This window comes from Aquabacterium sp. A7-Y (genome assembly GCF_026153205.1).
Lineage (GTDB): Bacteria > Pseudomonadota > Gammaproteobacteria > Burkholderiales > Burkholderiaceae_C > Caldimonas.
Window position 1 is genome coordinate 1 of record NZ_JAPFBW010000038.1, and the last position, 57,671, is coordinate 57,671.

Genomic DNA, 57,671 nt, shown 5'->3' on the forward strand with positions numbered 1-57,671 from the left:
TGTAGCTCAAGTCGGGCTGGGTCACGCGCTGCAGCAGGCCGGTAGGGTAGTAGTCGTACTTGGTGAGCTCGGTGCCCACCGTCACGGTCTTCAGGCGCTGGCGCACGTCGTAGGTGTAGGTCGTCACCACACCGTTAGCGTCACTCATGCTCAGCACCTGGCCATGCGCGTTGTACCGCGTGTACTTGGTGACCTGACCGGTGGGATTGGTGACCTGCTTGAGGTCGCCCTGGGTCCAGTCGGCGGTGGTGTCGGGGTAGTACTCGTAGCGGGTGATGTCCGTCAGGTCGGTGCGCGGGCCGTCTTCGCTGAGCACCTGCCCGGAGCTTTTGTAGGTGTAGCTCCATTGGCGCGGAGCGACACCGGTGGCCAGGGGCGCGGAGAAGCCCTTGGAGCCGTCGACATCGGTGGTGGCGTGCTCGACCCGCTTGCAAACCACCGCGATCGGCTTGCCGTCGGGCAGCTTGGCGTCGGCGGGCGCGCAGCTCGCGATCGCGTTGCTCGCGAAGGGATCCGGCTGACCGTTGTAAACCGTCGTCACGATCCGCCGCGGCTCGGCCACCTTGGTCTGCAAACTCCAGCCGGGATGCCACTGCGTGCTGACTTTGCGCGCTTCAGCCGGGAGGGCAACGCCGGGCGGCGTATAGCTGCCGCAGGCGGCCGTATTGGACAAGCCTTCGACGCGCACTGTCTCCAGATTGCGAGTGGAGTCGTGACCGTAGCACACCCGCTTGCCGTTGAAGTCGTCGCGACTTGTCATGTTGCCGTTGGTGTCGTCGTAACGGAGGTAGCTGTTCGCGGCGGCGCAGCCGGCTCCTGCCGGCTGGCTCTGCACTGTCATGCGCGGCATGCCAAGAACGTTTTTCGCTTCCAATGTGACAGAACCGCCTCCGGGCAAGGTCACGGTCGTGCCCTGCGGTGCTTGCCAAAGATGATCGCGTTGGAGCACATCTGCAACTGGATCGTAGGTCTCCTTCAGGGTATAGGCCGGTGGGCTGGTGTACGTGGCGACGAAGTGATCTACACCTCCTGCGGCCTGCGTTTCGACCGCTCGACCGAAGTCGTCATAGCGATAGGTGGTCAGCCGAGCATTGTTCTCATCCACGACGCCCGTCAAAGCCCAGGGAAACTTTGAGTTCTCGTACAAAAACTGGCGCGTCTTGCCGTCCGGCCAGCCGAGTTGCTGCAGTTCCCCTGATGTGTTGTAGGCGACCGCAATGGCTTGGCCTGCGGGGTCGACGACTCGATAGATGCGTGGGCCTCGGGTCGCCTGCTGATAGTGAAACTGAATACTGCGGCTCTGTTGGTCTTGGATCCTGATCAGCAGGCCGGGCACCGGTGCCATCGCTGCAGGCGTGGTGGCGTCGCTATAGACATATATGAGAGTTCGCCCGTCGGCGTAGCTCACACTCTTGAGCAGGCCTGCCGGATCGTAGGTCTCCACAGCTTTGGACTGGGCGTCGACGTACTGCCAGCCGCCCGAGACAGGCACAACACTGTCGAGGACGCCTGCCGCGGCGTAGCGGCCGTTGCCGTCAGCCAAGAAGGTGATCCATGTGCCCGACCCTCTCGCCGCCTGGACGGCTTTCTGACCGTGCAGTTGAAACACCAGCTTCCTGTGCAGGTTGCTTTGCCAAAGACTGCTGAATGAAACTGAAGGCTTTAAGTCGAAGCCGGCCGACGCAAGCTGCGGACGTGTGTCATAGCCAATGCTGACCGTTTCTCCTAACCATTGGCCCAATGTCTCACTCTGACGTTTCGCCCCCGACAATGGAGAGATCGGACGCCCGAAACGTGGATTCGTGCACATCGGGGGGTCGGGGCTCCAACCGTCCGTCCATGATTTGCACGCCTTTGCGGCCGCTGCCCATCGAGTGCCGCTCGGGCAGGCCATCCGACACATCTTGGTCTCGCCCTCCCAGAACGTCGAAGCCTCCGGGGGGCACCGCATCGTCTCCCAAGTGCGACCGTGGGAATACGTTGCACTGCCCTCCCGCCTGATGCACTCATAGCCCATCGTCTGCTCCCAGGATAGCCAGGTCGGGCCTCGCGTTTCTATCGACGGATATTCAGGTGCCGCCGCGCGGCATGCCGCAAGCGGGCTGCTGAAGTACGTCGCGGGATCGTCCGGATTCGGCCCGTAGAAGAAGACGTTGTGAGCCCAGAAAGGGGATGCTGGAAAAGTAGATGTTTCTGCGGCAGCGGACCCACTTCCCAGTTGAAAGCAGGGCGCCAAAAGGAGTAGGAAACAGCGCTTCAACTTCGTGGTGCTTTGACGAATCAATTGGAACTCCTTTGTAGATTGGGCGCCTTGGTCATATTTCTGCCTTTTTCTTTCTCAGTCAGTGCGCGACACGGTGGGACTTCAGAGTCGCCCGGACATCTCATAGAGCTGGCTCATGTTGCTTGTCAGTACTCTGTTCAGGGGGCATTCGCTTCTGCCGGCAAGGCTAGTGCGCCTAATCGGACTTGACGGTGATGTGCAGGAATTGCACACGGCATATTCGTCGAGCGTGGTTTTCGACGAAAAAGCAGACGTCTCGCCGGAAGGAAACCATCAGCTGGTGCCGAAAGGTCGAAAGCCGTCTTATAGAGACTATCCTCGATAGTTCGTGCGGCGTGCCCGAGAATGCTGGCGCCTGCGCCCCGATCGACTGCTGGATAGGCGCGCCTAGTTCGTAAGGCTCTACGCCGCGACCTAGCTTTTCTCATGATTCCCTCCACCCCTATTGATCTTGTTTCGTGTGCCGGGGTAAACCTCGCGGGGAGGATAGAGGGGCTCACCATAAGTAACAACGTCAGATCTGACTGCCCCCCTTGGACGAGGGGGATGCCATTTCTTTTTCCAGGATCTGCTGCTACTGCAATGTTGAGAAGGGAAGCGAAATCAGCGGCGCACCTGCAGCTTCTGACACACGCGCAGATCGAGGGGCGACCCTCGTGGTCCCTGGAGTCGGGGGAGTACCGCAAGAAAACGAGCGCTCCACCTCCCAAATCTTTGACAACTCCTCCACGCCTCACTACGATCCCCGCCGTTGCCGGCTGTCCGCGAAGAACACGAACCACTCAAAGCACCGCCCGGCACACGGCGTCGTAGTAGTAGGGGGGATCTCACATGAGTCAACACACCGTCTCCGGGCGGGTCACACCCCTGCGCGCTGTGCAGGTCGGTTTCACCCTGCTCGAACTGCTGGTTGTCATCGCCATCATCGGCGTGCTGATGTCCTACGTCGGCCCGCGTTTTTTCGGGCAGGTCAGCAAGTCCGAAGTCAAGGTGGCCCAAGCCCAGATCGATGCCTTCTCCAAGGCGCTCGACGCCTACCGATTGGACATGGGTCAGTACCCGGCCACCGCCCAGGGCCTCGCTGCCCTGACGCAAAAGCCCGAAGGAGCGGCGCGTTGGCAAGGGCCGTATCTGCAGAGCAGCGTGCCGGCCGATCCGTGGGGGCGCGCTTATCTCTACCGTGCCCCGGGCGAGCAGGGCCGTGAGTACGAAGTGCTCAGCTATGGCCGTGACGGCCAGCCGGGGGGAGAGGCGGACAATGCCGATCTTCGTTCCTGGCGCTGATCCGTCCTTGTCCTGACCCGACCTCATGCAGAACATCGTGCTCTGGTGCCTGCGCGGCCAAGGCGCGCCGACGGCCATTGCCTTTCAGGCCGGCTCGCGCACCGACGCCGTGCGGCAGGCCGAGGCGCAAGGCTGGCGGGTGCTCGACGCCGGCGTCTCATCCGCGCCGGCACCCCGCGCGCCCGCACCAGGCCTGAGCTTCGCCATTGGCCGTCGTCCGGCGATTGCCAGCGATCTGTTCGCCGATCAACTCGCGACGCTGCTGCAGGCCGGCATCGGTCCCGTCGAAGCACTGCGTGCCCTCGCCAGCCAGGCGCGCGGCGGGGCGGCGCCGCTGCTGAAAGACGTGTTAGGCCGGCTGGAGCAGGGGCACACGCTGGCCGGTGCATTGGAGGCAACCCAGGCTTTCGACGACCTGCTGATCGCGCTGATCCGCGCTGCCGAGGAAACCTCCGACCTGCCGCAGGCCCTGGAACGCTACCTGCAGCACGCCCAGCAGTCGAAGTCGGTGCGGCAGCGCATCGTCACCGCGAGCATCTATCCCGTGGTGTTGCTGCTCGTCGGCGGGCTGGTGATGGTGTTCCTGCTGGTCTGGGTGGTGCCGCGCTTCAGCGGCGTGTTCGCCAGCATGCACGGCGAGCTGCCCTGGGCCGCCACGCTGATGCTGCGCTGGGGCGAACTGGTCAAGTCGCACGGCAGTTTCCTTCTGCTGGTGCTGGGCACGCTGGTCGGCGGCCTGGTGTTCGCGGGCGCGTCGCCTGCCGTCAGGGCGGCGCTGTTCGCGCGCCTGCTCAGGCAGCGCCACGTCGGCTACTACGTCCAGCTCATGTACCTCTCGCGCCTCTACCGGACCGTCGGCATGCTGCTCGACGGGGGGATCGCTTTTCCGCGGTCTTTCCAGATGGCCTCGCGCCTGCTGCCGGCGCATCTGCGCCATGCCGCAGAGGAGGCGCTGGAAGCCGTGCGCAGTGGGCGCAGTCCTTCCACCGCGCTGGAGGCGGCGGGCCTGTCTTCGCCGGTGGCGCAGCAGCTGCTGCTCGTCGGCGAGCGCAGTGGGGACCTGGGAGCCATGATGACCAAGGTGGCGAGCTTCCACGAAGGCGAGACCGCCCGGGCCATCGAGCGTTTCATGCGGGCCCTGGAGCCGACCATCATGGCTCTGATGGGGCTGGCGATCGGTTTTGTCGTTGTCGTCATGTACCTCCCGATCTTCGAACTGGCGAGTGCCATCCGGTGAACGACGTGGACCCCAAGCAGGCTCAGGCGGCAGGGCTGCTCGAAGCGGCGCACCGCGCAGCGGTGGAGAGCGGTCGCCCGGTGCTGGCCGAACTGCAGGAGCGTCTCGCTTCGCAGCCGGAATCGGAAGCAGCGCTTGCCACGCTGCTCGGGCTGTCCTGGGTCGCGACATTGGACAGTCATTGGCAACCGGACTTCAGCCGCTTGCGTTACTCCGACGCGCGACGGCTGGGCATGGCTGTGGCGCTGGGGCCTGATGGGCCGTGCCTGCTGGTCAGCGACCCGTTCGCGGTGGACGCGGTGCACCATGTGCAGTCGCTCGGCCCGCTGCTGCCGGAGGCCATGGTCGCAACTGACGAGCTGGCGCAATGGCTGGGTCGTTTCGAGGACGTGGCGGTCTCCCTCTCCCTGAGTGAGCCTGGTCCGGCCGCAGCCACAGGCGGTGCCTCGTCCAACCACCGACTGGTCGAGGACATCTCCGCGGAAAGCCTGGAATCGGCCGCCAGCCCGGTGGTGCGGCTGATCAATGCCACGCTCTACGACGCGATGAAAGCCGGTGCCAGCGACATCCACCTGGAGACCGCACCCGCCGGCTTGATCGTCAAGTTCCGGCTCGACGGCGTGTTGCGTGCGATCCGCGAAGTGCCCGAGCCGCAGACGGCCGAGCAAGCCATCTCGCGCATCAAGGTGATGTCCGAACTCGACATCGCCGAGCGCCGGGTTCCGCAGGACGGCCGGCTGCAGGTGCAGGTGCAGGGACGCACGATCGACGTGCGGGTCTCCATCATGCCCAGCATCCACGGCGAGGACGCCGTGCTGCGCGTGCTGGACCGCCGCCACCTCGCCGAGCAGATGAAGGACCTGACCCTCGCGGGCCTCGGCCTCTCGCCCGTCCTCGCGCAGGGCGTGCTCCGCCTGGCGCGCCGCCCGCACGGCATGGTGCTGGTCACCGGGCCGACCGGCTCGGGCAAGACCACCTCCCTCTACGCCGTGATCAACGAGACCTGCACGCCTGAAGAGAAGGTGATCACCATCGAGGACCCGGTCGAGTACCAGCTGCCCGGCGTGCTGCAGATCCCGGTCAACGAACGCAAGGGCCTGAACTTCGCCCGCGGCCTGCGCTCCATCCTGCGCCACGATCCCGACAAGATCCTGGTCGGCGAGATCCGTGACGCCGAGACCGCACAGATCGCCGTGCAGGCGGCGCTCACTGGGCACCTGGTGTTCACGACTGTGCACGCCAACGACGTGCTCGACGTGCTGGGCCGTTTCCAGCAGTTCGATATCGACCCGTATGCGCTGGCCTCGGCGCTCAATGGCGTGTTGGCGCAGCGGCTGATGCGCCGGCTGTGCCGCTACTGTGCCGAGCCCGCGCCTGCCGACGGCCCGGACGGTGCGTATCTGCGTCCGGTCGGCTGTGCCGCTTGCCTCGGCACCGGCTACAAGGGCCGTTTCGCGATCGGCGAGTTGCTCGCGATGAGCACCCAGCTGAAAGCCCTGATCGTCGACCGCGCGCCCTATTTGCAGATCCAGCAGGCGGCCCAGGGGCAAGGGCTGCGCAGCCTGCGCGAGCAGGCGCTCGATGCCGCGCGCGCCGGCCTCACCAGCCTGGAGGAGGTGGACCGTGTCACCGGAGCCGACTGAAGTGAAGGCGCCTCGCTGGTTCGCACGGCACCTGCTGTGGCTGGAGCATGGCTCAGCCCGGCTCTACCTGGGCTCGGGCTCGCGCCAGGCCACCACCTGGACCGAGCTCGCGGCGGTGACCTTGCCTGCGGGAACCGGCCCGTCCACCGAAACCTTGCGAGAGGTGCTCGCCCATCGTGTGGGGCGTTGGTGGCGTTCGCTGGAGGTGGTGCTCGGCGCCGGGCTCTCCTCGATCTTCACGGTCGATCTTGGCGAGGTCGAGCTGCCTCAAGAGGTGGCCCTCGCCGCAATCGCTCATCGACATGCCGAGTTGTGGGGGCAGGGTGCCCCGGCGTGCCAGCTGCTCTTCGACGAAACGGTGCGTCAAGGGTGGGTCCCGGTGTTTGTCTGCCCCGGCGGGCTCCCCGAGCAGATTGGGCAAGCCGCGCGGGCGGCTGGCATGTCGCTGCGTTCAGTGCAGGTCGCTGCCTGCTGGGCGGTGGCTCACCGAGCGCGCGCGCTGCGCGGCGATGGGCCGAACGACGCCTTGACGGGGTGGACCGTGTACGAGGCCCCGGACCGCCTCGTGGGTGTGCTCGAACGTGCCGGTGTGCTGCGGGGCGTCGTCGACCTGCCGCCGCGGGAAGAGGTGGCGGCGCTGCGTCGGCGTCTGCACGTGTGGGAGCGTCGGCTGGGCATCGTCGACGCGGTGCCGGGGCCGCTGGTGCTCTTGCATGCTCCGTCCTCCGTATGGCGGATCGAGCCGGGCGAGGAGGCGATCGTCTCGGGCTTGTTGCCCGAGCCGACGGCCCGTCAGCCGCTTGCCGAGGTGGCGGCATGAAGAGGGACTGGGCCGACGTCGATTTTGTCGCTCGGGGCTTGCCTCGCTGGGTGGGCTGGGCGCTGCTGGCCGTCGGCGCCGCGAGCCTGGCAGGGCTGGCTTGGGAGGTCGAGCGCCGCTCCGCCGAACTGGCGGCGCTGGAGCAGCGCCTTGCTGGCAGCATCGTGCCGGCCGCGCCCCGCGCGGCGCTTGCACCACGTGCTTCTACCGGGGAGGATGCAGCGTTGCGGCAGGCCCTCGCGGTGCGCTGGCAGGCGCTATTCACAGCCGTCGAGACGCCCGCGCCCGCCGGGGTGGTTCTGCTTGCGCTCGAGCCCGATGTGGCGGCCGGCATGGTGCGCATTGCCGTGCAGGCGCCCGATCTTGCTGCCGGTGGCGCCTACCTGGCCCACCTGCAGGCCGTCGGGCTCAAACAGCCCCGGCTCGTATCGCATCAGGCGCTGGATCCGTCAGGGGCGGGCGGCGGGCCGGTGCGCCTGGCTGTGCAAGCCTTGTGGAGGCCACATGGCGATTGAACTGGCGTCCCGGCTCAGACGGGTCCGCGGCCGGGCCGCGCCCCGTCTGAAAAACCTGGGCCTGCCCGGCGCAGCGGGTGCCCTGTTGCTCTGCCTGACGCTGCTGGGTGCGGCGTGGCAGTTGCCGGGCCTGCGCGGCGAACAGGATCGCGTCAGGGATCAGCTGGCAGAGCTCGAGCGCCGGCCGAAACCGCTGTTGCGTGTGGCGTCGGCAGCGTCGCCCTCGCTGGTGGCGCAATTACCGGCCGAGGCCGATCTGCCGGGCTTGCTGTCGCAGGTGTTCGCGGCCGCGCAATTGCAGGGTGTGAGTGTGGGCCAGTCCGACTACGGCTATGCGGCCGGGGAGCGGGGTGGCCCACCCAGCCTGCAACTGCGTCTGGACTCGATGACCTCGTATGCGAACGCGCGCCGCTTCGTGAACCAGGTGGTGCTGACGGTGCCCTCTGCGGCACTCACCGGTTTCAGCATCGTCCGCGAGAGCGAGGCCCAGCCTGTGCCGCGGGTACGACTGTCGTTCGCGATCTACTACCGGAGCGTGCCATGAGCCCCGCCCGGCCGCCCGAAGGGGCTCGCACCGCAGTGCGTAGCACGGAGGTTATCCAATGAGCCCCGCCCGGCCGCCCGAAGGGGCTCGCACCGCAGTGCGTAGCACGGAGGTTATCCAATGAGCCCGCGCCTGCGCCGCTTGCTCCTGGTGCTCGCTGCCTGCCTCGCCCTGCGGCTGCTGGCGACGCTGCTGCCCGAGCAGGTCGCTGCAGAGGCCGGGGCTGCCGTTGTGGAGCCGGCGGGTCGGCGGGCAGTACAAACCGGGCCTGTTGTCGCCCCTGCGGCCTCAAAGTCCGCAACCATGGTTGCATCCGCAGATGTGCTGATGGCGCTCAAGCCGGGCTACCAGGAGCCGGCTCGCGACCCCTTCGGCGCGGCGCCCCCGCCAGCCGAACCGGCGCCACCCGAACCTCCGCCGCCGCCTCCACCCCCTCCGATCGAGCCCGCGCCGCCGCCACCGCCCCCGCCCCCGCCGCCCCCGATGGTGCGTTTCAAGGTGCTCGGTCACTGGCGGGGTGAGGAAGGTCTGATGCTTTTTGTCGCAGGAGACAATGGCGCGACCCTCAAGGCGAAGGTGGGCGACATGCTCCCCGACGACTTCAAGCTGTTGCGTATCGACGCGGCCTCGGCCGAGCTGCTGCATGTGCCGAGTGGCGAAAAACAAGGGCTGAGCCTTGCCGGGCTGCCCATCAACGACGGGGCGCCTGCCACGCAGGACAGACGCCCCCAGGGAGAGTAGTTCCGTGGCGATCTTCAAACCCACCGGCCGGATGCGCCGCAACAGGCGGCGAGGCGCTTCCGGCCGGCCGGGGCTGGCATGGTCCGGCGTGGCGCTCCTCGGCAGCCTGCTCGCGGGCTGTGCCGGCCACGCGGAGTTCCGCAGCGGGCGGGCCGACATCGCGGCTGGCCAGGACCTTCAGGGTGTCGCGAAGCTGCGCCAGGCGAGCCTGGCCGATCCCGCCAACGTGGAGTACCGCCGGACCTATTTTGAGCAGCGCGACAGGGCGCTGGACGATGCGCTGCGTCGCCTCGACGCCTTGCTCGAGGCCGGCCGGTTCGCCGAGGCGCGAGCGGAACTCGCGACGGCGGCCGGGCTGGCGGCCAACGACCCGCGTGTGGTCAACGGCGCCGAACGCATCGCCGGCGCCGAGCGCCATGCCTCGATGCTCGACAAGGCCGACGGCCTCGGACGCCAAGGTCGGGTGGACGAGGCGCTGGCCTTGGTGCGGCAGGTGCTCAGTGAGCAGCCGCAGCACCGCCGGGCCCGCCTGGCACAGCGTCAGTGGCTGCGCGCGGCGGCCGACCTGCCAGGGCAGGGCGGCATGGGGCTGGCGCAGCTGAGTGCTGCCTATCGCAAGCCAGTCACGCTGTCCTTCGTCAACGCCTCGCTGCTGCAGGTGTTCGAATCGCTCAAGCTGGCCTCGGGCCTGAACTTCATGTTCGATCGCGACGTGCCGACCGACCGGCGCGTCACCCTGTCGGTGAACAACAAGTCCGTCGAGGATGTGCTGCGCCTGCTGTTGGCGACCCAGCGGCTGGAGCGGCGCGTGCTGGACCAGGACACGGTGCTGATCTACCCGAACAGCCCGGAGAAGACGCGCGAATACCAGGAGCTGGTGACTCGTTCCTTCTATCTCTCCAATGCCGACGTGACCAAGGCCGCTGCCCTCGTCAAGGGCATCGCGAAGGCGCGCGATGTCTTCATCGACGAAGCGCTGAACCTGATGGTGGTGCGCGACTCGGCCGAGGTGGTGCGCCTGGTCGAGAAGCTGCTTGCCAACCACGACCTGGCCGAGCCCGAGGTGATGCTGGAGCTGGAGGTGCTGGAGGTCGCGACCAACCGGCTGACCGAGCTGGGCATCCGCTGGCCCGATTCGGTGTCCGCGAGCATTGCGGGCCGCAGTGGCGAACCCGGCGTGTTGAGCCTGCCCGAGGCGCGCAACGTGCACTCCGGCATGGTGCAGCTGCAGTTCAACGATCCGCTGGTGGCGGCCCAGTTGCGCAGCCAGAAAGGCGACTCCACCTTGCTGGCCAATCCGCGCATCCGGGTGCGCAACCGCCAAAGCGCCAAGGTGCTGATCGGCGAACGGGTCCCGGTGATCACGACGACCAGTGCGGTGAATGTCGGCACGCTGGAGAACGTCAACTACCTCGACGTCGGCCTCAAGCTCGACATCGAGCCCACCGTGTCGCTCGAGGACGAGGTCGGCATGAAGGTGTCGCTGGAGGTGAGCAACATCCTGGAGACCATCACGCGCAACTCAGGCACGCAGGCCTACCGTCTCGGCACGCGCAACGCGTCCACGCAGCTGCGTGTGCGCGACGGCGAAACCCAGGTGCTCGCCGGGCTGATCCAGCGCGACGAGCGGCGCTCCAACACCGGCGTGCCGGGGCTCAACGAGATCCCGCTGGTGAACAAGCTGTTCGGGCAGGGCAGCAACAACGACACCCGTACCGAGATCGTCTTGCTGATCACGCCAAGGGTGGTGCGCAACATCCAGGTGCCGGGGCCGGGCCAGATCGAATTTCTCTCGGGGACCGAGGCAGCCAATGGAGCGGCGTCCATCCAGTTGCGGCCGGCGGAGGTGCCGGGTGGACGTCCGGGGCAGCCGCGCGCGCCAGCTGCCCCGCCGGCGAGCCCCTCGGCCGGCCCTCCGGGGCAGGGAGCGCCGCAAGCACCGGCCCCTGCAGGACCGGGCGGCAGCAGCGCGCCGGTGCTGACACCTGGCTTCACGCCACCGCCCCTGGTGCCGAACTGACATGGGGCCGAGCTTGTCGCGACGCTCGTTCCCGGCCGCCCGGGCCCGCGGCTTTTCCTTGGTCGAGCTGCTGGTGGTGCTGGCCATCATGGCGGTGCTGGCGAGCATCGGTTTTCCTCTGGCAGAACTGGCGGCACGGCGCCAGAAGGAGGACGAGCTGAGGGCTGCGCTGCGCGAGATCCGGTCCGCGCTCGATGCCCACAAGCGCCTGGCCGACGAAGGGCGCGTGCAGCGCCAGGCCGATGGCAGCGGCTATCCGGCCCATCTGACGTCGCTGGTATTGGGCGTGGAGGACCTGCGTTCGCCGACGCGGCAGAAGATCTTTTTGCTCAGGCGTTTGCCGGCCGACCCCTTCGCGGCACCCGCTGAGCCTGCCGACGGCGGTGAGCGGCGTCAGGACGCCTTGCAAGCCGCGGCGGCCGGCTGGGGCCTGCGTTCCTACGCCAGCGAGCCGCAGGACCCGAAGCCCGGGCAGGACGTGTTCGACGTCTACAGCCGCTCGCCGGAAGTGGGCCTCAACGGCGTGCCCTACCGCGAATGGTGACCCGATGAGCGGACGCCGCCGGGGTTTCACCCTCATCGAGTTGCTGGTCGTGATGGCGATCATCGCGACCTTGCTGTCGCTGGTCGGCCCGCGCTATTTCGCTTCACTGGACCGCGCCCGAGAGACGGTGCTGCGGACCAATCTCCGTCTGACGCGCGAGGCCATCGACAAACACCACGCCGACACGGGGCGCTACCCGGGCAGCCTGCAGGAACTGGTCGATCGCCGCTACCTGCGAGAGCTCCCGCTCGATCCCGTCACCGATCGAAGCGACACATGGGTTTTTACAGCCCCACAAGGGGGTGGCGACGCTGCCGGGCCCGCCAACGGCATCTACGACCTCCGAAGCGGCGCAGAGGGGCATGCGCGGGATGGAACCCCCTATGCCTCCTGGTAGCCAGCGTCGGCCAGGGCAGGGTGGCTTTACTTATGTGGCCCTGCTTTGCGTGCTGGCGATTCTGTCGGCGGGGCTCGCGGCCGTGGGGCAACTGTGGTCGGCGGCTGCCGAGCGGGAGCGGGCCCGGCAACTCGCGTGGACGGGGGAGCAGTTCGTTCAGGCCATCGCTTCCTACTACCACTCGGCGCCCAACGGGCAGAAGCGGTATCCGCCCGACCTCCAGGCGCTGCTGCTCGACCCTCGATTCCTCTCGACCCGTAGGCATTTGCGGCGCATCTACCTCGACCCCTACAGCGGCCGTGCCGGGTGGGGTTTGGTGGCCGCGCCAGGGGGCGGCATCATGGGGGTCTACCCGTTGGCTCAGGGCGGCGGCGGCACGATCAGCCGGTTTGTCTACAGGGATCCCGCCGCTCAAGGGCGTCCTTGAGACGCTGGCGCTACCGGCCGCCGGGGCGCAGGCAAGAGGCTTGCGTCAAGCCGAGGGACCGCGACGGGTCAGCTCTCTTTGTTGCTGGAGCAACGCTGATCCATTCGGGTCGAACGGCAAGCCATCCAGTGTTTTCAAGCGCCCCTTGCCTTCAACGGCAAGTCGCTTCAGGAAGGACTCTATGAAATCGAGGCCGGCCATCAGGGCCTCCATCTCGTCCGCGCCGTGTATCTCCGTGGCGAGCGTGGGATCATCGCAAGTCAGGACGAGACAGCCGGCGTAGCCCTTCATGTCTTCAGCCTGGGCGGGCGTGTAGGGCGCTCCGATGGCGACATGAACCGACATCTCGTACTGGTCTGGCCCGACGAAGATGAGATCACGGCTGGCTACGGGGATGAACGGTGCGAATGGGTTCAAGGTCAGCACAGCTGGGTGACCGTGTACGGGTCGCGATGTTCGTCGATCCAGGCGTACTTCATCGCGACCCTCTGGCGAAGTACGCCGTCGCCTTTCGAAGTAGCTCCACGTCCAGCTTCGCCTCGGCCAGTTCCTTCCTCAGCCGGCTGTTCTCCGCCTCTAACTCCGTCACCGGCCTACGTGTCGGCTCGGCCGCCGCTGCAGCACTGTCACCCGACAGTCCTGCCCCTGCCTTGCCTTTGCGGCACCAGTTGCTCAACGTCGCCACCGGGATCCCCAGCCGGCGTGCCGCCTCGTGACCTCCGACGCTGCCTGCCAACCGCATGGCCTCCATCCTGAACTCTTGCGTGTACTGTCGATGCGGTACCTTGCTGTCTTTCATTCACGTTCTCCGTACTTCAGAAGTTTCACACTTTCTGCTGTGCGTGAAATCGAGGCAGGGTCAGTTCGCTATGCAGCTTGATCAAGTTCATTCATGCCGCATCAATAGTACAGGCGCGAGATTCTTCCAACTGCAGGAGGAACTTTTGTTGGAGCTTGGAGACGCCTTTGGACGGGTTCTACGTCAGTGCCGTAGGGATGCGGGGCTGACGCAGGAAGCACTTGTCCTCGAAGCGGAGCTGGAGCGGAACTACATCAGCTTGCTCGAGCTGGGGCAACGCCAGCCTTCGCTAGCAACGGTGTTCCGGCTTGCTGCGGCACTTTAAATCCGACCGCATGAAATGGTGAAGCTGACAGAGATGGAGCTGGGGCGTGGCGGGACTCCCTAGCTGCAGTGGATCAAAGGCCTCTGAGATGGGCAGGCCCTGCACTGCTTGAGGCAGGGTGCATTTATTGCAGCTTGACGAGGGCCAGCCAACAGGCCCTCGCATCGGGCATCAGATCGACAATTGCTATTTTGTTTCAGTTGTCCATGCGCATCTTCTTTCATGATGGTTCCACGCGCCGCCGCTATCCAAGCACTTATCAATCTGAAGCTGTTTATATAACCACATACCCAATAGGACGGTTAGCGCAATCAGCCCGATAGTGATTGCTATGCGTCGTCTTTTCATTGAGCACCCAATCAGTAAATTGAAGGGAGGCCATTTGGTCTGAAAATTTCGCACACTTCACTGCAGGACTTTGATGAAGTTAATGCGCCATTGCGTCCAAGTACATTTGCAGCGTGGTCGGCTCTTGAAGCACTGCCCGGGTCTCCTTTCACGTTCTGATCGGTCCATTCGCGGGCATCAGAAATAACGCAAGCCAATTCTTCTCCGTACTTTCCGCGCCGCGTTGCCTCGCAATTGGCCTTGCAATGGAAATACTTATCGGCGCCGATTGTGTTGGCGTCCCTCATGTTGTTGTAGTTGCGAGAGAAATCAGCGAGGGCGCCTGCTCGTTGCCATGGTCTACTTGAATTGTCGCCCATGTTTTTCCCCGGTCCATAGGGCCCCATGCCGGGGTTATCCAATCCAAAGGGGTCAATCTGAATTCCTGGTGCGCTGCCAGCATAAGCAAAGGTGTTTATGCCACCTTCGAGGCCAATAGGGTCGCTTTGCAAATACCGCCCTGTGTGCGGATTGTAGGTGCGGAAGTAGTTATACGGTGTCGAAGTTTCTTGATCCAAGTACTGGCCGGGGAATCTCAGGAGGAAGTCCATCCGCTGGTCCCTTGCCTGGCCATTCGGTGTTCCATCGGCTGCATTCATTCCAAACGGTTCGCCGATCACACGCCATTCCCAGCGTCGAGCCCCCGCCGTGTCTGTGATCAGCCTCGGCGTGTTGAGGTGGTCGGTGTGAATGTAGCGTACCTGCGGCAGGTTCAGCGGCGTGCCGGTGGTGCGGATCTGCTGAGTCGGCGTGGCCCCGGTGACAACCGCCACAGGGGTGTTGTACAGCCAGATGTACTCACGCTTGACCCAGTGGTTCTGGTCGCGCTCGGCGATCAGCTGGCCGTCCTGGTCGTAGTGAAAGTAGGTGTCGCTGGACCCCACATAAACCGGCGGGGCGTAGACAGCGCCCCCCGAACTCAGCGTGGAGCCGCTCTTGCGGATGCGTTGACCCAAGCCGTTGTGGCTGTAGACGTGGCGTGCCAGCGGTCCATAGCTCACGTTAAGGCGCCCCGTGACAACCAGCCCTTCGCCCGTGTTGTACGCATAGGTGACCGAGCCTAGCGGATTGGCTGGATCGGCGGTGATATTGCCGGTCGCGTCCGTCGCGATGGGATGCGCCGGGTGACTGCCGACTTGCACGCTTTGCAGGCGGTTGCTGCCGGTTGGGTAGCTGTAGGTCGTGGTTACCGCGCCGGCGCCGCTGATGATGCGCCTGGTGCGGTTGCCGTTGAGGTCGTAATCGTAGCTGTAGGTGGAACCGGGGAGCACCGCCTGGGTCAAGCGGTTGAGGTTGTCATAGCCGTAGGTGACCTGGGTCGGCGTGGCCATGGGCCCGGTACGGATCTCCTTGACGCGGCCGGCAGGATCGTACTTCAAGGCATAGCGTGCCTGTTCGGCAGTGATGCCTGAGGCGCCCTGGCCGAGGGTAAAGCTGGTAACTCGCCCGTCGAGATCAAAACTGCGACTATAGCGCTGCACCGGGGTGGCGCTGCCGTTGCCGAAATTGAAGTTCTTGACCGCGTAGTTGCCGACATTCAGCGTCTGGTACTGCACACCGCTGACCACGGCCTGGGGCGTGCTGCTGCCGGGGTGCGTGGTGGTGATGCCGCTGATGCGGCCCTGGGTGTCGTACTGGTAGTCGATCTTGCGGCCCGAGGGATAGGTCAGGCCCAACAGCCGACCGCTGCTGCCCCAACGGTAGGTCAGCGTATCGGCGGCTGTACAGCTGGTGGCTGCACCCCAGAGCTGGCAGCGTCGCAGCAGCCGGCCGCGCAGGTCGTAGGCGAAGTCCAACCGGCTGGTTTGGAGCGCGCTGGCGTTGAATTCGGCGATGCTGGTGAGGCGGCCTCGGCCGTAGTTCTCGGACCCGGCCGCGGTGCTGTAGGCATCGTAGCCATAGACGGTCTTGGCGCCGCCAGGGTAGGTGGACTGCTTGAGCCGGTTGAGCGCGTCGTAGGCATAGAGGATCTTTTGCCCGCGAGCATTGGTGACTTCGATGACGTTGCCAGCGGCGTCGACCTTGCTTGTGGTGCTGCCCGTGTCGGGACTGACCCAGTTCACCGGGTTGCCCAGGCCGTCGACGCCGTAGCTGGTGGTGTTGCGACGCGGATCGGTGACGCTGGTGAGGTGATCCCGCTTGTCGTAGCCGTAGTCGATCTGGGGCTGCGTCGCACCGGCTTTCGGGAGAGGCAGGCGCTGCTGGATGAGCCGCTGCAGCGCGTCGTAGCCTTGTGTTGTCACCTGCCCGCGGGGGTCGGTGATCTTGGTTCGGTTGCCCTCGGCATCGTATTCGTACCGCGTGATGGTGTCCTGCTGGGCCAACCCGGGCAATGCCAGGCTGGCGACCAGGGCAGCGACCAGCGGGCGCCATGGCCCCCGATAGCGCGGAGCGTTTCGTTCACTCATGGGTGTCCTTCCCGAAGAGCTATCGTGCAGTCCAGGTGACGGTCTGCTGGTCGCCAGACCCAGTTATTCCCGCGTGCCCGTGGCACTCGCCGGGCGGCCCAGCGCGTCGTAGGCGCGGTTGATGTTGCGCAGCAACACGCCGCCCGGGTCCTTCACCTCTTCCTTGATGCGGTTCCCGGCGCTGTCGAGCGTGTAGGTGACCGAATGGCCCAGCCCGTCCTGAAGGCCTGTGAGCCGATGCGCGTCGTCGTAGCGGTATTCGATGTGGCTGGCGTCAGCTTGCGTCACCTTCTTCAGCAGACCCGTGGGCTCGTACTCGTACTTCGTGACCTGGCCGTTCGATGCGACGCTCGTCAAGCGCTGGCGCTCGTCGTAGCTGTAGTCGGTCGCCGAGCCGTTGGCGTCGACCTGCTGGAGCACCTGCCCGTGCGGGTCGTATTTGGTGTAGCGGGTGACCTGGCCTGCCGGATCGCTCACTTGCTTGAGGTCAGCCTGGGTCCAGTTCGCCGTGGTGTCGGCGTAGTACTCATAGCGGGTGATGTCTTGCACATCGGTGCGCGGCCCGTCTTCGCTGAGCACTTGGCCGTGCCGGTTGTAGCTGTAGGTCCACTGCCGCGCAGCGATACCCGCAGCCACCGTCGCGGCGAACCCCTTGCTGCCGTCCGCGTCCGTCGTCGCTTGTTCCACTGTTTTGCACACCACGGCGATGGGTTTGCCGTCCGGGAGGAGGGCATCGGCCGGGGCACAACGGGCGATGGCGCCGCCGCTGAAGGGATCGGGCTGGCCGTTGTACACCATGGTCACCAACCGGCGCGGCTCGGCCACGCGCGTTTCGAGGTGCCAGTCGGGATGCCACTGCCTGCTGGTCTTGCGGGCGCTGGCTGGCAGGGCGGCGCCTGTCGCGGTATAGGTCGCGCAGTCAGCGGTGTTGGGCAGCCCCTCCACCCGCACCGTTTCAACGTTGCGGTCCGGGGCATGGGCGTGGCAGGTACGCGTGCCGTTGAAGTCGTCCCGGCTGCGCACGTTCCCTTTGGCGTCGTAGCTCATGTGGCTGGTCGCCGCCGCGCAGCCGGCGCCGGCGGGCTGCGACAAGGCGGTCCTGCGCGCGACGCCGAGCGCGCTTGCGAAGCGGTAGCTTCGTATGGAGCCCAGAGGATCGGTGACCAGGGACTCGCCCGTCGGAGTCTGCGGGCCCGCGACGCTGCGGTAGTCCACGGCGTAGCGGCCCACGGTACGGCCGCCGCCGGCATGCTGCAGTTCCTCGATGGCCCGGCCTTGTGCGTTGTAGGTGTAGCTGGCATGGCGGATGCCTTTCTCGTCGACCAGTCCCGTCAATGCGTGCGGGAGATTGGCGCCGGACGTGCGAGCCGACTCGTTGTAGAGGTAGGCGCGCTGCTTCCCATCGGCATAGACCACCTGCTTCAGGTTCGACTCGGCGTCATAGCTGTAGCGCACCACGGCCCCACGGGGCAAGGTCAGTTGGGCGAGGCGGCCTCTGTCGTCGTAGCCGAAAGCTAAGGTTCGACCGACACCATCGCGCACGCTTTCAAGGGCACCCGGTCTGGGGTCGGCAGTGCTGTAGGAGAGTTCCAGGACGTCCCCCTGGGCTCCGTGCACCCTCACCAGGCGCCCCTGCGCGTCGTAGACCTCAAGCGCGGCCGCCTCGATGTCCCGGTAACGCCAGCCGGTGAGGGCGCCGGAGGCAGGCAGTCGTTCCAGGCGGTCGTGCACGTCCGTGTCGGCCGCCCAGGCAGCGCCATTCGGGGTGTAGTAGAGGATGCGGCCGTCGGGCCTGTAGGCCCCCACCTGCTCCCCGGTCGGAACAATGCGGGCGTCGAAAGTACTGCGCCACGCTGCGCCGAAGATCTGGCCGGGCGCTGCGGCGGGCGTGCTGTTGTAGTAGCGGGTGAGCTTGAGGCGTCGACCGGACGCTGCAGCATAGTCCGTCTCCTGCAGCGACTTGTTGCCGGTGCCAATGGCCACCGGGCGTGGCGTGCGATCGCACTTGTCACCGAAGTCCTTGGGGACCGTTCCGCAGTAGTTGGGAATGTGAATCTCGGCACCGGAACTGGCGGTGCAGAAATAGGTGCCCAAACCGACCGAGGCCGTGGACGCAGTGAGCTCGCAGGATCTCGTGCCAGGAATCGCTCCGGCACGACGGTATAGAGGGAAACATTGCTCGTCGCCCGGGTCTGCGGAGATCGAGAGCGGGGCAAGCAGGGTGGCGGTCAATGACAGCAGCCGGGCTGCGACTGACGATCCGCGGGCCACTCTAGCGCCGGAGCCAGTTGCGGGAACCGGCGACTCCTCGGACAAGGCCAGGATATGGTGAAGCACGCGCACAGGCGTGTTGCCAGCGTGATGGCTGTGCATGATCCCTCCCGAAACGTCCTGCGGTGAACCAGACCGTACTGCGCTTGTTCAAGCGGGCGTCTCTTGGACAGCGGGGAAACACACGCCGGTGCATGATAGGAGGGGCGCGCGCTGTCAGACAATGTGAACTTTGGCAGTCCACCGGTGAAGCGCAAATCGGTAAGCTTCGACAGCCACTCAGGCGAGGGCGATAAGAATCGGTGAAGTGGTGGCCCGTGATCCAGAGACTTGACGGCGGCCTCTTCAAAGCAATCGTGCAACGGCCCCGATGAGGTTCCGGAGCCACTGCTGCGCTGGATGCGAGTCATTGCGTCTGTGCCACATCAGGTCGAAAACGACGACGGGCAATGGAACCGGCGGCGGGAACAAGACGAGCTTGGACCGGGCAGGGGACTGCAAGGCGACTCGTTTCATGACCGTTGCCGTCATGCGCGTCTGAGCCACCAGGGCGGGTGCAGCGAACATCTGCGGGAGCGTCAGCGCCAAAGTACGGCGTTTCCCGAGCTGCGCCAGCGATTCGTCGACCAGACCATGGCGGTCACCCTCGGGTGAGACGAGCAGGTGGGGAAGGTCCAGAAAGACCTTCATGCTCATGCCCCGCCTCGCTGAAGGATGGTCACGCCGAACGATGGTCACGAACTCGTCCTGCAGGATGGGCCGTGTCAGTATGCGGTTCTCCGGATGGGTGAGCGGGACCCCGACTGCCGCGTCGATCGTCCCCGCATCGAGCAAGTCGACCGCACTGTCTCGACTGTTGAAAGCACGGACATTCAGTGAGACCCCCGGAGCTTGTTGCTCCAATGCTTTCGCAAGGGGTGGAAGCATCACGAATGCCGGGTAGTCGGACACTCCGAGCGTGAAGGTCAAAGACGCCTTTGCCGGCTCGAACTCCGGCTTTTTCACGAGAGCTGATTCGATCTGCCGCAGCGCCTGGGACACCGGCTCTGCCAGGTCCCTCGCGCGCGGTGTCGGCAGCAAACCCTCCGCGCTGCGCAAGAACAGCTGATCGCCGAACAGCTTGCGCAGACGCGACAGTGCAGCACTCATCGCCGGCTGGCTCACGCCGACCCGCGCCGCTGCACGCGTCACATTGCGCTCGTCCATCAGCGCGTCAAACGCCGCCAGCAGGTTGAGATCGATGCCGTGAAAATCCATGGGACGGATAACGCTGTATACGCTTCATTTGTTGGACGGATTCTATTCGGCTCCCCAGAATCGTGTCATTCCCTTCAACCTCACGACACGGAGCGACGACTGACGTCGGAAGCACTTTCATGAAAGCACTGCGCGTTTACGAATTCGGGACCCCCGATCTTGCCGTTCTTGAAGATGTCGCCATCGGCGATCCGGGGGCTCGGCAAGTGGCTGTCCGTGTGGAGGCAGCCGGTGTGAACCCTTTGGACCTCAAGATCCTCGCCGGGTCCATGCAGCCTGTTTTCCCGGTCAGCATGCCTTACACGCTCGGCACCGATATCGCCGGCGTGGTGGAAGCGGTCGGTCCGGAGGTCGACCGCTTCAAGCCCGGTGATCGGGTCGTCGGACGGCTGGATCCCACGGCTGGGGGCGGCTTTGCCGAGTACGCGGTGATTGCCGCGCAGTCTCTGTGTCCGATCCCGGAAGACATGAGCCAGGAGCAAGCAGCTGCGCTGCCCACCGGAGCGGGTACCGCGTGGCTTGCGCTGTTTGGTGTCGGCCAGGTCAGGGCCGGTCAACGGGTGCTCATTCATGCTGCGGCCGGTGGTGTCGGCAGCTTCGCTGTTCAGTTCGCCAAGCAGGCAGGGGCGCATGTCATCGCCACCGCTTCCTCGAAAAACCATCCGCTCGTTCGCGAGCTGGGGGCGGATGAGGTCCTCGACTATCGCCATGAAGACTTTGCGAAACGGCTGCAGGATCTGGACATGGTCCTCGACACCGTGGGCGGAGAGACGCTTGAGCGTTCATGGCAGGTCGTCAGGCCGGGCGGAACGCTGGTGTCCACGGTCGATCCTGGGGTTCAGGCGCGCGGGGATATCCAGGCGCGTTTCGTGTTCTTCAAGCACGACGCCGTCTTGCTCAACACGATCCTCCAGGTCTTTCAAGCCCGGCAGCTGCAAGTGGTCCTCGATACCGTGCACCCGCTCGATGACGCCCGCGCGGCATTGGAACAAGTCGCCAGCGGTCATGCGCGAGGCAAGGTGATCATCCGCGCATCGCGTTGAGCGGCGCCCCCCTCGATTTCTTTTTTGCCGGAAAGCCGTCTTTCCGGACGCGTCAAGAACGGTGCTGCACACACCCATAGACAGGAAACACCATGAAGATGATCACAAGAACGATAGCCGCTTCCGCATTGGCCGCGAGCCTGGGCCCAGCCCAGGCGTCCGACCAGGAGGTCGTGGAGGCGCTCTACAGCAAGGTGCTCAGCGGTACCGCGAGTCCCGACCTGCCCGCGCGGCTTGCCGCGGTGCTCTCCCCCGACTGGCAGAGCCTTGGCGACTACTCCGGGACGGTGAAGACGAGAGACCAGTTTCTGGACCAGCTTCAGCGCATCGGCGCGGTGGCGCCGGGCATGAGGTGGAAGATCGAAGAGATTCTGCAGGTGGGCAACCGATATGTCGTCCGCGGACGCGCGACGGCAACGCCTGTCGGTTCTTTCATGGGAGTCGCGCCGACCGGACGAAGCTTCGACATCATGGCGATCGACATCCACACGGTCGAAAACAACCGGATCGTCAGGAGCTACCACGTCGAAGACTGGCATGGGGCGATCCAGCAGCTCCAGGCGAAATGAACGACGTCGTCAATCTGATCGGGGCCGCCCGAGCCGCCATCTCGACCTGGCGGTCCGCCGCATCCCGTTCCTTTATTCAAGGACCACTCCGTATGAGTCTGCGCCGACCCCTTGCCCGTCTTTTCATGACACCCGTGCTCGTGTGGGCCTGCAGCCTCGCGCTGGCAGCCAACAAAGACCTGTCGCGGGAGAAAATCGTCGACCTGGACCATCTCACCGAGGTGAGTCCAGGCGTTCACGTCATCGAGGACAAAGATCACGTCGTTCTTGTGCCCAACGTGACCCTCATCACCGGCAAGGATGCGGTCCTTGTCGTCGACACGGGCCTGGGCACGGAAAGCGCAAGGCGCGTGCTGCAAACCGCCGAGCGCCTTGCAAAGGGAAAGCGGCTCTATCTCACGACGACCCACTTCCACCCGGAGCACGGTTTTGGCGCACACGTCTTCAAGGGTAAGGCGACCCTTATCTATAACCGCGCCCAACGCGATGAGCTGCTGAAAAAGGGCCCCGCGTATCGGCGCCTCTTCAGTGAACGACTGGGTGTGGCAGAGGCGCTGAAGGACATGCGATTCGTGCTGCCCGACATCGTGTACGAACGAGAGGCAGAGATCGATCTCGGCGGACGGGTGGTCCGGCTCAGCCACCACCAGCCGGCACACACCCTCGGCGACCAGGTGGTCTCAGTACCGGCACAAGGTGTGGTCATTCTCGGCGACTTGCTGGAGACAAAGTCATTTCCGATCTTCCCTTGGTTCCCGGAGATCGAGGATACCGATGTAGATCCGGTGAACTGGCGCGAGATCCTGCAAGCCGTGGAACGCACCCAGCCGAAGGTCGTGATCCCGGGGCATGGCCCGGTCGGCACCGCCAGGGATCTCACTGAAGCGGTGCGCCATATGGACACCGTCCGGGATGAGGTGACGAAGCGGTGCAGCAGCGGTCAAGATCTGGCAAGTATCCAGAAGGATCTGACCCCGCTGCTGCGCGCCCAACACCCTGACTGGGAACTTCAGGATTGGATCGCGAACGAGATCCTGGTCTACCACACGCGCCTGTGTGGGTCAGCAAGCGAACTAGGGCTGTTTGACAAGGTCGCTCGTGAGTAGCTGAGGATCATGGCCAGTTTGACGGGTGCCGGGATTGACCGGACACTCCATGACTGATCTGTTGCCTTACCGCCCCATGAAGCACGCCGGTCCCTCTGCCATCGCGCAGCTTTCGTCGCTGCTGGAGCGACTTCGCCAGTTGCCGGGCCTGGTCGAGCGCAAGCCCGGCATTTTCTATCGGCGCTCTGGGGCGTTCCTACACTTTCACGAGGATCCATCCGGCCTCTTTGCCGATGTGAAGCTGGACGGAGCGTCGTTTCAACGCTGTGGCGTTTCTTCCGAGGAGCAGCAGGAGCGCCTTCTGCGCATGGTTCGAGACGTGCTGAAAGTGCCAGACTGAGCGCGAGGCGGAAAGCAGACCTTTGCGCTTAGCCAGCGTCACGTCCCAGCTCTTGAACCAGCAGATCGATGAAGCGCCTGACCCGGGGCTCCAGAAGCCGTCGGGTCGGATAGATCGCCAGGATCTTCACATCTCCAAAGTCGAGCTCAGGGAGGACCTTCTGAAGACGTCCGGCAGCCAGGTCTTTCGCAACCAGAAAGTCTGGCAGCAGCCCGATGCCGAGCCCGGCAACGGCGGCATCCCGGATCGCCTCTCCGCTGTCCATCCGCAAGCGGCTCGGCCCCTCCGCCTTGATCCACGACCCGTCGTCGCCGGGGACCAGCCAGCTCTGCTTTCGGGTCCGGCTGCTGAAGATCAAACAGTCATGGTTTGCCAGGCCATCGAGATTCAGCGGTTCGCCACGGGCCGCGATGTAGGCCGGCGATGCACACAGCAGGGCCTTGTAGGTGGCGACCACCCGGGAGACCAGTCGCGAGTCCAGGTTCGCGCCGCCGATGCGAACGGCCAGATCGAAGCCCTCTTCGACGATGTCGGCCAGCCGATCGGTGAAGCTCACCTCAACCTGGATGTCGGGCCACGCCTCGAGGTACTTTTTCAGCAGCGGCAGCACCACCAGCCGCCCAAAGGCATCGGGAAGTGTGAGTCGCAGAAGTCCCCGTGGCGTGCCGGTGCGTCCGGCCACGCTCGCTTCGGCGTCGTCGACAGCGGCCAGAATCTGCAAGCCGCGATCGTAGAACAGCCGACCTTCGTCGGTCAGGCTCAGCGACCGGGTGGTGCGGTTCAGGAGGCGCGCGCCGAGCCTGTCTTCCAGGCGAATCACGGCCTTGCCGGCCGCTGACCGCGTCAGGCCCATCGCCTGCCCGCCAGCGATGAAACTTCCTGCGTCGACGACAGCCATGAAGATGAGGATATCGTTGAGATTCGCGCGCAGCATAGGCAATTCCACCGGCTCCGGCACGGCAAGGACTTTAAGGACTCCGGATGCGCAGGATGCTAGCACCTTGACCCATCAGGCGGGCATCCGCCTTAGGGTGGGAACGGGCTGCGTCGTGGCAGGTGGCTCCCGGCAACTCGCTCATCCCTCGCGGGCAGGCTGACTGTCAGGGGACGCCTTCGCTTCTGTGTAGAAGTCCGTTCGCCAATGGATTCCCTACAGTCATCAACACGACGCCCGAGCGAGCAGCCGGCTCGGAAAGGTTGGCGCGGTGCCTTGCAAGACGCGCCGCGACATCAGCCGCTTGCTCGCTCGCTTCAAGCACAGGGTCGCCGCTCAGTGGGCGTATCTGCGCCAGGCCGTCCCGCGGCGGACAAGCACATCCAAGAAGGAACACAGACATGACACACAAGGCCACGACCTACAAGCACGGCGTCCCTTGGGAGGACGCTTACGGCGTCAGCCAGGCTTACTGCGTCAACGGCACCATCTACATTGCGGGACAGTTTTCTCACGACATGCAGGGCGGTTTTGTCGGCGAGGACAATTTCGAGGCCCAGGCGCGGCAGACGCTGGAGAATCTCGATCGAGTGCTGGCCGGATTCAATGTGACGCGGGAGAACCTCGCTGAAGTGGTGGTCTATTTGACAAATCCGCGCGAGCATTTCGAGCCCTGCGTGGTGCTGCTCAAGGAGTACGTGGGGCAACATCGACCGGCCGGCACTCTCATTGGCGTGTCCGGTCTGGCGTTTCCTCACCAACTCATTGAGGTCCGCGCCGTTGCGCACACCGGTTGACCGGACGATCTGGGGCGATGCTCCATAACCGGCCACGGCGGTCAGAGCGGATGGAGGAGCGACTTTCGACAAAATTGATCTCCTCCATCTGCAGATCTTCCGGCCAGTGCTAGTAAGTTGCGACGGACCTCCACTGCTGGTCAACCCAGTCGCCACACGTCGTCTGCACCGCCCGGCTGCGTCCACCACCCCGGGCAGCCAGACACAATCGAGAGTTGGCGTTCTGGTACTGGTACATGTCCTGGCCGCCCGGGTTGTCAGCGAAGTACCAGTACCACAGCTGGTCGGCCCATCCGGGATTGCAGGTGGACAGAACAGCGGCGCTTTCTCCGCTTCCCCGTGTCACCAGGCACAGATCGGTCGTCTTGTGGCGGAACATGAGCCGGGAATAATCGACGGGATAGTAGAGCTCGAACCTCGCATCCTCATTGCACGCTCCCTGGTAGACCGGTCGCTCACCCGATCCTGCGGACGCGGTGAGACACAGACCGGAGTTCCGGTTCACGAGCCAGTGGTACTGCTGCGCGCTGGCGTCCCCTGGCGTTCCGGCGCCCATGGCAAAGGCGCACACTGCTGATGCCATGGTGAGCCCCCGGGCCCAGCTTCCCCGCAGACGCTGGGAGTTGTCGACGTGTCGCATGTAGTCCTCCTTGGATCACGGTGGATGCAGCATGGCGCTTGGCGCTGAAGTCGCTATGGCGAGCGGCCACGCGTCTGCCACAAGGGGCACGATAGGTTAGGGGGCGACATGCGACAAGGCGACGAACCGCATGGGGCTGGCTGTCATGAGCAGGGGCGTCGGGCGCGGCGAGGCAGGCCGGTCCACCGAGCGCCGGTCTCCATGAATCCGGCGAGCGGCTCTGCCACGCCGTCACCTCCGATATCACCGCGTCGCTCACCGAGCTGATGAATTCGGGCCACACCTCGGCGGGCTCTTTCTTGCTTGGCATGGACCCTCCGGCCCAGGCTTGGCTGGTTGTCGCGACGGCAAAATGTCATACATTGTCGAAGCCACTAATCACCGCATCGGAGTGCACATGCGATCTTGGCTTAAAAGCAACCGAGGCTTCCTGCTCTTCATCCTGTGTTTCGGGTTCTTTCGGGCTGCCGTCGCTGACTGGAATCCCATACCGTCCGGTTCGATGCGACCCACGATCCTCGAAGGCGATGTCGTGTTCGTCAACCGGCTGGCGTACGATTTCAAGCTTCCGCTGACCGACATCGCCGTGCTGTCGCTCGGTGAGCCCGAGCGTGGCGACGTCGTGACCTTCTCCTCGCCCAAGGACGGAACTCGCTTGATCAAGCGTATCGTCGGCATTCCTGGCGATGTGGTCGAGCTGCGGGCAGGTGTTCTCCTCCTCAACGGCGTACCGGCCCAGTATCTTCAGCGAATGGAAGCGCAGGAGCCATTGGCGTACTTTGGGAGCACGCCCTCGCTGCGAGCCGTAGAGCGAGTGGCCGGAAGTGACCGCCACGTTCAGTACCTGCCGGCTGTGCGCGCCACACGCGACTTCGGCCCGTTGACCGTGCCGCGAGACAGCTATTTCATGCTGGGGGACAACCGCGACAACAGCGAAGACTCCCGATTCATCGGCCCGGTTCCGCGCCGTCTCCTGATCGGCAGGGCTGAGCGTCTTGTTGTCTCTGCAGACGTCGAGGGCGACTGGATGCCTCGTTTCGACCGCATCGGGAAGAAAGTCAACTGAACTCAGTACGGCGGGGCCTTGCGCGCACGCTGCTCGCGTGCTGCCTCGGTCCACCATGCCAAGTCGTCAGCGAACCGTCCGAAGGACCGCTCCAGCGAGTCGCCGGCCGACCCCGTGGGCCGGCCGTCGGCATCAAGCGTCGCCGAGATCGGGCCGACCGCCAGCGTGCTCGAGATGACGACCATGCCCATTTCAGAGAGGATGCTGTGCCAGATCGACCCCGATCGCACGCCTGAGAAGCGGCCCGCCGAATAGCTCGCGATCGCGGCCGGCCGCCAGAACCATTCTTCGAGGAAGTGGTCGGTGAGGTTCTTCAGCCCGGGCTGAGGCCCCCAGTTGTATTCCCCGGTCACGAACACGAAGGCATCGGCCGCCCGGATCTTCCGCGCAAGGGATTCCATCGCCTCGGGCGCGCTGCCCGGCGGGTATTCCTTGTACATGCGGTCGAGCATCGGCAAGCCGACCGACTGCGCGTCGATCAGCTCGGCATCCGCGCCTTTGGCCGCCAGGCCGCGGACCAGGTAGTTGGCAAGGCGAATGCCGACCCGGTCGGCGCGATATGAGCCGTAGAGGACGAGGATCTTGTCCGGCATGGAAGCTCCTGGGTGGGTGGGTGAGCTGAGTCTAAGCTCGTCCTCCAGAGGATGACGCGGGTCCACGACGAATCACCGGAGGCACACGTGAGCTTCCGAAGACATGGGGCGAGGCGTGTCCATAGCCGGATACGCTGCCAATGCTCTCTCCGGGACCGCCTACCGGCCCGACTATCGGTCAGTCGCGGCACTCCTGCTCGGCTGCCGTTGAGCGACTATTCGCCTGTCAACTTTTACACCCCAAGGGCTAGGGGTGCCGGCCACCCCCCTTGTTTCATAAGATCGTCCTCCCAAGGTCCTGGTCGTTTCAATTCGGAAAAATCCAGCCTTGTCGGGCCTTCCACTTCATTGCTGGACCACAGGACGACTTTCGCACATGGCAGTCGAGATCACCGGCCGCCGCAGGACGATCGGATCGGTGATCAAGACGGCAGCAGCGTGTCGGTCAACAGCACGGTCTTTTCCCTGAACTGCTGAACAAGGAGCCGACATGAAGCTGAACCGCGTGGAGCGCGAGTTCATGGAGTGGCCGCAGTGGTGGGCGGACCAGGAAGCGGCGCCGCCGCAGCCCGGCCCTATCGCCGAAGCGGCGCCGGCGGCCGCCGCCAAAACGGGAGGGCATGCTGCATGATGCCCTCGGCCAAGCACGGTGACCCGCAGCTGGGCATCGACATCCACCTGTGCACCACGCCGGTACCGGCGCCGCTGCCCACGCCGCATTTCTCGATCGTGTTCGATCCCTTCGACTACATACCGATCATCGGTGCGACGGTCTCGGTGATGGGCATGAAGCGAGCGACTGCCGGTACCGCGGCGATCGTCGTGCACATTCCTCCAGGTTTTCCGTTCGCGCCCCTGTTGCCTGACAAGGAAGACGAAGTGTTCATGGGCAGCTCGACGGTTCTGGCCGATGGCGACCCCTTGTCCTACCTTGCATTGCCGGTGCTCGGCTGTCAGGTCGCCGGCATGCCGAGTCCACCGCGGCCGAAGAAGAAGCGTATCAAGCTGCCGAACTTGTTGCCGACCACCTTCAACCTTGCGATCCCGGCCAATGTGAACGTGGGTGGGGCCCCGACGATCTCGATGGCCGGGATGGTGGCCCAGGGGGCCTTTGCCGGGCTCGGCAAGCTCGCGAAGTCAAAGTTCGCAAAGAACCTGGGTGACCGCTTCAAGAAGTTCCGGCAGAAGACCTTCAAGAACATGGACCCGGGCTTTCTCAAGTGCAAGGTGCTGAGGGCCGAGCCGGTGAACATCCTGACCGGGGAAGTGGTAGTCGAGCAGGTGGACTTCACCTTGGCGGGGCGCATCCCGATCGAGTGGGTGCGGTCCTACAGCTCGAACAGCTCGCGTCTGGGCACTTGCGGCTACGGCTGGGAGAGCCCCGCTGATGCCAGGCTGGAGATCGACGGGGAAGACGGCAGCGTGATGTTTCGGCACCCTGGCGAAGGGGTAGCGCTGTTCGCGAACCTGCCGAGTGCCCAGGGCGACGAGGCCGCGGTATTGGAGCTGATGGACGGCGCGCTACTGACCGATCACGGCGACGAGTTCCAGGTGCGTACCAAAAGCGACCTCGTCTACCAGTTCCGAAAGGTGCACAGTGAAGACAAATCCAACGGGCTGCTCGAGTTGCCGCTGACGAGCATCAAGGACCTGTGCGGGAACTGGCTGCAGTTCGATCGCGCCGACGGCCGGCTGCGAGCGATTCGGGAGTCGTGCGGCCGACAGATCAATGTGCTCCACGCCGATGGACGCATTGCGGGGCTGTCGCTTTTTGTGCCGGCTACCGGCTTCAGTCGGACCTTCGTCGGATACGAATACGACGAGATCGGCAATCTGACGAGGGTGCTCGACCCCTTGGGCGAGCCCTGCTGCTTCGCCTACGAACAGCACCACATGGTGCGCCATACCGATCGCAGCGGGCTGTCGTTTTACTACGGCTACGACAGGAGCGCGGAGCAGTTGGGCCGTGAATGGCAGGTGGTGCGGGCATGGGGTGACGGCGGGCTGTACGACTACCAGTTTGTCTACTGGCCGGCGACTCGGGAGACCCGTATTACCGACTCGCTGGGACACGTGTTTGTCGTGCAGTGTGATGAGCGAGGTCTACCGATCCTGGAGGTCGACCCTCTGGGCGGGCGTACCTTCTTCGAGTACGACGACGCGGGCCGCACGACTGCCGTTGTCAACCCCGCCAATCACCGGACTGAATATGTTTACGACGAGCGTGGCAATCTGCTGCAGCTCAGCCGGCCGGACGGCAGCTCGATCCGGATCGAGTTCGACACCCGCAACAAGCCGACCCGCGTCACATACGCTGGCGGCGCCACCTGGGAGCAAAGCTGGGATTCGCGTGGCTTGCTCCTCAGGCAGCGCAGCCCGCTGGGTGCACTGACCTGCTACGAGTACAACGAGATGGGCTTGCCGATCTCCCTGACCAATGCCCGCAAGGCACGGACCTGTTTCAGCTTCGACGTCAATGGCTACCTGGTGGCCGTCACCGACGCGCTCGGCAACGTGACGCGCTTGCAGCGCGATGAACTGGGCAACGTGCTCGCCCAGATCGATCCATTGGCCCGGGCGACCGCCTATCGCTACGACGCGAAGAGCCGGCTGGTCGAGGCAGCACTGCCCCTCGGGGGCAAGATCCGCTGTGCTTACGATGCACGGGATTTGCTGACCGAGTACGTCGACGAAAACGGCGTCCAGACGCGCTTTGACTATGTTGGACAAGGACAGCTGAGGCGCCGCAGGGAAGCGAACGGGCACACCGTGGAATACCACTATGACACGGAAGAGCAGCTCGTCGGAGTCAGCAACCAGCGCGGAGAAACCTATCGCTTATGCCGGGATGCACTTGGGCGGGTCGTGGAGGAGGTCGATTACTGGGGGCAGTCGACCACTTACCAATTCGACGCGGCAGGATACTTGCGGCAGAGCCGTGATCCATTGGGCCGCGTCATCCAGTACCAGTCGGATCGCCTCGGTCGCGTGCGGAGCAAGCGCTTTGCGGATCCTGAAGATCCCAGCTTGAATATTGAAGAATCGTTTGACTTCGATCTCGACGGAAATATGGTGGGTTGCGCCAACCGGCATATCGAGGTGCGCCGGCGCTTCGATGACGAAGGGAGATTGATCGAAGAAAAGCAAGGCAGCTATGTCGTGAAGAGCAGCTTTGACGAAGTCGGTAACAGGATCAAGAGGGAAACGAGTGCCGGCAATACCGTGTCCTACCAGTTTGATCTGCTCGACCGGGTTGCCGCGATCCAGATCGATGACCACCAACCGGTACGGATCGAGCGGAATGAGGTTGGGCAGGTCGTCAAGGAATGCCTGAGTCCGACGCTGACTCGGCATTACCAGTATGACGGCGAAGGGCGCCTGGCCGGGCAAGGCGTGAGGGCTGGAGAGAGGCGCTTGTTCGCGACACGGTTCGAATACGACCATGTTGGCAACATCACTCTACGAAGCGACACTCAGTACGGCACGGATCGCTATCGGTACGACGCCCTCGGACACCTTTGTGAGCATATCGATCCCCAGGGCAGGCTCTCCGGCTTCTTCAGTGATCCGGCGGGGGACCGGCTCTCGACGCGGGTGGTCGAGCGACGGGAAGGCGTGGTGGCAGGGGGCGGCGAGCGTCTGCTGGAATGGAGCCGATGTGGCCGGCACCGGGGGATCGACTATGAATTTGATCGGGCCGGCAATCTCAGCAGCCGAACCTGTTTCGCTTCAGAGCCCAGCTCCCCCCCGGTGTCCGACATTGAACTTCAATGGGATGCCAACCAGCGACTCGTGTCGACACGGAACAAGGGCATCGAAACCCGATATGGGTACGACCCCATCGGCAGACGCGTCTTCAAGCAGACAGTTGGGGGTGTGCCGACACACTTTTACTGGGACGGCGATGCACTACTCGCGGAAGAAGAAAACGGGCGGGTGCGAGAATACGTCTACTTTCCGGAGGAGTTTGTGCCATTGGCCATGGTCGGGGAGGGCGGGGATGCGTCGCATCTTTTCTACTACCACACTGATCCGAATGGTTGTCCGGCCAGGTTGACCGATCCAGAGGGGCGGACCGTGTGGGCTGCCAGCATCGATGCCTGGGGCCGAGCGACCCAGCTGCACGTCAATCAAGTTCGCAATCCGATCCGCCTGCAGGGGCAGTACTTCGATCCGGAAACGGACCTTCATTACAACCGCCACCGATATTACGACCCCAGCCTGGAACAATTCATCAGCCAGGATCCTCTCGGTTTGGAGGCGGGGGTTAATGTTTATCGTTTCGCGCCGAATGTCGGGAGTTGGGTGGACCCCTATGGTCTGACATGCCAGGCGAGGCTGAGGGGCCGGACCGTAGAGGTGAATAGGCCCGTCCCCGGTACGGGAAGAAATAGTTGGCAGACGCTGGTGAGCATCCCGCCGGGAGCCCATCGACGAACACTTCACCCTGTGCCGGGAGGCGCGACGAGGGGTGTCGAGTACCGCTGGAATGACGGCACGCAGACGTGGCGGGTTCGCATCCACGACGCCGATCCCTCCGCGCCGGTTGGATCAAATGCTCATGGGGGATGGGTGGTCAGGGTTCAGAGAGGCAAGCAATACACGGACGACATGGGGAATTTCCATCCTCCCGGCATCCATAATCCGGCCAGCCCGCACTACAATCCGACCGCGGTGAACGATACGCATATACCTTGTCGACCCAGGCAGAGATTTCCGCGTTAAGGAGGACTTGAGCATGCAGGCATTGATAGAGCAGGTCACGCGGCTGAAGCAATGCGCCGATGCTGTCGGTCGCTCCGTTATTGCCGACGAGATCAACGATGTCTTTGAGTACCAGATGGTGCCGCCGGCGCGTGTGGACCAGGCTGTTCTCCATGAAGTGGCCTCTGACATGGTCGCTCTGGCTGTTTCGGAGACCGACGGCGTTGCCCGAGAGAGTCTTTTGCACGCGCTGGTGTCCATCTACTCTCACGCCTACCAACAGGGGGAAGCACTTGATATCGCCCCCCTGATGCAGATGCTGGACGCTCTCAGCGAAACAGAGATCGAGTATGTTTTGTACATATTCGGATTTTCTTGCGATATTCACTGCCTTTCAACGATCGAGCGCTTCTCCACCCATTCGAATGAAACAATCCGGAGGGCGGCGCAACAGGCCAGGCAGGATTTGCTGCTCAGACGTGACCCATGAGGAAAGCGGCGATCAGCCGCAGACAGCCGCACGGTCACTTTCCTCTTCGGGGCCGGCACAGCGCGCCAGCCAGTGCCCTACAACAGGTAAAGCCTGAAACGGGCCATCAGCTCATCCGAACCCGGCGCGGTTCAGCTTCGTCGTCACGACCGTCCTGGGACGTGTCGCCCTTCCTTGCCCACCGCCCTCGACAGGACAGCACCCTGGCACGGGTCCTCGAGGCGAACCATTGGAAAGGAAAGAGCACCGTTCATCACACACAGCTCTCCGACCATTCGTCGCGTCTTCACTCCTCGCCGGCTGTCACGTCGCGGTGATACCTCGCCCAAGCTGAAGAGCCTCTCGCCGGCGATTTACTCTCAGAGGATACGAATGGCACATCCTTTCAAAAGGCAGATGGCTGCCCTGGCATGGGCGTGTTCGGTGGCCGCCGCCATGTGGGCGCCGCCTGCTCACCCGAAACCGCCTCCGAAGACCGCAGCCGCGGCCAGTGCAGCGTGTTTTTATGAACATGTCAACTTCCAGGGAGCGTCGTTCTGCAGCAATGCGGACAACGGCTGGGTGGGCTCGTCCTGGAACGACCGCATCTCCTCCGTCAAAGTGGCGCCTGGCGCGCAGGTGACCCTGCATGAGCACCGAAACCACGGCGGCCGCACGCTGACCTTGGATGGCGATACGGTGAACCTCGTGCCACTGGGCATGAATGACCTCGCCTCGTCGTTCAAGGTCAGCAGCGGCGACGGCAATACGGCTGACCTGGATGTCAAATGCACCCCGACCGTCGTGCTTGCGCTGGAGGACACCGACCCGCAGCGCAGCCGGCTGTTCCTCGATGTCTCGGGCGACAACCCCGAGGCTTTCATGCAGGACATCGGCCGCAAGGTCTGTCGCACGCTCTACAAGCGCGCCAGCGAGATCCGCACTGCAAGCCGCGTGAAATTGATCGTCCGCTACGCACCCGGTGAAGTGGCGTGGAAGGCGGGCGACGGCGCCGACATCACCGTGATGATCAGCACCGCCCATCTGCAGAGCGTGAAGAACCAGAACCGCGATGTCGGCAAGGAAATCAAGGGCATCCTGTTCCACGAGATGACCCACATGTACCAGCAGGACGATAGCGATGGCCACGGCGCCGATGCCGGACTCATCGAAGGCATCGCCGACACGGTGCGTTTCAGGAACGGCTTCGTGCCCGACGGCGCCCAGCCCAACCCCAACGGCCGCTGGAATGACGGCTATCGCACCACCGCCTTTTTCCTGCTGTGGCTCGACGAGCGGTACGACTCCTTCATCTACCAGCTGAACCGGACGATGGATACGCAGGATGGCAAGACGTGGACGCCTGAGTCGTTCAAGACCATCACCGGCAAGGCGGTCGACCAACTCTGGACGGACTACCGCAACGCCAATTGACATCGACGGGGCGACGGCGTTCGGGCAGGCGAATCAGGGGTGCTGGCGCCTGTCATCGCCTTACCCGTCTTGGCTTTTTTCCTTTGCAATCGCCACGATCTCCTTGCGCACGGGGCCCTCCACCTGGCCGCCGAGTTCACGGACCGCCTCGGAGGCCTTGCTGCCCGCCGCGACCTGGCCCGAAATGCGGATCGCCGCCGCGCCGATCTTGGCGGCGGGGTGGGGAATCATGCCGACCGCCGCAGCCAGGGTTTGCGAGGCCGCCACCCCGGCCGCGACCGACTGACCCTCGTAGGTGACCCGCTCAGAGACGCTCTTGGCGAAGTCGTCCACGCCGGCTTGGGACGTCGTGACGCCGGCATAGAGCCCGCGCGCGGCAGCGACTACGGAGTTCTCGGTCGACTGCGCCGCCGCCTTCGCCAGTCGCACGCCATCCCCGGTCGTGAGCTGACCGCCTTGGGCGATCTTCACCGCTCCCTGGACGAACTGCACATCGGACTTCACATCGTCCACCATCCGGGCCGCATGTTCGGCGGCGCGCTCGGGGTTGCGCGCGATGGTCATCAGCTTGTCCGCCGCGTTGCGCCGGTTCTCGATCTGTGACAAGCCGCCGTGCACCAGAGGGTTCGGCGCTTCCGAACCCAGCCGGGCCCGCTGCGCCAGGCCGCCGAGCACCTCGTCGCCCCGGCGAAGCGGCGCGGTGGGCCGCGGTGTCGGTGCGGCTTCACGTGGTTGCTGGGACATCCGGTCGATCGCCACCCCGGTCAGGATGGTTGCGCCGGTCTGCGCGACTTTTCTGAACACATTCACCTCCACATGGATGGGCTTGCGGGCGATGCCCTGGTCGCACAGGTCGACCCGTTGCCGGCCTTGCGTCGATCTGTTCCACGCAAACGTGGCCCAGGGGTTGTACCTTATGCAGGGAGCGGGCCGGGCCCCGGCGGCATGCGAAGCGGGGCGGCTGAATACGAAGGTCAACGGACGACGAGCACACGGCCAATGGACTGAGCAGCACGGCGAAGTGGGGGATTGGAGGCCTGCGTGAGCCACTGAGAGTCCGGCGGCAGCCATACCTTTAACATGGGTGTGTCTCACACACCTTACGTTTCATGGCCAGCGATCCGATGCACCTTCGCCGCTTGACGGCTGCCGATGCCGAAGCCTTTTCGGCGCTGCGCCGCGCCATCACCGCGGACAACCCGGTGCCCATGGGGCGTTAAGTTTCGTGCAGTACGGCGTGGAGCCGGACGCTGTCTTTCTGTCAGGTGCGTACCACGACGGGGTTCACATGAGTCTGCTGATCCAGCGATCCTGACTTTTCCATCGAGCGGACGTTCGACCACTTGCCATCGTCTTCTCCGACGATGCACCGGCTCCGCGTCAAGACGCCAGCGCATCCAGCAGGTCCGATTCCATCTCCAGCTGCACCTTGCTCTGGCGCAGCGCCGGCCCGTCGATCAGGAAGGTGTCCTCGACCCGCTCGCCCAGGGTCGTGACCTTGGCCAACTGCAGATTCACCCCGTATTTCGCCAACACCCGGGCGATCGAATACAGCAGGCCCGAGCGGTCGCTGGCCGACACGCTCAACAGCCAGTGCTGCGCCCGCTCGTCGGGCCGCAGCAGCACGCGCGGCTTGACGGGGAAGGACTTGACCCGCCGCGACAGCCGGCCGCGGCTGGGCTCGGGCAGGGGGCCGGTGTTGACCAGGGCCTGGCCCAGCTGGGTCTCCACCAGCGAGATCAGGTCGCGGTAGTGGTGGTCCAGGCTGGGCGAGATCACCTGAAAGGTGTCCAGGGCATAGCCGGTCTTGGTGGTGTGGACCTTGGCGTCCAGGATGCTGAAGCCGGCGCTGTCGAAATACCCGCAGATGCGCGCGAACAGGTCGGCCCGGTCGGGCGAGTAGACCAGCACCTGCAGGCCCTCGCCGATCGGCGACAAGCGTGCACGCACCACCGGCTTGTCGGTCGCGACATAACGCCACAGCGAGCGCGTGTGCCAGGCGATGTCGCCCGCATCGTGGCGCGCGAAATAGCTCAGCTCCAGCGTCTTCCACAGCGCTTCCTGGGTGCCGGGCAGCAGCGAATACAGGTTCAGCGTGTGCAGGGCCTCCTGCTTGCGCGCCTCGATCTCGGTGTCGAGATTGGGCTTGCCACCACCGAGGGCGCGCAAGGTCAGGCGGTAGAGATCCTCGAGCAGCTTGCCCTTCCAGGCGTTCCACACCTTGGGGCTGGTGCCGCGGATGTCGGCCACCGTGAGCAGGTAGAGCGCGGTCAGGTAGCGCTCGTCGCCGACCGTGGACACGAAACGCTGGATCACGTCCGGGTCGCTCAGGTCTTCCTTCTGCGCCATGCGCGACATGGTCAGGTGGTGCCGCACCAGGAACTCGATCAGCCGCGTGTGTTCCTTCGGGATCTGATGGTCGCGGCAGAAGCGCCGCACCTCCTCGGCGCCCAGGTCGGAGTGGTCACCGCCCCGGCCCTTGGCGACGTCGTGGAACAGCGCCGCGACATACAGCACATACGGGTCCTCGAACTGCGCCGCGAGCTGCGAGCAGAAAGGGTACTCGTGGGCGTGCTCCGGCACGAAAAAACGCCTCACGTTGCGCAGCACCATCAGGATGTGCTGGTCCACCGTGTAGACGTGGAAGAGGTCGTGCTGCATGCGCCCGACGATGCGGCGGAACACCCACAGGTAGCGCCCCAGCACGCTGGTCTGGTTCATCAGCCGGAAGGCGTGGGTCTGGCCCAGCGGCGCCTTCAGGATCCTCAGGAAGGTCGCGCGGTTGGCGGGGTCGCGGCGGAACTCACCGTCCATCAGCTCGCGGGCGTTGTAGAGCGCACGCAAGGTGCGCGCCGACAGCCCCTTGATGCCCGGCGTCTCCTGGTAAACGAGGAAGGTGCGCAGAATGGCATGCCGGTCGCGTTCGTAGAGGTCGTCACTGGCGACCTCCAGCATGCCCGCACGGTCGAAAAACTGTGCGTCGATCGGCCGCATCGGCGCATCCTGCGAGCCGCTGATGCGCTCCTCGATATTGAGCATCAGGATCTGGTTCAGCTGCGCCACCGCCTTGGCCGCCCAGTAGTAGCGGTGCATCAGCGCCTCGGACGCGCGCCGCGCCTTGGTGGCCTGGAACCCGAAGGTCTCGGCCACCGAGGTCTGCAGGTCGAACACCAGGCGGTCCTCGCGCCGCCCCGCCACCAGATGCAGGCGGGCGCGGATCAGCTTGAGCATGCCTTCGTTGCGCTGCAACTGCTTCACTTCGAAGGGGGTCACCAGGCCGCGCGCGGCGAGCTCCGACCAGGTCTTGCCCAGGCCGGCCGCGCGGGCCACCCACAGCACCACCTGCAGGTCGCGCAGGCCGCCGGGGCTTTCCTTGCAGTTGGGCTCCAGGGAGTAGGGCGTGTCCTCGTACTTCTGGTGGCGCTGGTGCATCTCCAGCGTCTTGGCGCGCAGGAAGGCGCCGGGCTCCAGCCGGCCCTCGTAGGCGCGGCGGAACTGCTGGTACAAGGCCTTGGAGCCGCACAGGTAGCGGGATTCGAGCAGCGCCGTCTGCACCGTGACGTCGCGCTCCGCCTCCTCCAGGCACTCGGCCACGGTGCGCACGCTGGAGCCGATTTCCAGCCCGATGTCCCAGCAGGCGGTGATGAAACCCTCGATGCTGGACTTGAGCGCGTCGTTGCCGTCGTGCACGAGCGTGGTGTCGTCCGGCAGCAGCACCAGGACGTCGACGTCGGAGTAGGGGAAAAGCTCGCCGCGGCCATATCCGCCGACGGCAATCAGGGCCGCGCCCTTGGGCAGGAAGGCATGCTGCCAGAGGCCCTCCAGCGTGTCGTCGACATGGCGGGCCAGGCCCTTGAGCAGACGGTGGGCGGCCGCGGCGCTGGGCCGGGCCTGGCGGAACACCTCCAGGATGTCGGCCTTGCCCTTGCGGAAGCGCGCACGCAGGTCGGTCACGTCACCCGGCGCGACCACCGGGGCCGCTGAATCGCGGGTCAGGGTCGTCATGCCGAGGGGGCGGCTCAGGCGGCAGCAGCCGGGGCGTTGACGAATTCGGGCACCGGCGGGTAGCCCGCCGACAGCGTCAGGACTTCGTAGCCGGTGTCGGTGACGAGCACGGTGTGCTCCCACTGCGCCGACAGCGAGCGGTCCTTGGTGACGATGGTCCAGCCGTCGGGCATTTCCTTGATCTCGCGCCGGCCGGCGTTGATCATGGGCTCGATCGTGAAGATCATGCCGGGCTTGAGCTCCTCCAGCGTGCCGGGGCGCCCGTAGTGCAACACCTGGGGCTCCTCGTGAAACTTCTGGCCGATGCCGTGGCCGCAGAACTCGCGCACCACCGAGTAGCCCGACTTTTCGGCGAAGGTCTGGATCGTGTGGCCGATGTCGCCCAGGCGGGCTCCGGGTTTGACCTTCATGATGCCGCGCCACATCGCTTCATAGGTGATCTGGCACAGCCGCCTGGCCTGGATCGAGCCCTCGCCGACGACGAACATGCGGCTGGTGTCGCCGTGCCAGCCGTTCTTGATGACGGTGACGTCGATGTTCAGGATGTCACCGTTCTTGAGCGGCCGGTCGTTGGGGATGCCGTGGCAGATCTGGTGGTTGATCGAGGTGCAGATCGACTTGGGGTAGGGCGTGTAGCCCGGCGGCGCATAGTTCAGCGGCGCGGGAACGGCACCCTGCACGCCGGTGATGTAGTCGTGGGCCAGCTTGTCCAGCGCCTCGGTCGTGACCCCGGGCAGCACATGCGGCGTCAGGTAGTCCAGGACTTCGGAGGCCAGGCGGCCGGCCAGACGCATGCCGTCCAGGTCGGCGCCGGATTTGATCGTGATGCTCATGGAGCGCGATTATCTCAGGCGCTGGCGTCCGCTGCAGCGGCGCGACCGGTAAAATCTCCGGCTCCGTGGGCATCCGCGCCGGGTGCCCCAAGCGCTCTCCCACCCCACCCGAGTTCTCCAGCGTGACCGCGACTGCCCACCACCTCCTCCACTTCGAGGGCGGCAATGCCCTTTCAGCGTTCCGAGCCCAGGCCCTGTTGCCACAGTTGCAGGCCGTCAGCCCGCGTATCACGGCCGTGCACGCCCGCCATGTGCACTGGGTCTGGGCGCCGCAGGCGCTCGCCGGCGCCGAGCAGGAGACGCTGGCTGCGCTGCTGACTTATGGCGAGCCCTATGCCGGCCCGGCCGAGGGCGAGCTGATCGTCGTCACGCCGCGCCTGGGCACCGTGTCGCCCTGGGCCTCCAAGGCCACCGACATCGCCCACAACTGCGGCCTGGCCGTCAAGCGTGTGGAAAGAGTCACGGAATACCGCCTGACGCTCAAGACCGGCCTGCTCGGCGGTGTCAAGCACCTGACGCCGGCCGAGCTCCAGGCCGCCGCGGCGCTGCTGCACGACCGCATGACCGAGAGCGTGCTGCTGGAGCGCTCAGCCGCCGCCCATCTGTTCGACGAGCAGCCGGGCAAGCCGATGGAGCACGTCGACGTGCTCGGCCAGGGCCGCGCGGCGCTGGTGGCGGCCAACCGCGACTTCGGCCTGGCGCTCTCGGACGACGAGATCGACTACCTGGTGCAGGCGTTCACAACACTCAAGCGCAATCCGAGCGACGTCGAGCTGATGATGTTCGCGCAGGCCAACAGCGAGCACTGCCGGCACAAGATCTTCAACGCGCGCTTTACCATCGACGGCGTCGAGCAGGAGCGCTCGATGTTCCAGATGATCCGCAACACGCACCAGCTGGCGCCCGCTTACACCGTGGTGGCCTACTCCGACAACGCGGCGGTGATGGAAGGCGGCCCGATCGAGCGCTGGGCCCCCGCCGGCCACGCCGACGCCCCGCAATACGTGGCCCGGCCGGAGCTGGCCCACGTGCTGATGAAGGTCGAGACCCACAACCACCCGACGGCGATTTCGCCCCATCCCGGCGCCTCGACTGGCGCGGGCGGCGAGATCCGCGACGAGGGGGCGACCGGTCGCGGCGCCAAGCCCAAGGCCGGCCTGACCGGGTTCTCGGTCTCCAACCTGCAACTGCCCGGCACATCCGAGCCCTGGGAGCGCGCGCCCTACGGCAAGCCCGAGCACATCGCCAGCCCGCTGCAGATCATGATCGACGGCCCGCTCGGCGGTGCGGCCTTCAACAACGAGTTCGGCCGGCCCAACCTGGGTGGCTACTTCCGGGTCTACGAGCAGACCGTGGACGGCGTGCGACGCGGCTACCACAAGCCCATCATGATCGCCGGCGGCCTGGGCAGCATCCCCGACAGCCAGACCCACAAGCTGCCCTTCGGTGCCGGCACCCTGCTGATTCAGCTGGGCGGCCCCGGCATGCGCATCGGCATGGGCGGCGGCGCGGCCAGCTCGATGGCGGCGGGCGTCAACGCCGCCGAGCTGGACTTCGACTCGGTGCAGCGCGGCAACCCCGAGATCCAGCGCCGCGCCCAGGAGGTCATCAACCACTGCTGGAGCCTCGGCGAGCGCAACCCCATCCTGGCGATCCACGATGTCGGCGCCGGCGGCATTTCCAATGCCTTCCCGGAACTGGTGGACGGCGCCGAGAAGGGCGCGACCTTCGACCTGCGCAAGGTGCCGCTGGAGGAGAGCGGCCTGGCGCCCAAGGAGATCTGGTGCAACGAGAGCCAGGAGCGGTATGTCCTGGCGATCGCGCCCGAGAGCCTTGCGCTGTTCGAGAGCATGTGCGAGCGCGAGCGCTGCCCCTTCGCCGTGATCGGCGTCGCCACCGACGAGCGCGAGCTGGTGCTCGAGGACGGCCCCGGCGGCGAGCGGCCCATCGACATGCCGATGGACGTGCTGCTCGGCAAGCCGCCCAAGGTGCACCGCGACGTCCAGCGGGTGCAGCGCCGGGGCGCGCCGCTGCCGCTGGCTGATGTGTCGCTCGAGCAGGTCGGCACAGACGTGCTGCGCCATCCGACCGTGGCGAGCAAGCGTTTCCTCATCAGCATCGGCGACCGCACCGTGGGCGGCCTGAGCCACCGCGACCAGATGGTCGGGCCCTGGCAGGTGCCGGTGGCCGACTGCGCGGTCACGCTGGCCGACTACGCCGGCTTCGCGGGTGAAGCGATGAGCATGGGCGAGCGCACGCCGCTGGCCAGCCTCGACGCCCCGGCCTCGGGCCGCATGGCGGTGGCCGAGGCCATCACCAACCTGCTGGCCGCGCCGATCGAGCTGCCGCGCGTCAAGCTCTCGTGCAACTGGATGGCCGCCTGCGGCGAGGCCGGCGAAGACGCCGCGCTCTACGACACGGTGAAGGCCGTGGGCATGGAGCTGTGCCCGGCGCTCGGCGTCTCGGTCCCGGTGGGCAAGGATTCGTTGTCGATGCGCACCCGCTGGAGCGAAGGCGACCGCCAGAAGCAGGTGACGGCGCCGGTCTCGCTGATCGTCTCGGCCTTCGCCAGCATCGCCGATGTGCGCGGCACCCTGACCCCGCAGCTGCGCACCGACCAGGGCGACAGCACGCTGATCCTGGTCGACCTGGGCCAGGGCCGCAACCGCCTGGGCGGCTCGATGCTGGCCCAGGTGCTGGGCCAGCCCGGCGATACGGTGCCGGATCTGGACGATCCCGAGGCGCTGAAGCAGCTGGTCGCGGCCGTCAACCGCCTGCGTGCCGACGGGCTGCTGCTGGCCTATCACGACCGCTCCGACGGCGGCCTGTGGGCGGCGGTGTGCGAGATGGCCTTTGCCGGCCATTGCGGCGTGTCGCTGAACGTCGACCTGCTGGTCACCGAAGGCGACGGCATCAGCGACAGCCGTGCCGAATACGGCGACTCCAAAAACTGGGCGGCCCAGGTCAGCGGCCGCCGCAACGAGCTGATGCTGCGTGCGCTGTTCGCCGAGGAGATCGGCGTCGTGCTGCAGGTGCGCACCGCCGAGCGCGACAGCGCGCTGCAGACGCTGCGGGAATTCGGCCTGTCGCGCCACACCCACGTGATCGGCAAGCCCAACGACCGCGGCGTGATCGAGGTCTGGCGCGACGCCAAGCTGCAGTACTCGGCGCCACTGGCGCAGCTGCACAAGGCCTGGGACGAGGTGTCGTGGCGCATCGCGAAGCTGCGCGACAACCCGGTCTGCGCCGACAGCGAGCACGACGCGGTGGGCCGCGAGGACGATCCGGGGCTGCACATCAAGCTCAGTTTCGACCCGAACGACGACGTCGCGGCCGCCTTCATCGGGAAGGCCCGCCCCAAGGTCGCCATCCTGCGCGAGCAGGGCGTCAACTCGCACCTGGAGATGGCCTATGCCATGTCCCAGGCCGGCTTCGACACCTATGACGTGCACATGAGCGACCTGCAGCGCGGCGGAGCGCACCTGGAGACCTTCCGGGGCATCGTCGCCTGCGGCGGCTTCAGCTACGGCGACACGCTGGGAGCCGGCGAAGGCTGGGCGCGTTCGGTGATGTTCAACCCGCGGCTGGCGGAGCAGTTCCGGGCGTTTTTCGGACGCGGGGACACCTTCGCGCTGGGCGTCTGCAACGGCTGCCAGATGATGGCGGCGCTGGCCTCCATCATCCCGGGCGCCCAGGCCTGGCCCAGGTTCACGCGCAACAAGAGCGAGCAGTTCGAGGCGCGCCTGAGCCTGGTCGAGGTGCTCGACAGCCCGTCGATCTTCTTCACCGGCATGGCCGGCAGCCGGCTGCCGGTGGCGGTGGCACACGGCGAGGGGTATGCCGACTTCTCGCAGCGCGGCAACGCGAGCGAGGTGCACGCCGCGATGCGTTTCGTCGACCACCACGGCCTGGCGACCGAGACCTACCCGGCCAACCCGAATGGCAGCCCGGGCGGCCTGACCGCGGTGACGACGGCCGACGGCCGTTTCACGGTGCTGATGCCGCACGCCGAGCGCGTGTTCCGCAATGTGCAGATGAGCTGGACCAGCGGCGATGCGGCGCAGGTCAGCCCGTGGATGCGGATGTTCCGCAATGCGAGGAAGTGGGTGGGGTGAGGGCGTTCAGGCGCGCGAGGGGCTGCGCAGCTCGGCCGGCGTCCAGCCGGGATGCGGTTTGGCCTGGTCCAGGATGTGCGGCGGGAGTTGTCCGTCCTCGACCCACATGCGCGCCGTTCGCGCTTCCACCGGGATGCCACCGATGTCCAACGCGCTTCGCGTCAGGAACACGCCCGCGTTTTCGCCCGCGATGTTGTCGTACTGGTTCAGCCAGGCGTCCTGAAGCGCGAAGCGCTCGGGCTCGGGCGTGAGCCCGGCCTCGGCTTCTGCGCGCAGCTGGGCGTCGGTGACCAGGTGGCCGACCTCGAAGTAGAACGGGTTGCGATCGACGCCCTGTTCTTTCGGTGTCCGGTGGATGTCGTCGCCGGAGCGGCCGATCAGGTCCTCATGCTGTCGTGTCGGCGGTTTGCGGAAGGCCTTGATCTTGGGGTCGGCATCGGCGCCGCCCCGGCTCCGGTCTTCGAGCAGAAAACGCAGCGGGTGGTCGGTCTGCGCGCAGATCTCGCGGAGGGCCCGATTTCGGACCTGCTGCCGGGGTTGCAGGTACCAGGGCAGCTCGGCGCTTGGCCCTGCCGAAGAGGTCGGGGCCTGGGGACGCTGGCGGCGCGGCGCCAGGGCGCTGTCCGCCACGGGCCCTGCGGGCGCGACGCTTGCGGCCGGCAGTGGGGCGGCGGGCGGGGACGGCGGGAATGGGGGGAGCGAGCGGGGCCCTATCGGACCGAGGTGGGACATGCGTCTTCTCCGGCTGGCTGCGCGTGCGCGATCGCATCGCGAGCAGACGCAGCGAGTGTCCCGCCGCAGCTCGATCTGATCCCGTCACTGGGCGAAGCGGTTCGCGATGCTGCGAAACCGGAGTCCGGGAACCGCGGAGCTCAGGCGGCCGCCAGGGCTACAAGTGCGCGTCGATCACCGCCCGCACCAGCCGCGAGGCCGGCGCCGTCAGCTCGCCGAGTTGCGCGACCCGGTCTTCCTCGATGGCCTGCAGCACCCACTCGTGGATCGCCCCCACCAGCGCCACCGCAGTGCCGGTCCCGAGCGGGCGCGGCGCTCCGCCCGACGCAGCACTGTTCACGACACCGACGATGAAGTCGGCGAGCGCCTGGTGCCCGCGCCTGCGTGCCTGCAGGCCGCGCGGCCCGAGCGCCAGAATCTCGATGAACAAGGTGCGCAACAGCCCCGGTTCGCTGGCCAGGGCGCTCATGTAGGCCCCGACCGCTTGTTCCACCTGGACATGCCAGTCGCGGGCCGGGTCGATCGCCGCCTTCAAGACGTCCAGCGCCTGCTGGCTCGCATGCTCGTACAAGGCGATCAGGCAGTCGGGCTTGGCCTCGAAGTGCTGATAAAAGGTCCGCTTGGAAACCCTCGCGCCGGCCGCGATGTCGGCGATCGTGGTGTCGGCATATCCTTTGGTGGCGACGCAGGCGGCCATCGCCTGCATCAGCCGGGCGCGGTGTTCGCCGGCCGGCAGGGGAGCGGCCGGGGCGGCGGCCGGCGGCAGGACGTCGGTGCTTTCGTGCATGCCGCATTCTCCTCTGACGCAGTTGGTACTTGACAGTACCATGTCCGCTTGGCACAGTCCCTGTCATGCGGTACGGCTTAGTACCGCGTCTTTGGAGTCCGAGATGGCCGAACTCGTCGTGCGACGTCTGCTGATCGATCTGACCGAACCGTTTCCGCGCCATTGGAATGGTGGCGACGCCTTCAAAAGCGCCTTTCTGAACGCCTTGTCGATGAGCTTTCCGGTGGGCGAGCAGTTTTTCATCGACGCGGTGCGCGAGGGGGTGAAGGCGCTGCCGGCCGCGGAGCAGGAGCGCTTCAAGGCCGAGGTGGCGGGTTTCATCGGGCAGGAGGCGACACACCGGCGCATCCACGGCCTGTTCAACGGCCACCTGCAGCGGCAGGGTTATGCCAACACCTGGGAGACCCGTGCCAAAAAACGCATCGAGCGCATGCGCGGCCTCAACGTGCGCCACCCGCTGGCCGTCACCGCCGCCTACGAGCATTTCACCGCCATCCTGGCCGAGCACTTGCTGGCCTACCCGCACACCATCTCGGACGACGTGCCGCGCCTGAAGACGATGTGGCTGTGGCACGCCGCCGAGGAGTCGGAGCACAAGAGCACCGCCTTCGACCTGTACCAGGCGCTGGGCGGCAACCACAAGTGGCGCATGCGCTGGTTCTACATCGTCACGCTCTACTTCATGGTCGACGCGACACGGCAGACCGTGCGCAACCTGTGGCACGACGGCGAGCTGTTCAAGTGGCGCACCTGGAAGAGTGCAGCGAGTTTCCTGTTCGGCGCCGAAGGCCTGGTGAGCCGTACCTGCAAGGCCTGGGGCGCCTACAAGTCGGACAACTTCCATCCGACCCAGCAGGAAACCGACCGCTCCGCGACCTGGCTGCGCGATCATGCGGCCCAGTTCACGGTCGTGGGGCAGGGCCGTTGAGCGCAGCTTGAGGCGCCCTCGCCACGGCGGCGGCTCGCGCCGGTCGCCGCGTTGAGACGGCGAGCCGGCACAATCGCGGCATGACGCCGACCGCCGCCGCTGCTTCGCGCTCCCTGCGCTTCGACCGCCTCGACGCCCTGCGCGCCTTTGCCATCCTGTGGATGGCGGTGTTCCACTTCTGTTTCGATCTGAACCACTTCAGTCTCATCGAGAAGCAGAACTTCTACACGGATCCGTTCTGGACCGTGCAGCGCAGCTGCATTGTCTCGCTCTTCCTTTTTGTCTCAGGCCTGGGACAGGCCGTCGCTTGGCAACAGGGGCAGGGCTGGCGGCGCTTCTGGCGCCGCTGGGCCCAGGTGGCGGGCTGTGCACTGCTGGTGAGCGCCGGGTCCTTCCTCATGTTCCCGAAAAGTTTTATCTACTTCGGGGTGCTGCACGGCATTGCGGTGATGCTGATCCTCACCCGCCTTACCGCGGGCTGGGGGCGCTGGCTGTGGCCGCTGGGCCTGGCGGCGATCGCGCTGCCGCACCTCGTGCAGCACGCGTGGTTCGACACCCGCTGGACCAATTGGCTGGGTCTCGTGACCCGCAAGCCGGTCACCGAAGACTATGTGCCGCTGCTGCCCTGGCTGGGTGTGATGTGGTGGGGCATGGCGGCGGGGCAGTGGGTGCTGCGCGAGCGGCCGCACTGGTTCAGCGGCCGGCTGATGCCGGGCCTGCATCCGCTGGCCGTGCTGGGCCGCTGGAGCCTGAGCTTCTACATGCTGCACCAGCCGGTGCTGATCGGCCTGTTGACAGCATGGGTGGCCTTGACGCGCTGAGCGGCTTGCGTTCCCCTCGCGTTCTTGCCGCTTTGATCGCCTTCAAGGCGCGTTTTCTGCTTCCCATGATTTGCTTGCCGTCTCGCTTCGTGTGAGCCGACCGCGTGCCCGGCACTTTCGCGCGAAGGTGCTCACCTGCTGGTTGTTGTTCTCCTATGAAATTCACCTCTTTGCGTCAGGACTGGTTGTCCAATGCCCGCGGTGACCTGCTGTCGGGCCTGGTCGTGGCGCTGGCGCTCATTCCGGAAGCCATTGCCTTCTCCCTGATCGCGGGGGTCGATCCCAAGGTCGGCCTCTACGCGTCCTTCTGCATTGCGGTGGTCACCGCCTTCGCGGGCGGCCGTCCGGGCATGATCTCGGCGGCGACCGGCGCCATGGCCCTCGTGATGGTGGACCTGGTCAAGGCGCACGGCCTGCAATACCTGCTGGCCGCCACGCTGCTCACCGGCGTGTTCCAGATCCTCGCCGGCGTGCTGCGCCTGGGCGGGCTGATGCGTTTCGTCTCCCGCTCGGTCATCACCGGCTTCGTCAATGCGCTGGCGATCCTGATCTTCATGGCGCAGCTGCCCGAGCTGATCGGCGCCCCCTGGGAGGTGTACGCGATGGTGGCGGTCGGCCTCGCCATCATCTATCTGTTTCCCAGCCTGACCCGGGCGATCCCTTCACCGCTGGTCTGCATCGTCGTCCTGACGGCCGTCTCCATCGGGCTCGGGATCGACGTGCGCACGGTGGGCGACCTGGGCGAGCTGCCCGACAGCCTGCCGGCGTTCCTGATGCCCGACGTGCCGTGGACGCTGGACACCTTGCGCATCATCGCGCCGGTCTCGGCGACGCTGGCGGCGGTGGGGCTGCTGGAGTCGATGATGACCGCCGCGATCGTCGACGACCTGACCGACACGCCGAGCGACAAGAACCGCGAGTGCGTCGGGCAGGGTGCCGCGAACCTCGTGGCCGGCCTGTTCGGCGGCATGGCGGGCTGCGCGATGATCGGGCAGTCGGTCATCAACGTGAAGTCCGGTGGGCGCGGGCGGCTCTCGACCCTGGTGGCAGGGGTTTTCCTGCTGATCCTGGTGGTGTTCCTCGGCGACTGGGTCCGGAGGATCCCGATGGCCGCGCTGGTCGCCGTCATGATCATGGTCTCGATCGGCACCTTCAGCTGGGCTTCGGTGCGCCAGCTGAGGACCCGTCCCGCCAGCTCCAGCCTGGTGATGCTCGCCACCGTGGCGGTGGTCCTCGCGACGCACGACCTGGCCCGCGGCGTGTTGGTCGGCGTGTTCCTCAGCGGTCTGTTTTTTGCGAACAAGGTGGCCCGCGTGCTGCATGTCGACAGCGAGGCCTCGGACGAGGGCAGGCAGCGCACCTACCGGGTGGCCGGGCAGGTGTTTTTCGCGTCGGCGGAGCGGTTCGTCTCTGCCTTCGACTTCAAAGAGGTGCTGCAGAAGGTGCACATCGACGTGAGCCAGGCCCACTTCTGGGACATCACCGCGGTCAACGCGCTGGACAAGGTGGTCCTCAAGTTCCGGCGTGAGGGCGCCGAGGTCGAGGTGAGCGGCCTGGACGCGGCGAGCAGGACGCTGCTCGACCGCTTTGGGCAACAGAACCAGGCGGGTGGCGCGACAGCCCGGCGGGCCAGCGAGGAGGCCAGACACGCATGACCAGGGTGTTCGCCTGCATTGACGGGGTCTTCAATTCCGCGGCGGTGTGCGACTACGCGGCGTGGGCGGCGCAGCGCTTGGACGCGCCGCTGGCCTTCCTGCATGTGCTGGACCGGCATCCCGAGCGTGCCCCGGTGCACGACCTCAGCGGCGCCATCGGGCTGGGCGCCCAGGAGACCCTGCTGGAGCAACTCAGCACGCTGGACGAGCAGCGCAGCCGCCTCGGTCAGGAGCATGGGCGGCAATTGCTGGAGGCCGCGAAGCGACGTGCGCTGGACGCCGGCGTCGAGTCGGTGGAGGCACGGCAACGCCACGGCGAACTGGTCGAGACGGTGCTGGACTTGGAGCGCGGCGCGCGGCTGTTCGTTGTGGGCGAACACCATCGCGCGGCCGGCGGCGCGAGGCTGCACCGGGACCACCATGTCGAGCGGGTCGTGCGCAGCGTCAAGCGCCCGGTGCTGGTCGTGACACCTCAGGTCTATACGCCGCCGCGGCGTTTTGCGCTGGCCTTCGACGGCAGCCCGGCGAGCCGCAGGACCGTTGAAATCCTCGCGCTGAGTCCCTTGCTGCGCGGGCTGTTCTGCCTGCTCGTGATGGTGGGCGAAGAGAGCCCGATGGCGCTGGAGCAGATCATGTGGGCGCGCGGGATGCTGACGGAGGCGGGGTTTGCCGTCGAAGCGGCCATCGTCCCCGGCGAGGCCGAGACGGCGCTGGCGGTGCAGGTGCGCGAGCGCGAGGTCGACTTGCTGGTGATGGGCGCCTACGGCCATTCGCGCATTCGTCAGCTGATTGTCGGCAGCACGACAACCACGCTGCTGCGGAGCAGCGAGGTGCCGGTGCTGGTCGTGCGTTGACACGGCGGGGGCGGCGCAAGAAAAAAGGCGCCAGCGGCGCCTTTTTTTCCATCGGTTCAATCCGCTCCCGCGGAACACCGTCGCTTCACTGCGAGAACTTGTAGTCCGTCTTCGCGCCGTTGCGCAGGTCGTCGCGGAACTTGGCCATCTTCTGCTGCGTCAGGCTCTGCTGGATCTGCGGCTTGACTTCCTCGATCGAGGGCACCTTGGCGTCGCGCACGTCCTCGAGCTTGATGACGTGGTAGCCGAACTGCGACTTCACGGGCGTGGACGTGACCTCACCCTTCTTCAGCGCGACCATGGCCTGCGAAAACTCGGGCACATAGCTGCCAGCCGCGGCCCAGTCCAGGTCGCCGCCATTGGTGGCCGAGCCGGTGTCCTTCGAGTTCTTTTTCGCCAGGTCCTCGAACTTCGCGCCGCCCTTGATCTGGGCGATCAGCTTTTTCGCGGCGTCTTCCTTTTCCACCAGGATGTGGCGGGCGCGGTATTCCTTGTCGCCGGCCTGGCCCTTGAACTTGTCGTACTCGGCCTTGATCTCGGCGTCGGTGACCGGGTTCTTCTGCTGGTAGTCGGCGAACAGCTCGCGGATCAGCAGGGTCTGGCGTGCCAGCTCCAGCTGCTGCTTGTAGGTGTCGGAGCTGTTCAGGCCGCGCTTCTCGGCTTCCTGCAGGAAGATCTCCCGCAGCACGACTTCGTCCTTGACCTGGCGCTCCAGGTCCGGCGTGACGGGCTGGCCCTGCTTGGAGATCTGGCTGATCAGCGCATCGGCGCGCTCCTTCGGGACCGCCTTGCCGTTGACGATGGCGATGTTCTGCGCCGATGCGATCGCAGGCGCCAGCAGCGCAGCACTCAGAGCCAGGCTCAACGCGCCGGAGGCAAAACTAGTTTTCTTCATGGAAACCTTTCTGATCGGAAGGGGAGGGCAGCGCGATGCGTGAATATTGGAAACGCCAGCCGGTGACCGGCGGCAGCGCTGGAAGGGATTCAAATTTCGTCGGGCGCGTGAGCCTGTATGGCGAGGGCGTGAATACCCTGGGGAATCAAAGGCATCAAAGCACTATACACGAGCCGGTGGCGCGCCAGCCGTGACAAACCGCAAAACCGGTCGCTCACGAGCCGCACTGAAAAGTGGCGACCTTCACGGGCGCCGGCATGGCCTGCATGGAGGTGGCTGTCGTCCTGCACCTCCAGGGCCTGCGGGGCGAACTCGGCGCGCAGCGCGGCCTCGATCTGGCTTGCATCGACCGCCATCGTCAGGCTTGCTCCTCGTTTTTCAGGTGGCGGCTCAGATAGATGCCCTGACCGACCATGAAAAGCAGCATCAGGCCGAGGGCGCCGAACATCTTGAAATTCACCCAGGTCGCGGTCGAGTAGCTGTAAGCCACGTAGATATTCAGCAAACCCATCAGCCCGAAAAAGGCGATCCAGGCGAAGTTCAACCGCTGCCACACGGTGGCGGGCAAGTCGACCTGGGTGCCCATCAGCGCCTGCAGCAGGTTTTTGCGAAACACCGCGTGGCTGATCCAGAAGGAGGCGCCCATGACCCAGTACAGCACGCTGGGCTTCCACTTGATGAAGGTCTCGTTGTGGAACCAGATCGTCGCGCCGCCCATCACCGTGACCAGCACCAGGCTCACCCACAGCATCTTGTCGACCTTGCGCCGGCGTGCCTTCAGCCAGAGGATCTGCGCCGCGGTGGCGAGGATCACGACCACGGTGGCCAGCAGAACCGGAGCCTCCTTGGCGCCGACGACCCCGCCGGAGACCATGAAGCCCAGCCAGTCGGTGGCGACCGAGGCGGCCCAGTCGGCGCGCCCCTCGGCGTACTTGAACATGCCGAAGAACAGGATCACCGGCAGGAAGTCGAACAGGAGTTTCATCGGTGTGTGTGGGGGCGCGCCCGGGCGGGCGGCGCCCGGGTCCGTCAGTCTTTTCGTTCGGCGAAGTCTAACGCGGCCGAGTTGATGCAGTAGCGTTGGCCGGTCGGGCGGGGGCCGTCGTCGAAGACATGCCCCAGGTGGGCGCCGCAATGGCTGCACTTCACCTCCACGCGCACCATGCCGTGGCTGTGATCCATCTCGCGGTCGATGGCGCTTTCATCGACGGGCTGGAAGTAGCTGGGCCAGCCGCAGCCGGCGTCGAACTTGGTGCTGGAGTCGAACAGCGGCTGCCCACAGCAGACGCAGCGATAGACACCGTCGGCGCCGTGGTCCCAGTACTTGCCGGTGAAAGGACGTTCCGTCGCGGCATGGCGAGTCACCTGGTATTGCACCGGGTCGAGCTGCGCGCGCCACGCCTCGTCGCTCTTTTTTACCTTGTAGTCGTCACTCATGATGAGCAGGATACCTCGATAGACGTCGCCCAGTCGGGCGGGAAACCTGCATAGGCTTCGTGCTCGGGCTGCTCGTCGTAGGGACGCTCGAGCACTTCCAGCAGGCGCTTCACCTCGTCGTGCTCGCCGGCTGCCGAGCGTCGGATCGCCACCTCGAGCAGATGGTTCCGCAACACGTACTTCGGATTGACGAGGTCCATGCGGGCGCGCCGCTCGGGGTCGCTGCAGCCCTCTTGCGCCAGGCGCTCGCGGTAGCGGGCGGCCCAGGCGTCGAAGGCCGCGTGGTCGAGGAACAGGTCGCGCACCGCCGTGTTGTCGGCGCCGGCCCGGGTGCTGAAGCGGCCCAGACGGCGGAAGGTGATGGTGAAGTCCACCCGGTCCTGAGCCATCAAGCGCAACAGCTCGTCGGTCAGTTGGCGGTCCTGGGGCAAGGCCTGCTGCAGGCCCAGCTTGGCGCGCATGCGGGCCTCCAGGGCCTGCGGAAAGGCGGTTTTGTAGGACTCCAGCGCCTGCAGCGCGTCGTCGGTCTCGCCGATCAGCGGCAGCAGCGCCTGCGCCAGCGCGTGCAGGTTCCAGAGAGCGATATGGGGCTGGCGGTTGTAGGCGTAGCGGCCCTGGTGGTCGGAATGGTTGCAGATGTGGCCGGGGTCGAAGGCGTCGAGGAAACCGAAGGGCCCGTAGTCGATGGTCAGCCCGAGGATGGACATGTTGTCGGTGTTCATCACGCCGTGGCAGAAGCCGACCGCCTGCCACGCTGCCATCAGCTCGGCGGTGCGCACGCTGACCTGCTCCAGCAGGGCGGCATACGGGTTGGCCGCGTCCCGGCAGGCGGGATAGTAGCGCTCGATCACGTAGTCAGCCAGGCTGCGCAGCTGCTCCGGCATGTCGTGGTGCGCGAAGTGCTCGAAGTGGCCGAAGCGCACGAAGCTGGGCGCCACCCGGGTGACGACAGCGCCGGTTTCCACCGTCTCGCGCCGCACCGGCAGGTCCGACCCCACCACGGCGAGCGCGCGGGTGGTCGGGATGCCGAGCCCGTGCAGGGCCTCGGAGCAGAGAAACTCCCGGATCGACGAGCGCAGCACCGCGCGGCCGTCCCCCATGCGGGAATACGGCGTGCGCCCGCTGCCCTTGAGCTGCAGTTCCAGGCTCGTGCCCGCCGGTGTCGCCACCTCGCCGAGCAGCAGAGCCCGGCCGTCGCCGAGCTGGCCGGCCCAGACGCCGAACTGGTGCCCGCTGTAGACCGTCGCGATGGGGTCCATGCCGGGCCACGGCGTACCGCCGCTGAAACACGCGAGGCTGCCCCAGTCGCTGCGCGTCGCCCAGTCTTCGGGCCAGCCCAGCTCGCGTGCCAGGCCGGCACTGGTGGCGACCCAGAAGGGTGAGGGCAGGGCCTGGGCCGCGACGCGGGTGTGGAAGTCCTCGCCCAGCGCCGCGTAGCCCTGGGTCCACGAGAGGCTGGCGGGCGACGCCCAGGTGCAAGGTTCCTGCGGCAGGTTCATGCGGCGCAGTTTAGCCGCGCTGCCTCGGTCGCGCGCGGCGCGGGGGCTCGCAGTCGCTCCAGCGACAAGGGGCTAGGGAAAACCGCATACGCTGCACTGCAGCATGATTCCTATCATCCCCGCGACTCGCCCGTTGATTTGCGATCCCGTCCGGGGACCCGTCGGCGGCGAAAGATTCGGACTTTTGAGGAGACCACGATGCCACGCCTGATGGGCCAGATGATGCAAATGCCGTTGATGATCTCGTCCCTGCTGGTGCATGCCGCCCGGCACAACGGCGACGTGGAGATCGTCTCCAAGCGCGTCGAGGGGGACCTGCACCGCTACACCTACCGGGACGCCGAGCTGCGCTCGCGCAAGCTGGCCCAGGCCCTGGCGCGCCTGGGCTGCGAGGAGGGCGACCGGGTCGGCACCCTGGCCTGGAACGGCTACCGCCACTTCGAGATCTACTACGGCACCTCGGGTTCGGGCCTGGTCTGCCACACCGTGAACCCGCGTCTGTTCCCCGAGCAGATCGCCTGGATCATCAACGACGCCCAGGATCGGGTGCTGTGCTTCGACCTGACCTTCCTGCCGCTGATCGAGAAACTGGCGCCCCACCTGCAAAGCGTGAAGCATTTCGTGCTGATGACCGACCGCGCCCACATGCCGGCGCAGAGCCCGCTCGACCTGAAGTGCTACGACGAGCTGGTCGAGGCCGAGGACGGTCGCTACGAGTGGCCCGAGTTCGACGAGAACACCGCCTCCAGCATCTGCTACACCTCCGGCACGACAGGCAACCCGAAGGGGGCGGTGTACAGCCACCGCTCGACCCTGCTGCACGCTTTCGCCTCCGCGATGCCGGATGCGATGGAATGCTCCAGCCGCGACGTGATCCTGCCGGTGGTGCCGATGTTCCACGTCAATGCCTGGGGGCTGCCGTACTCGGTGCCGCTGGTGGGCGCCAAGCTGGTGATGCCCGGCCCGCACCTCGACGGCAAGTCGCTCTACGAGCTGTTCGAATCCGAGAAGGTGACCTTCAGCGCCGGTGTGCCGACGGTCTGGCTGGGCCTCATCAACCACGTGAAGCAGAACCAGCTGAAGTTCAGCACCTTCAGGCGCACCGTGATCGGCGGCTCCGCCTGCCCGCCGGCGATGATCCGCACGCTGGAGGACGACTTCGGCGTGCAGGTGCTGCACGCTTGGGGCATGACCGAGCTGTCGCCGCTGGGCACGCTGTCCAAGCTCAAGGCCAAGCACTTCGATCTGCCCAAGGAGGCGCAGCGCCGCCTGCTGGAAAAGCAGGGCAAGGTCATCTACGGTATCGACATGCAGATCGTCGGCGACGACGAGCAGCCGCTGCCCTGGGACGGGCAGGCCGCTGGCAACCTGGTGGTGCGCGGCCACTGGGTCATCGACCGCTACTACCGCCGCGACGACTCACCCTTGCAGGACGGCTGGTTCCCGACCGGCGACGTCGCCACCATCGATGCGGACGGCTTCATGCAGATCACCGACCGCTCGAAGGACGTGATCAAGTCCGGCGGCGAGTGGATCAGCTCGATCGACCTCGAGAACATCGCGATGGCCCACCCCGCGGTGCACGAGGCCGCGGCCATTGCCTGCAGACACGCCAAGTGGGACGAGCGGCCGCTGCTGGTGGTCGTCAAGAAGCCAGGCCAGGAGCTCAGCAAGCAGGACATTCTGGGCTTCTACGAAGGCAAGATCGCCAAGTGGCAGATCCCCGACGACGTGGTGTTCGTCGACGAGATCCCGCACACCGCCACCGGCAAGATCCAGAAGCTCAAGCTGCGCGAGCGTTTCGCCGACCACGTGCTGCCGACCTGAAGTCGCACCCGCCCGGCACACGCTGCCGGGTTGCCAACGCGCGGGCCGCCCGGCCCGCGTTTCTCGCGCCGCGTGCGCCCCTCGTTGTTCCCCTCCGTGCCCCGCGCTGCGCACCCTCGGCGCGCCCCTTCAGGCGACGCCCTTGTGCGGTGCATCGCCCTCGCATCTGCCGTGAAAAACGGCCCCTTTATCACGTCTTTGTCGCTATTGCGACAGCCCGTACGGGCAATCCCTCTGAGGCTGTGTTGGCAACTCCGCTAACCTGAGTAGGCGCATGTCGCTGCACACATACACAGGATAGGAGACCCCGCCATGCAGTTTCGCCTCGCTCACCTCCCGGCAACGATCGCCGTGGCCGCCGCCGTCTGCTGCAGCCCCGCCTTCGCGCAGAAGGGTGAAACCGTGAAGGTGGCCTGGATCGACCCGCTGAGCGGTCTGATGGCGACCGTGGGCCAGAACCAGCTCAAGAGCTTCCAGTTTTTCGCTGAGCATTTCAGCAAGAAAAACCCGGCCGGCGTGAAGTTCGAAGTCATCGGCATCGACAACAAGCTGAGCCCGCAGGAAAGCCTCAACGCGCTGAAGTCGGCCATCGACCAGGGCGTGCGCTACATCGTGCAGGGCAACGGCTCGGGCGCCGCCACCGCTCTGATCGACGCGATCAACAAGCACAACGACCGCAACCCGGGCAAGGAAGTCCTGTTCGTCAACTACGCGGCGGTCGACCCCGACCTGACGAACTCCAAGTGCAGCTACTGGCACTTCCGCGTCGACGCCGACACCTCCATGAAGATGGAGGCGCTGACCACCTTCATGAAGGACCAGCCCGAGATCAAGAAGGTCTACCTGATCAACCAGAACTACGCGCACGGTCACCAGGTCGCCAAGTTCGCGAAGGAGAACCTGAAGCGCAAGCGTGCGGACGTCCAGATCGTCGGCGAGGACCTGCACCCGCTGGCCCAGGTGCGCGATTTCGCGCCCTACATCTCGAAGATCAAGGCCTCGGGCGCCGACACCATCATCACCGGCAACTGGGGCTCCGACCTCACGCTGCTGATCAAGGCCGCCAACGACGCCGGCCTGACGGCCAAGTTCTACACCTACTACGGTGGCGTCAGCGGCACGCCGACCGCGATGGGTGCGGCGGCCGAGGGCCGGGTCTACCAGGTGGCCTACAACCACCACAACCTGCCTGGCGAGCACGCCAAGCTGATGGCCGAGTTCAAGCAGCGTTTCAACGACGACTGGTACACCGGCGCGGTCTACCACACCTACTCGATGCTGAGTGAAGCGATGGCGAGGGCCAAGTCGACCGACCCGGTCAAGGTCGCCGCCGTGATGGAGGGCATGCGCTTCAAGAGCTTCAACGGCGACGTCGAGATGCGCAAGACCGACCACCAGCTGCAGCAGGGGCTGTACATCTCCCGCTGGCAGAAGGTGGATGCCAAGAACAGCTACAGTGCCGAGAACACCGGCTACACCTTCGCCCCCGTGAAGCAGTTCGATGCCTACGTGTCCAGCACGCCGACCTCCTGCCAGATGAAACGGCCTTCCTGACAGCAGGCCGAGCCGGATGTGCTGTTCCGGCCGGTCCTGCCCCGCGCGGCCCGATGATCCCCCTGGCATCGGGCTCATTTTTTTTGACTGCTGCGTCCTTGCCGACGCCCCCCGCGAGCCACGATGGAGTCATCGTTTTTCACCATCTCCATGCTGAACGGCGTCAGCTACGGGCTGCTGCTCTTCATGCTCAGCTCCGGCCTCACGCTGATCTTCAGCATGATGGGCGTGCTGAACTTCGCACACGCCAGCTTCTACATGCTGGGCGCGTACGTCGCCTTCACCACCACCCAGCTGGTCGGCTACTGGCCGGCGCTGGTCGTCGCGCCGCTGCTGGTGGGCTTGGCCGGCGCGATGTTCGAGAAGTACTGCCTGAGGCGGGTGCACAAGTTCGGCCACGTGGCTGAACTGCTGATCACCTTCGGGCTGTCCTATGTGCTGCTCGAGCTGGTGCAGCTCGTGTGGGGCCGCTCGGCGGTCCACTATCCCGTCCCGGCAGCGCTCGACGGCCCGCTGTTCACCATCGTCAGCTCCTCGGTCGGCGGGCTCGACTTCGCCTGGGGCCGCGCCGCCTCCGAACTGTGCAGTTCGGCCGATCCGGCGGTGGCGATCAGTTGCACCAACTTCCCGGCCTACCGCGGCTTCATGATGCTGGTGGCGGTGTTCATGCTGGTCTCGGTCTACCTGCTGCTCACGCGCACCCGCATCGGCCTCGTGATCCAGGCCGCGTTGACCCATCCCGAGGCGGTCGAGTCGCTGGGCCACAACGTGCCGCGGGTCTTCATGCTGGTCTTTGGCGGCGGCGCCGCGCTGGCCGGGCTGGCCGGCGTGATCGGCGGCAACGCCTTCGTCACCGAGCCCGGCATGGCGGCCACCGTCGGTTCCATCATCTTCGTGGTGGTGGTGGTCGGCGGTATGGGTTCGCTGGCCGGGGCTTTCCTGGCCTCGCTGCTGATAGGCGTGATCCAGACCTTCGCGGTCGCCATCGACTACTCGCTCGTCAACCTGTTCGGCGCCCTCGGCTGGAACATCACGTCCGAGACCTTCGGCTACCCGGTGTTCCGCCTCACGGTGTCCCAGGTCGCCCCCATCCTGCCTTACCTCTTCCTCGTGCTGATCCTCATCTTCCGTCCCCGCGGCCTGCTGGGCACCCGGGAGGGCTGACGCCATGCAAGCATCGGTCTTCCACTTCAAGCCCCTCAACCTCGGCCGCTGGATCGTCTGGGGCGCCTATGCCGCGGTGCTGCTGATCGCGCCGCTGCTGTTCAGCAGCAGCCTGGCGATGACGATGCTGTCGCAGATCGGCATCGCCATCATCGCCTGCCTGGCCTACAACATCCTGCTGGGCCAGGGCGGCATGCTGAGCTTCGGGCACGCGGTCTACTCGGGTCTCGGCGCCTTCCTGACCATCCACACCCTCAACCTCGTCTCCAGCGGCGCCTGGCAACTGCCGGTCAGTCTGATGCCGATCGCCGGTGGCTTGGCAGGGCTGGCGTTTGCGGTGCTGCTCGGCTACGTCACCACCAAGAAGTCCGGCACCCCCTTCGCGATGATCACCCTGGGCGTCGGCGAGCTGGTCTGGGCCATGTCGCTGATGTTCCCGGAGTTTTTCGGCGGGGAGGGCGGCATCACCGGCGACCGCGTCACCGGCAAGACGCTCGGCATCAGCTTCGGCCCGCAGATCCAGCTCTACTACCTCATCGCGCTGTACTGCTTCGTCTGCACGGCCCTGATGTTCGCCTTCACGCGCACGCCGCTGGGCCGCATGCTCAACGCCGTGCGGGACAATCCCGAGCGGGTCGAGTTCATCGGCTACAGCACGCAGATGGTGCGTTACTTCGCCTTCATCCTGTCGGGCTTTTTCGCCGGCATCGCGGGCGGGCTGGGCGCCTTGAACTTCGAGATCGTCACGGCCGAGGTGGTGGGGGCGGCGCGCTCGGGCGCCTACCTGCTGTTCGTTTTCCTCGGCGGGGCGACCTTCTTCTTCGGGCCCATCATCGGCGCCGTGCTGATGGTGATCGCCTTCGTGCTGCTGTCGGAGCTGACCAAGGCCTGGTTGCTCTACCTGGGCCTGGTGTTCCTCTTCATGGTGATGTATGCGCCGGGCGGCATCGCCAGCCTGGTGATGATG

At 65.7% G+C, this 57,671-nt stretch carries 48 protein-coding genes and 2 pseudogenes (1 of these 50 running past the window's edge); 31 read left to right on the forward strand and 19 right to left on the reverse strand.

Going from position 1 to position 57,671, the window contains the following annotated elements; all coding sequences use genetic code 11:
* A pseudogene (locus OOT46_RS25975) lies at positions 1-1,609 on the reverse strand (hypothetical protein); the annotation flags it as partial.
* Positions 1,610-3,115: 1,506 nt separating this feature from the next.
* Here OOT46_RS25975 and gspG point away from each other — a divergent pair.
* The 11 genes from gspG (at position 3,116) to OOT46_RS26030 (ending at position 12,456) form a co-directional block, all read left to right on the forward strand.
* Positions 3,116-3,568 carry a type II secretion system major pseudopilin GspG gene (gene gspG, locus OOT46_RS25980; RefSeq protein WP_265406532.1) on the forward strand — a complete coding sequence of 151 codons (453 nt, stop codon included), beginning with the start codon at positions 3,116-3,118 and terminating at the stop codon, positions 3,566-3,568.
* A 25-nt stretch (positions 3,569-3,593) separates the two neighbouring features.
* On the forward strand, positions 3,594-4,805 hold the full coding sequence (locus OOT46_RS25985; protein WP_265406533.1) for a type II secretion system F family protein: 1,212 nt from the start codon (positions 3,594-3,596) through the stop codon (positions 4,803-4,805).
* Positions 4,802-6,448: a GspE/PulE family protein gene (locus OOT46_RS25990; RefSeq protein ID WP_265406534.1), complete on the forward strand. Its 1,647-nt coding sequence runs from the start codon at positions 4,802-4,804 to the stop codon at positions 6,446-6,448. The genes OOT46_RS25985 and OOT46_RS25990 overlap by 4 nt, the downstream gene beginning before the upstream one ends.
* Positions 6,429-7,268 carry a hypothetical protein gene (locus tag OOT46_RS25995; protein WP_265406535.1) on the forward strand — a complete coding sequence of 280 codons (840 nt, stop codon included), beginning with the start codon at positions 6,429-6,431 and terminating at the stop codon, positions 7,266-7,268. The genes OOT46_RS25990 and OOT46_RS25995 overlap by 20 nt, the downstream gene beginning before the upstream one ends.
* Positions 7,265-7,783, forward strand: a complete 519-nt coding sequence (locus OOT46_RS26000; protein ID WP_265406536.1) for a hypothetical protein — start codon at positions 7,265-7,267, stop codon at positions 7,781-7,783. Before OOT46_RS25995 ends, OOT46_RS26000 begins: the two co-directional genes overlap by 4 nt.
* Positions 7,773-8,327 carry a hypothetical protein gene (locus OOT46_RS26005; RefSeq protein WP_265406537.1) on the forward strand — a complete coding sequence of 185 codons (555 nt, stop codon included), beginning with the start codon at positions 7,773-7,775 and terminating at the stop codon, positions 8,325-8,327. Before OOT46_RS26000 ends, OOT46_RS26005 begins: the two co-directional genes overlap by 11 nt.
* Before the next feature lie 303 nt (positions 8,328-8,630).
* Positions 8,631-9,068, forward strand: coding sequence for a hypothetical protein (locus OOT46_RS26010; protein ID WP_265406538.1), 438 nt, complete (start codon positions 8,631-8,633; stop codon positions 9,066-9,068).
* A 4-nt stretch (positions 9,069-9,072) separates the two neighbouring features.
* Positions 9,073-11,088 carry a secretin and TonB N-terminal domain-containing protein gene (locus OOT46_RS26015; protein WP_265406539.1) on the forward strand — a complete coding sequence of 672 codons (2,016 nt, stop codon included), beginning with the start codon at positions 9,073-9,075 and terminating at the stop codon, positions 11,086-11,088.
* 13 nt (positions 11,089-11,101) lie between these two features.
* On the forward strand, positions 11,102-11,632 hold the full coding sequence (locus OOT46_RS26020; RefSeq protein ID WP_322114298.1) for a type II secretion system protein: 531 nt from the start codon (positions 11,102-11,104) through the stop codon (positions 11,630-11,632).
* 4 nt (positions 11,633-11,636) lie between these two features.
* Positions 11,637-12,029 (forward strand): type II secretion system protein, encoded by a 393-nt coding sequence (locus tag OOT46_RS26025; RefSeq protein WP_265406541.1) that lies wholly within the window; start codon positions 11,637-11,639, stop codon positions 12,027-12,029.
* Positions 12,030-12,078: 49 nt separating this feature from the next.
* A complete protein-coding gene (locus tag OOT46_RS26030; protein WP_265406542.1) occupies positions 12,079-12,456 on the forward strand; it encodes a type II secretion system protein in 378 nt (125 codons plus the stop codon).
* 45 nt (positions 12,457-12,501) lie between these two features.
* Here OOT46_RS26030 and OOT46_RS26035 read toward each other — a convergent pair whose 3' ends face one another.
* Both OOT46_RS26035 and OOT46_RS26040 read right to left on the reverse strand, forming a co-directional pair.
* Positions 12,502-12,882 carry a hypothetical protein gene (locus OOT46_RS26035; RefSeq protein ID WP_265406543.1) on the reverse strand — a complete coding sequence of 127 codons (381 nt, stop codon included), beginning with the start codon at positions 12,880-12,882 and terminating at the stop codon, positions 12,502-12,504.
* Positions 12,879-13,255 (reverse strand): annotated as a pseudogene (locus OOT46_RS26040) (transposase); the annotation flags it as partial. The pseudogene OOT46_RS26040 and the gene OOT46_RS26035, both read right to left, overlap by 4 nt.
* A 70-nt stretch (positions 13,256-13,325) precedes the next feature.
* Between OOT46_RS26040 and OOT46_RS26045 the strand changes: the two are divergent.
* Positions 13,326-13,580: a helix-turn-helix domain-containing protein gene (locus tag OOT46_RS26045; RefSeq protein WP_265406545.1), complete on the forward strand. Its 255-nt coding sequence runs from the start codon at positions 13,326-13,328 to the stop codon at positions 13,578-13,580.
* Positions 13,581-13,939: 359 nt separating this feature from the next.
* Here OOT46_RS26045 and OOT46_RS26050 read toward each other — a convergent pair whose 3' ends face one another.
* The 3 genes from OOT46_RS26050 to OOT46_RS26060 form a co-directional block, all read right to left on the reverse strand.
* Positions 13,940-16,375, reverse strand: coding sequence for an RHS repeat-associated core domain-containing protein (locus OOT46_RS26050; RefSeq protein WP_265406546.1), 2,436 nt, complete (start codon positions 16,373-16,375; stop codon positions 13,940-13,942).
* Positions 16,376-16,438: 63 nt separating this feature from the next.
* A complete protein-coding gene (locus OOT46_RS26055; RefSeq protein WP_265406547.1) occupies positions 16,439-18,469 on the reverse strand; it encodes a DUF6531 domain-containing protein in 2,031 nt (676 codons plus the stop codon).
* Positions 18,470-18,991: 522 nt separating this feature from the next.
* Complete coding sequence (locus tag OOT46_RS26060; RefSeq protein WP_265406548.1) at positions 18,992-19,903, reverse strand: LysR family transcriptional regulator; 912 nt, start codon at positions 19,901-19,903, stop codon at positions 18,992-18,994.
* A gap of 119 nt (positions 19,904-20,022) precedes the next feature.
* Between OOT46_RS26060 and OOT46_RS26065 the strand changes: the two genes are divergently transcribed.
* From OOT46_RS26065 to OOT46_RS26080, 4 genes are all read left to right on the forward strand, one after another.
* Positions 20,023-20,946 (forward strand): NADP-dependent oxidoreductase, encoded by a 924-nt coding sequence (locus OOT46_RS26065; RefSeq protein WP_265406549.1) that lies wholly within the window; start codon positions 20,023-20,025, stop codon positions 20,944-20,946.
* A 92-nt stretch (positions 20,947-21,038) separates the two neighbouring features.
* Entirely contained in the window at positions 21,039-21,515 is a 477-nt protein-coding gene (locus OOT46_RS26070) for an ester cyclase (protein WP_265406550.1), read from the forward strand.
* On the forward strand, positions 21,512-22,621 hold the full coding sequence (locus OOT46_RS26075; protein ID WP_265406551.1) for an MBL fold metallo-hydrolase: 1,110 nt from the start codon (positions 21,512-21,514) through the stop codon (positions 22,619-22,621). Before OOT46_RS26070 ends, OOT46_RS26075 begins: the two co-directional genes overlap by 4 nt.
* Positions 22,622-22,670: 49 nt before the next feature.
* Positions 22,671-22,961: a hypothetical protein gene (locus OOT46_RS26080; protein WP_265406552.1), complete on the forward strand. Its 291-nt coding sequence runs from the start codon at positions 22,671-22,673 to the stop codon at positions 22,959-22,961.
* A 28-nt stretch (positions 22,962-22,989) separates the two neighbouring features.
* On the opposite strand, the gene OOT46_RS26085 is transcribed toward OOT46_RS26080, so the two are convergent.
* Positions 22,990-23,895 (reverse strand): LysR family transcriptional regulator, encoded by a 906-nt coding sequence (locus tag OOT46_RS26085; RefSeq protein WP_265406553.1) that lies wholly within the window; start codon positions 23,893-23,895, stop codon positions 22,990-22,992.
* Positions 23,896-24,296: 401 nt separating this feature from the next.
* Between OOT46_RS26085 and OOT46_RS26090 the strand changes: the two genes are divergently transcribed.
* Positions 24,297-24,692, forward strand: a complete 396-nt coding sequence (locus tag OOT46_RS26090) for a RidA family protein (RefSeq protein ID WP_265406554.1) — start codon at positions 24,297-24,299, stop codon at positions 24,690-24,692.
* 109 nt (positions 24,693-24,801) lie between these two features.
* Here OOT46_RS26090 and OOT46_RS26095 read toward each other — a convergent pair whose 3' ends face one another.
* Positions 24,802-25,332 (reverse strand): RICIN domain-containing protein, encoded by a 531-nt coding sequence (locus tag OOT46_RS26095; RefSeq protein WP_265406555.1) that lies wholly within the window; start codon positions 25,330-25,332, stop codon positions 24,802-24,804.
* 397 nt (positions 25,333-25,729) lie between these two features.
* Here OOT46_RS26095 and lepB point away from each other — a divergent pair, with 397 nt between their 5' ends.
* On the forward strand, positions 25,730-26,398 hold the full coding sequence (lepB, locus tag OOT46_RS26100) for a signal peptidase I (RefSeq protein ID WP_416136257.1): 669 nt from the start codon (positions 25,730-25,732) through the stop codon (positions 26,396-26,398).
* Positions 26,399-26,400: 2 nt separating this feature from the next.
* Here lepB and OOT46_RS26105 read toward each other — a convergent pair whose 3' ends face one another.
* Positions 26,401-26,991, reverse strand: coding sequence for an NADPH-dependent FMN reductase (locus tag OOT46_RS26105; protein WP_265406557.1), 591 nt, complete (start codon positions 26,989-26,991; stop codon positions 26,401-26,403).
* 490 nt (positions 26,992-27,481) lie between these two features.
* On the opposite strand from OOT46_RS26105, the gene OOT46_RS26110 reads away from it, so the two are divergent.
* The 4 genes from OOT46_RS26110 to OOT46_RS26125 all read left to right on the forward strand — a co-directional run bounded on the left by OOT46_RS26110 (position 27,482) and on the right by OOT46_RS26125 (position 33,598).
* On the forward strand, positions 27,482-27,622 hold the full coding sequence (locus tag OOT46_RS26110; protein WP_265406558.1) for a hypothetical protein: 141 nt from the start codon (positions 27,482-27,484) through the stop codon (positions 27,620-27,622).
* Complete coding sequence (locus tag OOT46_RS26115; RefSeq protein WP_265406559.1) at positions 27,619-31,716, forward strand: polymorphic toxin type 30 domain-containing protein; 4,098 nt, start codon at positions 27,619-27,621, stop codon at positions 31,714-31,716. The genes OOT46_RS26110 and OOT46_RS26115 overlap by 4 nt, the downstream gene beginning before the upstream one ends.
* 13 nt (positions 31,717-31,729) lie before the next feature.
* Positions 31,730-32,185: a hypothetical protein gene (locus OOT46_RS26120; protein WP_265406560.1), complete on the forward strand. Its 456-nt coding sequence runs from the start codon at positions 31,730-31,732 to the stop codon at positions 32,183-32,185.
* 423 nt (positions 32,186-32,608) lie between these two features.
* Positions 32,609-33,598, forward strand: coding sequence for a basic secretory protein-like protein (locus tag OOT46_RS26125; protein ID WP_265406561.1), 990 nt, complete (start codon positions 32,609-32,611; stop codon positions 33,596-33,598).
* A gap of 60 nt (positions 33,599-33,658) precedes the next feature.
* Here the strand turns inward: OOT46_RS26125 and OOT46_RS26130 are convergent, their stop codons facing one another.
* The 3 genes from OOT46_RS26130 to map all read right to left on the reverse strand — a co-directional run bounded on the left by OOT46_RS26130 (position 33,659) and on the right by map (position 38,436).
* On the reverse strand, positions 33,659-34,576 hold the full coding sequence (locus OOT46_RS26130) for a hypothetical protein (RefSeq protein WP_265406562.1): 918 nt from the start codon (positions 34,574-34,576) through the stop codon (positions 33,659-33,661).
* Positions 34,577-34,978: 402 nt separating this feature from the next.
* On the reverse strand, positions 34,979-37,603 hold the full coding sequence (locus tag OOT46_RS26135) for a [protein-PII] uridylyltransferase (protein ID WP_265406563.1): 2,625 nt from the start codon (positions 37,601-37,603) through the stop codon (positions 34,979-34,981).
* Between the two features lie 14 nt (positions 37,604-37,617).
* Positions 37,618-38,436 carry a type I methionyl aminopeptidase gene (gene map / locus OOT46_RS26140; RefSeq protein ID WP_265406564.1) on the reverse strand — a complete coding sequence of 273 codons (819 nt, stop codon included), beginning with the start codon at positions 38,434-38,436 and terminating at the stop codon, positions 37,618-37,620.
* 122 nt (positions 38,437-38,558) lie between these two features.
* On the opposite strand from map, the gene purL reads away from it, so the two are divergent.
* The gene (gene purL / locus OOT46_RS26145) at positions 38,559-42,551 is read left to right on the forward strand and encodes a phosphoribosylformylglycinamidine synthase (RefSeq protein WP_265406565.1); all 3,993 of its coding nucleotides are present in this window, start codon (positions 38,559-38,561) and stop codon (positions 42,549-42,551) included.
* A 6-nt stretch (positions 42,552-42,557) separates the two neighbouring features.
* On the opposite strand, the gene OOT46_RS26150 is transcribed toward purL, so the two are convergent.
* Both OOT46_RS26150 and OOT46_RS26155 read right to left on the reverse strand, forming a co-directional pair.
* Positions 42,558-43,181, reverse strand: a complete 624-nt coding sequence (locus OOT46_RS26150; RefSeq protein WP_265406566.1) for a polymorphic toxin type 5 domain-containing protein — start codon at positions 43,179-43,181, stop codon at positions 42,558-42,560.
* A gap of 259 nt (positions 43,182-43,440) precedes the next feature.
* The gene (locus OOT46_RS26155; protein WP_265406567.1) at positions 43,441-44,070 is read right to left on the reverse strand and encodes a TetR/AcrR family transcriptional regulator; all 630 of its coding nucleotides are present in this window, start codon (positions 44,068-44,070) and stop codon (positions 43,441-43,443) included.
* Positions 44,071-44,173: 103 nt separating this feature from the next.
* Here OOT46_RS26155 and OOT46_RS26160 point away from each other — a divergent pair, with 103 nt between their 5' ends.
* The 4 genes from OOT46_RS26160 to OOT46_RS26175 all read left to right on the forward strand — a co-directional run bounded on the left by OOT46_RS26160 (position 44,174) and on the right by OOT46_RS26175 (position 48,328).
* Positions 44,174-44,998, forward strand: coding sequence for a metal-dependent hydrolase (locus tag OOT46_RS26160; protein ID WP_265406568.1), 825 nt, complete (start codon positions 44,174-44,176; stop codon positions 44,996-44,998).
* An 80-nt stretch (positions 44,999-45,078) separates the two neighbouring features.
* A complete protein-coding gene (locus OOT46_RS26165; protein WP_265406569.1) occupies positions 45,079-45,819 on the forward strand; it encodes a DUF1624 domain-containing protein in 741 nt (246 codons plus the stop codon).
* Positions 45,820-45,974: 155 nt separating this feature from the next.
* A complete protein-coding gene (locus OOT46_RS26170) occupies positions 45,975-47,474 on the forward strand; it encodes a SulP family inorganic anion transporter (RefSeq protein ID WP_265406570.1) in 1,500 nt (499 codons plus the stop codon).
* Complete coding sequence (locus OOT46_RS26175; RefSeq protein ID WP_265406571.1) at positions 47,471-48,328, forward strand: universal stress protein; 858 nt, start codon at positions 47,471-47,473, stop codon at positions 48,326-48,328. Before OOT46_RS26170 ends, OOT46_RS26175 begins: the two co-directional genes overlap by 4 nt.
* Before the next feature lie 85 nt (positions 48,329-48,413).
* On the opposite strand, the gene OOT46_RS26180 is transcribed toward OOT46_RS26175, so the two are convergent.
* From OOT46_RS26180 to OOT46_RS26200, 5 genes are all read right to left on the reverse strand, one after another.
* Complete coding sequence (locus OOT46_RS26180; RefSeq protein WP_265406572.1) at positions 48,414-49,223, reverse strand: peptidylprolyl isomerase; 810 nt, start codon at positions 49,221-49,223, stop codon at positions 48,414-48,416.
* A gap of 89 nt (positions 49,224-49,312) precedes the next feature.
* Complete coding sequence (locus tag OOT46_RS26185) at positions 49,313-49,579, reverse strand: BolA family protein (RefSeq protein ID WP_265406573.1); 267 nt, start codon at positions 49,577-49,579, stop codon at positions 49,313-49,315.
* Between the two features lie 2 nt (positions 49,580-49,581).
* Positions 49,582-50,208, reverse strand: a complete 627-nt coding sequence (locus OOT46_RS26190) for a septation protein A (protein ID WP_265406574.1) — start codon at positions 50,206-50,208, stop codon at positions 49,582-49,584.
* A gap of 44 nt (positions 50,209-50,252) precedes the next feature.
* Positions 50,253-50,660, reverse strand: coding sequence for a peptide-methionine (R)-S-oxide reductase MsrB (msrB, locus tag OOT46_RS26195; protein ID WP_265406575.1), 408 nt, complete (start codon positions 50,658-50,660; stop codon positions 50,253-50,255).
* Positions 50,657-52,159, reverse strand: coding sequence for a protein adenylyltransferase SelO (locus OOT46_RS26200; RefSeq protein WP_265406576.1), 1,503 nt, complete (start codon positions 52,157-52,159; stop codon positions 50,657-50,659). Before OOT46_RS26200 ends, msrB begins: the two co-directional genes overlap by 4 nt.
* Positions 52,160-52,357: 198 nt before the next feature.
* Between OOT46_RS26200 and OOT46_RS26205 the strand changes: the two genes are divergently transcribed.
* The 4 genes from OOT46_RS26205 to OOT46_RS26220 form a co-directional block, all read left to right on the forward strand.
* Positions 52,358-53,986: a 3-(methylthio)propionyl-CoA ligase gene (locus OOT46_RS26205; protein ID WP_322114299.1), complete on the forward strand. Its 1,629-nt coding sequence runs from the start codon at positions 52,358-52,360 to the stop codon at positions 53,984-53,986.
* Between the two features lie 312 nt (positions 53,987-54,298).
* Positions 54,299-55,540, forward strand: a complete 1,242-nt coding sequence (locus tag OOT46_RS26210; protein ID WP_265406577.1) for a branched-chain amino acid ABC transporter substrate-binding protein — start codon at positions 54,299-54,301, stop codon at positions 55,538-55,540.
* A 123-nt stretch (positions 55,541-55,663) separates the two neighbouring features.
* Entirely contained in the window at positions 55,664-56,704 is a 1,041-nt protein-coding gene (locus OOT46_RS26215; RefSeq protein ID WP_265406578.1) for a branched-chain amino acid ABC transporter permease, read from the forward strand.
* Between the two features lie 4 nt (positions 56,705-56,708).
* Positions 56,709-57,671 carry the 5' portion of a branched-chain amino acid ABC transporter permease gene (locus tag OOT46_RS26220; RefSeq protein WP_265406579.1) on the forward strand. It continues 327 nt past the right edge of the window, so only the first 963 of its 1,290 coding nucleotides appear in the window; it begins with the start codon at positions 56,709-56,711; its stop codon lies beyond the right edge, outside the window.

Coding starts and splice junctions, on each gene's coding strand:
- OOT46_RS26045 (WP_265406545.1), top strand. CDS start 13,326: ATGCAGCTTGATCAAGTTCATTCATGCCGCATCAATAGTACAGGCGCG.
- OOT46_RS26085 (WP_265406553.1), bottom strand. CDS start 23,895: ATGCTGCGCGCGAATCTCAACGATATCCTCATCTTCATGGCTGTCGTC.
- OOT46_RS26065 (WP_265406549.1), top strand. CDS start 20,023: ATGAAAGCACTGCGCGTTTACGAATTCGGGACCCCCGATCTTGCCGTT.
- OOT46_RS26000 (WP_265406536.1), top strand. CDS start 7,265: ATGAAGAGGGACTGGGCCGACGTCGATTTTGTCGCTCGGGGCTTGCCT.
- OOT46_RS26060 (WP_265406548.1), bottom strand. CDS start 19,903: ATGGATTTTCACGGCATCGATCTCAACCTGCTGGCGGCGTTTGACGCG.
- OOT46_RS26170 (WP_265406570.1), top strand. CDS start 45,975: ATGAAATTCACCTCTTTGCGTCAGGACTGGTTGTCCAATGCCCGCGGT.
- map (WP_265406564.1), bottom strand. CDS start 38,436: ATGAGCATCACGATCAAATCCGGCGCCGACCTGGACGGCATGCGTCTG.
- OOT46_RS26050 (WP_265406546.1), bottom strand. CDS start 16,375: ATGAGTGAACGAAACGCTCCGCGCTATCGGGGGCCATGGCGCCCGCTG.
- OOT46_RS26005 (WP_265406537.1), top strand. CDS start 7,773: ATGGCGATTGAACTGGCGTCCCGGCTCAGACGGGTCCGCGGCCGGGCC.
- OOT46_RS26105 (WP_265406557.1), bottom strand. CDS start 26,991: ATGCCGGACAAGATCCTCGTCCTCTACGGCTCATATCGCGCCGACCGG.
- OOT46_RS26190 (WP_265406574.1), bottom strand. CDS start 50,208: ATGAAACTCCTGTTCGACTTCCTGCCGGTGATCCTGTTCTTCGGCATG.
- OOT46_RS26205 (WP_322114299.1), top strand. CDS start 52,358: ATGCCACGCCTGATGGGCCAGATGATGCAAATGCCGTTGATGATCTCG.
- OOT46_RS26095 (WP_265406555.1), bottom strand. CDS start 25,332: ATGCGACACGTCGACAACTCCCAGCGTCTGCGGGGAAGCTGGGCCCGG.
- OOT46_RS26010 (WP_265406538.1), top strand. CDS start 8,631: ATGGTTGCATCCGCAGATGTGCTGATGGCGCTCAAGCCGGGCTACCAG.
- OOT46_RS26115 (WP_265406559.1), top strand. CDS start 27,619: ATGATGCCCTCGGCCAAGCACGGTGACCCGCAGCTGGGCATCGACATC.
- OOT46_RS26110 (WP_265406558.1), top strand. CDS start 27,482: ATGAAGCTGAACCGCGTGGAGCGCGAGTTCATGGAGTGGCCGCAGTGG.
- OOT46_RS26120 (WP_265406560.1), top strand. CDS start 31,730: ATGCAGGCATTGATAGAGCAGGTCACGCGGCTGAAGCAATGCGCCGAT.
- OOT46_RS26160 (WP_265406568.1), top strand. CDS start 44,174: ATGGCCGAACTCGTCGTGCGACGTCTGCTGATCGATCTGACCGAACCG.
- OOT46_RS26080 (WP_265406552.1), top strand. CDS start 22,671: ATGACTGATCTGTTGCCTTACCGCCCCATGAAGCACGCCGGTCCCTCT.
- OOT46_RS26135 (WP_265406563.1), bottom strand. CDS start 37,603: ATGACGACCCTGACCCGCGATTCAGCGGCCCCGGTGGTCGCGCCGGGT.
- OOT46_RS26075 (WP_265406551.1), top strand. CDS start 21,512: ATGAACGACGTCGTCAATCTGATCGGGGCCGCCCGAGCCGCCATCTCG.
- OOT46_RS26025 (WP_265406541.1), top strand. CDS start 11,637: ATGAGCGGACGCCGCCGGGGTTTCACCCTCATCGAGTTGCTGGTCGTG.
- OOT46_RS26185 (WP_265406573.1), bottom strand. CDS start 49,579: ATGGCGGTCGATGCAAGCCAGATCGAGGCCGCGCTGCGCGCCGAGTTC.
- lepB (WP_416136257.1), top strand. CDS start 25,730: ATGCGATCTTGGCTTAAAAGCAACCGAGGCTTCCTGCTCTTCATCCTG.
- OOT46_RS26090 (WP_265406554.1), top strand. CDS start 24,297: ATGACACACAAGGCCACGACCTACAAGCACGGCGTCCCTTGGGAGGAC.
- OOT46_RS26215 (WP_265406578.1), top strand. CDS start 55,664: ATGGAGTCATCGTTTTTCACCATCTCCATGCTGAACGGCGTCAGCTAC.
- OOT46_RS26175 (WP_265406571.1), top strand. CDS start 47,471: ATGACCAGGGTGTTCGCCTGCATTGACGGGGTCTTCAATTCCGCGGCG.
- OOT46_RS26070 (WP_265406550.1), top strand. CDS start 21,039: ATGAAGATGATCACAAGAACGATAGCCGCTTCCGCATTGGCCGCGAGC.
- OOT46_RS26210 (WP_265406577.1), top strand. CDS start 54,299: ATGCAGTTTCGCCTCGCTCACCTCCCGGCAACGATCGCCGTGGCCGCC.
- OOT46_RS25985 (WP_265406533.1), top strand. CDS start 3,594: ATGCAGAACATCGTGCTCTGGTGCCTGCGCGGCCAAGGCGCGCCGACG.
- OOT46_RS26165 (WP_265406569.1), top strand. CDS start 45,079: ATGACGCCGACCGCCGCCGCTGCTTCGCGCTCCCTGCGCTTCGACCGC.
- OOT46_RS26155 (WP_265406567.1), bottom strand. CDS start 44,070: ATGCACGAAAGCACCGACGTCCTGCCGCCGGCCGCCGCCCCGGCCGCT.
- msrB (WP_265406575.1), bottom strand. CDS start 50,660: ATGAGTGACGACTACAAGGTAAAAAAGAGCGACGAGGCGTGGCGCGCG.
- OOT46_RS26200 (WP_265406576.1), bottom strand. CDS start 52,159: ATGAACCTGCCGCAGGAACCTTGCACCTGGGCGTCGCCCGCCAGCCTC.
- gspG (WP_265406532.1), top strand. CDS start 3,116: ATGAGTCAACACACCGTCTCCGGGCGGGTCACACCCCTGCGCGCTGTG.
- OOT46_RS26180 (WP_265406572.1), bottom strand. CDS start 49,223: ATGAAGAAAACTAGTTTTGCCTCCGGCGCGTTGAGCCTGGCTCTGAGT.